Source organism: Massilia sp. (assembly GCF_032106685.1).
GTDB lineage: Bacteria > Pseudomonadota > Gammaproteobacteria > Burkholderiales > Burkholderiaceae_D > Telluria.
Window position 1 is genome coordinate 1 of sequence record NZ_DAMCPG010000041.1, and the last position, 52,132, is coordinate 52,132.

Here is a 52,132-nt window from a genome sequence, read left to right on the forward strand (position 1 = left end):
GATGTCGGCGATCAGCATCGAGCAGGTGGTCGAGCCCTACGTGCGCCCGAAGGCGCTGCAATACCTGGAAGAGGGCAAGGTCGTCGTGTTCGCCGCCGGCACCGGCAACCCCTTCTTCACCACCGACACCGCCGCCGCCCTGCGCGGCTCGGAAATCTCGGCCGAGATCGTTTTGAAGGCAACCAAGGTCGATGGCGTATATACTGCCGATCCGAAGAAGGATCCGCATGCGACGCGCTACGAGTCGATCTCGTTCGACGAAGCCATCGCCAAGCACCTGCAGGTGATGGACGCGACCGCGTTCGCCCTGTGCCGCGACCAGAAGCTGCCGATCAAGGTGTTTTCCATCGTTAAGCCGGGCGCGCTCAAGCGCGTGATCATGGGCGAAGACGAAGGTACACTGGTACACGTTTGATTTAACTCTGAAATACTGAATAACAGGAGAGCAGCATGTCCTTAGCTGACGTGAAGAAAAGCGCGCAAGAGCGCATGACCAAGTCGATCGAGACCTTGAGGGCCGACCTGGCCAAGGTCCGCACCGGCCGCGCCCACACCGGCATCCTCGACCACGTGATGGTCGACTACTACGGTTCGCCGACGCCGCTGAGCGGCGTGGCCAACCTGAACCTGATCGACGCGCGCACCATCGGTGTCACGCCGTACGAGAAGAAGATGCTGAGCACGATCGAAAAGGCGATCCGCGACGCCGACCTCGGCCTGAACCCGTCGACGATGGGCGACATGGTCCGCGTGCCGACCCCGCCGCTGACCGAAGAGCGCCGCAAGGAAATGGTCAAGCTGTGCAAGTCGGAAGCCGAGGACGCGAAGATTGCCGTGCGTAACATCCGCCGCGACGCCAACGAGCAGCTCAAGAAGATGGTGAAGGACAAGACCGCGTCGGAAGACGACGAGCGCCGCGCATCGGACGAGATCCAGAAGCTGACCGACAAGTTCGTCGCCGACATCGACAAGCTGGTCGCCGAGAAGGAAAAGGAAGTCCTGACCGTTTAAGCGAAGAAAGGGGAGGGCTGGACGAAACAAGCCGGCCCGGCCGCCGCCCGGCCGTTTGCTTCATCCGGCCTGGTTGCCGCCCGGCCGTCTTTCACCCGGCCGGGCGCTTCGCTTTATTTGTCGTATCACTGTCATGGCAATGGATTTATGATCTTCAAGAGTTCGACGACTGCAGTACCCGATGTGCCGGCCGTCCCGCGCCATATCGCGATCATCATGGACGGCAACGGCCGCTGGGCGACCAGGCGCCTGCTGCCGCGCGTGGCCGGGCACGTGAAGGGCGTCGAAGCCGTGCGCGGCGTCGTCGAAGCCTGCGTGCTGCGCGGCGTCGAGTACCTGACCCTGTTCGCGTTTTCCTCGGAAAACTGGCGCCGTCCGGCCGAGGAAGTCTCGCTGCTGATGCGCCTGTTCGTCACCGCGCTCGAGCGCGAGGTGTCGAAGATGCACGCCAACGACATCCGCCTGAAAGTCGTGGGCGACCTGTCGCGCTTCGACCCCAAGCTGCAGGACATGATCGCCAACGCCGAGCGCAGGACCGCCGGCAACAAGCGCCTCACGGTCACGGTCTGCGCCAACTACGGCGGACGCTGGGACATCATGCAGGCGACCAGCAAGATGGTGGCAAGCAACCCCGGCACGCTCGACTTCACCGAGGAGATGCTGGCGCCGCACCTGGCGATGGCGTACGCGCCCGAGCCCGACCTGTTCATCCGCACCGGCGGCGAAGAGCGAATCTCGAACTTCCTGCTGTGGCAGCTGGCGTATTCCGAGCTGTATTTCACCGATACCTACTGGCCGGACTTCTCGGCCGAATCCCTGGACGCGGCGATCGCGTCTTACCAAGGCCGCGAGCGCCGCTTCGGGCGCACCGGCGAACAAGTGGCGAACAATACCTGATGCTGAAAACCCGGATCATCACCGCGCTCGTGCTGCTGGCAGTCCTGCTGCCGGTCCTGTATTCCAACAATTTCACGGCCTTCGCGGTGGTGGCGACCGTCTTCTTCGGCGCCGCGATCTGGGAATGCTTCCGCCTGTTCAATCCGACCTCCAGCAAGGCGCCGCTCGTCGCCGCGTTCTGGACGGCCGCCTTCGCCTGGGCCTTCTTCGGCCCGAACGCCGGCAACCCGGTCTTCTGGTTCGCCATCTCGCTGCTGCTGTGGGCGTTGCGCTTCGCGCCTTCGCTGAAGATCGGACTGCCGCCGCTCGATTCCACCGCCAACACCCTGCTCAGCGTGGTGTACGCGGTGTCGCTGGTCGGCTGCTTCGCGGCGATCGTCGCGCTGTTCTCGTATTCGCCGCTCTACCTGCTGTCGGTGATGGCCATCGTCTGGGCCGCCGACATCTTCGCCTACTTCTCCGGCAAGGCCTTCGGCAAGCGTAAACTCGCCCCGTCGATTTCGCCGGGCAAGTCCTGGGAAGGCGCGATCGGCGGCGGCGTCGCCGTGCTGGTCATCGCCACCCTGGTCATCGTCTTCGGCGGCCCGGCGCTGGCCGACACCTTCCCGGTGCGCGTCCAGGCCAGCCTCGGCTGGGCCGCCACGTTCGCCATCCTGATCCTGATCGTCGCCGCCAGCATCGTCGGCGACCTCTTCGAATCCCAGCTCAAGCGCCGCGCCGGCATGAAGGACAGCAGCAATCTCCTGCCCGGCCACGGCGGGGTGCTCGACCGTATCGACGCCCTGGTGCCGGTGCTGCCGCTGGCGGCACTGATCGGCGCCTGGCTGTAGGTTCACACGGAGTTTCACATGCAACGCATCACCATCCTGGGCGCCACCGGCTCGATCGGCGTCTCGACCCTCGACGTGCTCGCGCGTCACCGCGACAAATACGAAGTCTACGCATTGAGCGCGCACAGCCGCGTAGCCGAACTGGCCGCGCAGTGCCGGGAATATCGTCCCGCGCGCGCCGTGGTCGGCACGCCCGAGGCCGCTGCCGAACTGGCGCGCCTGCTGGGCGACCTGCCGGTCGACGTCGCCTGGGGCGAAGCGGCCCTGTGCGAGATCGCCAGTGCGCCCGGAACCGACACCGTGATGGCGGCCATCGTCGGCGCCGCCGGCCTGGCCCCGACCCTGGCCGCCGCCCGTGCCGGCAAGAAGGTGCTGCTGGCGAACAAGGAAGCGCTGGTCATGTCCGGCCAGCTGTTCATGGACGCGGTGCGCGAGCACAAGGCCACGCTGCTGCCGATCGACAGCGAGCACAACGCGATCTTCCAGTCGCTGCCCGCCAGCCATGCGCGCCAGCTCGACGAATCCGGCGTCGCCAAGATCCTGCTGACCGCCTCGGGCGGCCCGTTCCTGAACCGCGCCGTCGAGACGCTCGAAGCCGTCACGCCCGAGGAAGCCTGCAAGCATCCGAACTGGTCGATGGGCCGCAAGATCTCGGTCGACTCGGCCACCATGATGAACAAGGGCCTGGAAGTGATCGAGGCCCACTGGCTGTTCGGCGCGCCGGCCGACCGGATCGAGGTCGTGATCCACCCGCAGAGCGTGATCCACTCGATGGTGTCCTACGTCGACGGCTCGGTGCTGGCCCAGCTCGGCAACCCGGACATGCGCACCCCGATCGCCCACGCGCTGGCCTTCCCGGAACGCATCGATTCCGGCGTGGCCCAGCTCGACCTGACCGCCCTGGCCGCGCTGCAGTTCCATAAGCCGGACTTCGCGCGCTTCCCCTGCCTGGCGCTGGCCTTCGAGGCCCTGCGCGCCGGCGGCACCGCGCCGGCCCTGCTGAACGCGGCCAACGAGGTCGCCGTCGAATCCTTCCTTGCGCGCCGCATCGGTTTCCGCGACATCGACCGCGTGGTGCGCCGCGTGATGGACGAGAACGCGCATGGCGCGGCGCATGACATCGAGGCCGTGATGGGGCAGGATGAACGTGCGCGCGCGGCGGCGCGGCAGATCGTCGCCGCCATCGCGGGCAACTAGGCGCGCACCCCGCGCGCAACCAAGCGGAACACGACATCATGAACTTCCTCTACACGGCCGTGGCCTTCGTGCTCGCGCTGGGGCCGCTCATCATCTTCCATGAACTCGGGCACTACCTGGTCGCGCGCCTGTGCGGCGTGAAGGTGCTGCGCTTCTCGGTCGGCATGGGCAAGGTCGTCTGGTCGCGGCGTTTCGGGCGCGACCAGACCGAATGGGCGATCTCGGCGCTGCCGCTGGGCGGCTACGTGCAGATGCTCGACGCCCGCGATCCGGCCACCGCGCCGAAGGGCGAGGCCGAGCTGGCGCGCGAGTTTACCCGCCAGAGCGTCTGGAAACGCATCGCCATCGTCGCGGCTGGACCCATCGCCAACTTCCTGCTAGCCATTGCTCTGTTCGCAGCGCTGTTCATGCACGGCACCCAGGAGCCGAGCACCCGCGTGGCCGCGATGGAAACGAACACGCCGGCGTATGCCGCCGGACTGCGCGGCGGCGACGCCATCCTGGCCGTGAACGGCGAGCAGGTCGCTTCCTTCTCCGAGCTGCGCTGGGCCGTCACCCATCTCGCCGTGGACCGCGAAGCGGCCCGTTTCGACGTCAAGGGCGCGAACGGCAGCCAGTACGCCGCCACCATCCCGGCGAGCGCCTTTGGCGCGGTCGATCCCGACGGCGACGTCATGGGCGCGCTCGGCATCGACGTCTGGATCGGCATGCCGCAGGTCGAAGAGGCCGTCGCCGGCGGTCCCGGCGCGCGCGCCGGCCTGCGCCGCGGCGACGTGATCGAAGCCGTCGACGGCAAGGCCCTGCGCGACGCGGGCGACTTCGTGCGCACCGTGCGCGCGGCGCCGGAGCGCGCGCTGCAGCTGCGGGTGCGCCGCGACGGCGCCGCCGTCACGCTGCCGCTCACGCCCGAGCGCGACCCGAAAGGGCAGGGCGTGGCCCAGGTCCAGCTGGCCCCGGCGGTCGATTTCGTCACCGTGCAGGACGGCCCGTTCGAAGCGCTGGCGAAGGGCGCGCGCCGCACCTGGGAAATGACGGCGCTGACCTTCAAGATGATCGGCAAGATCGTCACCGGCCAGGCTTCGCTGAAGAACGTGACCGGTCCGCTGACCATTGCCGACTACGCCGGACAGACAGCGCGCATGGGCCTTGCGACGTTTTTGGGCTTTATCGCGGTGGTCAGCGTGAGCCTGGGTGTAATGAATCTGTTACCAATTCCAGTGCTGGATGGTGGCCATTTGCTGTATTATTCGCTGGAAGTTTTGACCGGGCGTCCCCTGTCCGAGCGAATCCAGGCATTCGCTCAACGCGCAGGGGTAGGCCTGCTGTTCATGCTGATGGCGCTCGCCGTCTTCAATGACCTGGGAAGATTGCTCTGATCTTCTCGCGGCACCGGCAAACAAGAATATGTATGTTGTCCAATGACTGACCCGTTGATTTAGCCAATGAATTCACAACCAGATCGTTTTGCCCTGCCGTTCATTCGCCGCAGCCTGATCGGCGCGGCCGTGCTGGCGCTGTGCGCCGGTCCTGCGCTCGCCGTCAATCCGTTCGTCGTCAAGGACATCCGGGTCGAAGGCATCCAGCGGACCGAGGCCGGCACCGTGTTCACCTATCTGCCGGTGCGCGTGGGCGAGACCTTCGACGACGAGAAGAGCATCGCCGCCATCAAGGCGCTGTACGCGACCGGCTTCTTCAAGGACATCCGCCTGGAAGAAGAAAACGGCGTGCTGATCGTGCTGGTCGAGGAACGCCCGGCGATCAACAACGTCGACTTCACCGGCGCCAAGGAATTCGAGAAGGACATGCTGGTCAAGGCCCTGGGCGAGATCGGCGTGGGCGAAGCCAAGATCTACGACAAGTCCGCGGTCGACCGCGCCGAACAGGAACTCAAGCGCCAGTACCTCTCGCACGGCATGTACGGCGTGAAGATCACCACCACCGTCACGCCGATCGAACGCAATCGCGTCAACGTCATGTTCAACGTCGACGAAGGCGAGGTCGCGCGCATCAAGCAGATCAACATCGTCGGCAACAAGGTCGTCTCGGACAAGGAAATCCGCGAGATCCTGCAGCTGTCCACGTCCGGCTGGTTCACCTGGTACTCGAAGGCCGACCAGTATTCCAAGACCAAGCTGACCGGCGACCTGGAAGCGATCAAGTCCTACTACCTGGACCGCGGCTACCTCGAGGCGAACGTCGAATCGACCCAGGTCGCGATCACCCCGGACAAGAAGGACATCTACCTCACCATCAACATCACCGAAGGCGAGAAGTACACTGTCTCGGACATCAAGATGGACGGCGAGATGTTCGGCCGCGAGGAAGAACTGCGCCGGCTGGTCCTGCTCGAGCCGGGCAAGGTCTATTCGGGCGCCAAGCAGGAAGCCTCGATCAAGCGCATCGCCGAGCGCCTCGGCAGCTTCGGCTACGCCTTCGCCAACGTCAACGCCGACCCGCAGCTCGACCGCGAGAAGCGCCAGGTGGCCTTCACCTTCGTGGTCGACCCGGGCAAGCGCGCCTACGTGCGCCACATGAACATCGCCGGCAACACCGTCACCCGCGACGAGGTGATCCGCCGCGAGTTCCGCCAGTTCGAAAGCTCGTGGTACGACGCCAGCAAGGTCAAGCTCTCGCGCGACCGCGTCGACCGCCTCAGCTACTTCAAGGACGTGAAGGTCGAGACCCCGGAGTCGCCGGGCAGCACCGACCAGGTCGACGTCAACCTGACGGTCGAGGAGCGCCCGACCGGTAACTTCATGATCGGCGGTTCGTTCTCGCAGGCCGAGAAGTTCACCTTCACGGCCTCGATCCAGCAGGCCAACTTCGCCGGCAGCGGCAACACCGTCGGCCTCGACCTGAACACCTCGAAGTACAGCCGCACGATCGCGTTCTCGCAGACCAACCCGTACTTCACCGACGACGGCATCTCGCGCGCCTTCCAGCTGTACTACCGCACGACCCGTCCGCCGCTCGCGAACTTCGGCTCGTACACGGTGCGCCAGACCGGCGGCAACATGACCTTCGGCGTGCCGTTCTCGGAAACCGACACCGTCTACTTCGGCGCCGGCCTGGAGCGCACGACGCTGACCACCGACCGCAGCAGCCCGCAGCTGTACAAGGAGTACGTGGCGCAGAACGGCGGTCCGAAGGATCCGGCCGACCCCCTGAACTATGGCGTGGGCACCGGCAAGAGCATGTCGATCCCGCTGACCGTGGCCTGGGGCCGCGACAGCCGCGACAGCGCGCTGACCCCGAGCTACGGCCGCTACCAGCGCGCCAACCTCGAGGTCGACGTGTTCGGCGATTCCAAGTACTTCCGCGCCATCTACGAACACCAGTGGTATCGTCCGTTGACGTCCTGGATGACGCTGGCCGTGCGCGGCGAGCTCGACTACGGCAAGGGCATCGGCAAGGACGCTTACCCGGTCTTCAAGAACTTCTACGCCGGCGGCATCGGTTCGGTGCGCGGCTACGAGAGCTCGACCCTGGGCGTGGTCGATCCGGTCTATGGCGACGCCATCGGCGGCTCCAAGCGCGTGATCGGCAACCTCGAGCTGCAATTCCCGTTCCCGGGCAGCAGCAAGGACCGCAGCCTGCGCTGGTTCACCTTCGCCGACGGCGGCCAGGTGTTCCAGGAGGACAATCCGATCCGCCTGAAGGAATTCCGTTATTCGGCGGGTATCGGCCTGTCCTGGATTTCGCCGGTCGGCCCGCTGCGCCTGTCGTTTGCCAAGCCACTGAACGCGAAGCCGGGCGATCAGCTCGAACGCTTCCAGTTCCAGATGGGGACGGGCTTCTAGGATCCCCCCGGAACGTCACACTTTCACCGCGGAGAATCATGTTGAAAACTCTAAATGCCTTGCCCGGGACCTTGCTGCTGGCAGCCCTGTGCGCTGCTCCGCTGGCCCAGGCGCAAACGGCGCCGAGCCGCATCGGCTTCGTGTTCACCGAACGCCTGATGACCGAATCGAAGATGGCCAAGGCGGCCGATGCCAAGATCCAGGCCGAATTCTCCAAGCGCCAGAAGACGACCGAGGAGATGGTGGCGAAATTCAAGCAGATGAGCGAGAAGTTCGACGCCGACGCGCCGCGCCTGACCGACATCGAGCGTACCCGCCGCGCGCGCGAACTGTTCGACATGGAAAAGGACGTGCAGCGCACGCAGCGCGAGTTCCAGGAAGACCTGTTCCAGCGCAAGAGCGAGGAGCGCGCCGCCATCGCCCAGAAGGCCTATAAACTGATCGAACAGATCGCCGAGCAGGAAAAGCTCGACGCCGTGCTGCAGGAAGCGGCTTGGTCGAGCCCGCGCATCGACATCACGGACAAGATCCTGAAACAGCTGGACAAGTAAGATTTTGGAACAAACGAAAACCACCCGTGGCGTGCGCCTGGGCGACCTGGTCGAACGCTTCGGCGGCCAGTTGATCGGCAATCCCGACCTCGTCGTCGCCAGCATCGCGCCGCTCGACAGCGCCGACGCCAGCCAGATCAGCTTCCTCTCGAACAGCAAGTTGCGCGCCCTGGCGGCGCAAAGCGAAGCCGCGGCCCTGATCCTGTCGCCGCTGGACGACCCGTCGGTCGCCGCCACCTACGGCGGCAGCCGCATCGTCACCACCAACCCCTACGCCTACTTCGCGCGCGCGGCCCAGTACTTCGTGTCGCTCGAGGAGCAGGCCCCGGCCCCCGGCATCCATCCGAGCGCCGTGGTCGACCCAAGCGCCGAAATCGACCCGTCCGCCCACGTCGGTCCGCACGTGACCATCGAAGCCGGCGCCGTCGTGAAAGCGGGCGCCGTGATCGAGCATGGCTGCTTCGTCGGACGCGGCGCGGTGATCGGCGCCGGCACCCACCTGTTCGCCAACGTCACCTTCCACCGCGATTGCGTCATCGGCGCGCGCGGCATCGTCCACTCGGGCGCGGTGATCGGCGGCGACGGCTTCGGCTTCGCGGTGGAGGCGGGCGTCTACGTCAAGATCCCGCAGACCGGCCGCGTGGTGATCGGCGACGACGTCGACATCGGCTCGAACACCTCGATCGACCGCGGCGCCCTGGCCGACACCGTGATCGAGGATGGCGTCAAGCTCGACAACCAGATCCAGATCGGCCACAACTGCCGCATCGGCGCCCACACCGCCATGGCCGGCTGCGTCGGCGTGGCCGGCAGCGCGAAGATCGGCAGCCGCTGCACCTTCGGCGGCGCCGCCATGGTGCTGGGCCACCTCGAGATCGCCGACAACGTGCACATCTCGTCGGGCTCGATGGTCTCGCGCTCGGTGCTCGAGCCGGGCCAGTACACGGGCTTCTATCCGCTCGCGAAGAACGCCGAATGGGAGAAATCGGCCGCGATCGTACGCAACCTCAACTCCATGCGCGAGAAGATCCGCACGCTGGAAAAAACAATCAAAAAGCTTTCAGAACAACATGACGACTAACACCGAAAAGATCACCCTCGACATCAACGGCATCAAGGAATACCTGCCGCACCGCTACCCGCTGCTGCTGGTCGACCGCGTGCTCGACGTCGAGCTGGGCAAGCGCATCACCGCCATCAAGAACGTCACCGCCAACGAGGAATTCTTCAACGGCCACTTCCCGCACAAGCCGGTGATGCCGGGCGTGCTGATGATCGAGGCGATGGCCCAGACGGCGGCGATCCTGTCGTTCATGACCATGAACGTGAAGCCCGACGAGAACTCGGTGGTCTATTTCGTCGGCATCGACAACGCGCGCTTCAAGCGTCCGGTCGAACCGGGCGACCAGCTGAAGATGGAAGTCGAGATTCTGCGCGTCGCGCGCGGCATCTGGAAATACAAGGCGGTGGCCAGCGTCGACGGCAAGGTCGCCGTCGAGGGCGAACTGATGTGCACCATCCGTGGCGCCGCCGAGGCCGACATGAAGGCGCCGTCGCCGGCGCAGTAGAAAGACGATCAGGGAACGGAGCAGTAATGAGCAAGATTCATCCTACCGCAATCGTCGATCCGAAGGCCGAGCTGGATAGCTCGGTCGAGGTCGGCCCGTATTCGATCATCGGTCCGAACGTGCGCATCGGCGCGCGCACCGTGGTCGGGCCGCACGTGGTCATCGAAGGCCACACGACGATCGGCGAGGACAACAAGTTCTTCCAGTTCTGCTCGATCGGCGCCGCGCCGCAGGACAAGAAGTGGAAGGGCGAACCGACCCGCCTGGAAGTCGGCAACGGCAACACCGTCCGCGAGTTCGTCACCTTCAACCTGGGCACGGCCCAGGACGAAGGCGTCACCCGCCTGGGCGACGACAACTGGATCTCGGCTTACGTCCACCTGGCGCACGACTGCCAGGTCGGCAGCCACACGATCTTCTCGAACAATGCCCAGCTGGCCGGCCACGTGCACGTGGGCGACCACGCCATCCTGTCCGGCTACGCCGGCGTGCACCAGTTCTGCAAGATCGGCGCCCACGCCTTCATCGGCATGTACACCAGCCTGACCCAGGACGTGCCGCCCTTCGTCATGGTCTCGGGCAACCCGGCGGCCGCGCGCGGCGTCAACATCGAAGGCCTGAAGCGGCGCGGTTTCACGCGCGCCCAAATCGACGGCATTCGCGCCGCCTACAAGCACCTGTACCGCTCGGGCCTGACGCTGGAAGAGGCGAAAGCGGCGCTGGAGCAGGAAGAAGGCGCCTCGCCCGAGGCGGCGGCCGACGTCAAGGCCGTGCGCGACTTCCTCGGCACCATCACCCGTGGCATCGTCCGCTGAATCGTCGTCCTCGGGCATCTCGCTGGCCCTGGTCGCCGGCGAGGTCTCCGGCGACATGCTCGCCGCCCGCCTGCTCGCAGGGCTGCGTCCCCACCTTCCCGACGCGCGCTTCCACGGCATCGGCGGCCCGCGCATGATCGAGCAGGGGCTCGTCTCCGACGTGCCGATGGAAACCCTGACCGTGCGCGGCCTGTTCGAGATCATCCCGCGCTACCGCGAGATCAAGGGCATCCAGAACCGCCTGCGCGACCGACTGCTGCGCGAGAAGCCGGCCGCCTTCATCGGCGCCGACTACCCCGGCTTCAACCTCGGGCTGGAGGAGCAGCTGCGCGCCGGCGGCATCCCGACCGTGCACTTCGTCGGCCCGCAGATCTGGGCCTGGCGCGGCGGGCGCATCAGGAAGATCCAGCGCGCGGTCTCGCACATGCTGGTGATCTTCCCCTTCGAGGAGCAGATCTACCGCGACGCCGGCGTGCCGGTGACCTACATCGGCCATCCGCTGGCGGAAACGATCCCGCTGGTGCCGGATACGGCGGCGGCGCGTATGGCGCTTGGCCTGCCAGCCAACGCCCGCGTGGTCACAGTCATGCCGGGCAGCCGCATGGGCGAGCTGAAATACCTGGCCGAGACCTTCGTTCGCGCAGCCGGCCTGCTTGCAAAGCGCGATTCCGGCCTGACATTCGTGGTGCCGATGGCCGGCGCGAAGCAGCGCGCCTACTTCGACGAGATCGTCGCGAAAGCCGGCCTGCGGGACGTGCCCTTGACGATCATCGACGGCCAGTCGCATACCGCGATCGCGGCCGCCGACGCGGTCCTGGTGGCGTCCGGCACGGCCACGCTGGAAGTGGCGCTGTACAAGAAGCCGATGGTCATCGCCTACCGCGTCATGCGCGCGTCCTGGGAAATCATGCGCCACATGGGCTACCTGCCCTGGATCGGGCTGCCGAACATCCTGGCGCGCGAGTTCCTGGTGCCCGAGTACCTGCAGCACGCGGCCACCCCGCAAGCGCTGGCCGACGCCGTCTGGACGCAGTTGAACGACACGGCGCTGCGCGAGCGCCTGGCCGGGCGCTTCACCGAGATGCACCACAGCCTGCTGCGCAACAGCGCGCAGGAGAGCGCGCAGGCCGTCCTGCGCGTCATAGAATCAGACAAATGAGCAAGAAGCGTATCAATTTCTACCCCGGCTTGCCGCCCAGGCTGCGGCCGTTTACCGACCTCGATATCGTCTGCGGCGTCGACGAGGCCGGCCGCGGCCCGCTGGCCGGGCCTGTGTTCGCGGCCGCCGTCATCCTCGACCCGAAGCGCCCGATCGAGGGCCTGCGCGACTCGAAGAAGCTGACCGAGGCGCGCCGCGACGAGCTGGCTCCGCAGATCAAGGAAAACGCGATCGCCTGGGCCATCGCCGAATGCTCCTGCGAGGAGATCGACAGCCTGAACATCCTGCACGCGACCATGCTGGCGATGCGCCGCGCGGTCGAGGCCCTGCGGACCGTGCCGACCATTGCCCTGATCGACGGCAACCGCTGCCCGACCATGGACATCCGCGCCCACGCCATCGTCGAGGGCGACGACAAGTGCCACGCGATCTCGGCCGCGTCCATCCTGGCCAAGACCGCGCGCGATGCGCTGCTGGTGCGCCTGCACGAAGAGTACCCGCAATACTGCTTCGACCAGCACAAGGGCTATTCGACGCCGCTGCACCTGGAGCGCCTGCGCCTGCACGGCCCGTCGCCGGTGCACCGCCGCTCGTTCGCGCCGGTGCGCAACCTGCTGCAGGTGGATTTGTTCGGCGCCGCCGACACCATGAACGAGGCGGCGCCCGCATGAAGAGCATCACCTCGCGCGACAATGCCTTCTACAAGGACCTGGTCAAGCTCGCCACCAGTTCGCAGGCGCGGCGCAAGGCCGGCCGCACGCTGCTCGACGGCGTGCACCTGTGCCAGTCCTGGCTGGACCTGCGCGGCGCGCCGGCGCATTGCGTGGTCTCGGACGAAGCCCTGCACAACCCGGAAGTGGCCGACATCGTCGCGCGCCTGGAGGGCAAGCACGTCCACGTGACGGCGCTGCCCGATGCGCTGTTCAAGGCGCTCAGCCAGGTCGAGCACGGCGTCAACCTGCTGTTCCTGGTCGACACCCCGCAGCCGGCCGCGCCCGCCGCGATGACGGTGTCGGCCGTGCTGCTCGACGGCGTGCAGGACCCGGGCAACGCCGGTTCCATCCTGCGCAGCGCCGCCGCGGCCGGCATCACCCAGGTCTTCTGCAGCCCCGGCACGGCCTTTTGCTGGTCGCCCAAGGTGCTGCGCGCCGCGATGGGCGCCCACTTCGTGCTCGAGATCTTCGAGAACGTCGACCTGGCCGCCCTGGTCCGTGCCTCGAAGATCGCCGTGCTTGCCATGAGCGGCTATGCCGAGCAGCGCTTGTACGACGTCGACCTGCGCCAGCCGGTCGGCTGGCTGCTGGGCCACGAAGGGCAGGGCGTCAGCGACGAGCTCATGGGCCTGGCGTCGCACCAGGTCGTGATCCCGCACGCGGGCCAGGTCGAGTCGCTGAACGTGGCGGCCGCCGCGGCGGTGTGCTTTTTCGAGCAGCTGCGCCAGCGCCAGGCATAGACGGCAGCGCTGGCTCTAGGGTAATCTCGACCCGGGATCAACTTCAATATCACGCCGTGGAGTAGGGATGGACATCGCGCATTTGCACTTTCTGGTGGCCGAGGCCGACAAGGCCCAGCGCGCCGCCACGGTCGAGATGCTGGGCCGGCTGGGCGCGACCCGCATCACCGAGGTGCCCGACGGGCACATGGCCTTGCGGACCTTCCAGGCCGGCTTCACGCCGCGCGTGCACATCGCCATCATCGACCTCGAGCTGCCCGGCATGGACGGCCTGGAGCTGATCCGCAACCTGGCCACGCTCGATTCCGACGTCAAGCTGATCGTCACCGGCGCCCAGCCGGCGAACCTGCTGTTCTCGGTCGAGACCCTGGCCCAGGTCTACGGCATCGACCTGCTCGGCACCGCCGCCAAGCCCGTCACCGCCGCCAAACTGAAGCCGCTGATCGACAACTACGTGCCGCCGGCCCAGGCTGGCGCCGGCGAGGAGGCGCCGCGCTTTACCTTTGCCGACATCGGCCTGGGCTTGCAGAAGCGCCAGTTCGAGCCTTTCTTCCAGCCGAAGATCGAACTGGCCACGGGCCAGGTGAAAGGGCTGGAAGTATTCGCGCGCTGGCGTCATCCCGAGCATGGCATCCTCAGCCCCGCGGCCTTCATCGATGCGCTCGAACAGAACAACCGCGTCGACTTCCTCGACTGGAGCATGATCGAGATGTCGGTCGAGCGCTGCCGCTGGTTCCACGACCAGGGCACGCCGATCTCGATCTCGATCAACCTGGCGCCCGAGACCCTGGCCCACCCGGCCTTCATCCGCCAGATCACGGCCTGCCTCGGCCGCCACACGGTGCTGCCGGACTACATCACCTTCGAGATGCCGGAATCCTCGGTGCTGAACACCGACCCGAATTTCATCGAGCGCCTGGTGCGCCTGCGCATGATGGGCTTCGGTCTCGCCATCGACGACTACGGCACCGGCCGCTCCAACCTGCAGCTGCTGGCGCGCATCCCGTTCTCGGAGCTGAAGATCGACCGTAGTTTCGTCGACGGCGCCTCCAAGCGCCGGCCGCTCGGCACCGTGCTGCGTTCCTGCCTGGGCCTGGCGCACAGCCTGGACCGCATGTCGGTCGCGGTCGGCGTCGAGACGCGCCAGGACTGGGACTTCCTGCAGGGCCTGGGCTGCACCTATGCCCAGGGCTACCACATCGCCAACCCGATGGAGGCGAGCGCCTTCCCGGGCTGGCTGGAAGAGTGGCGGCACTTCTTCTAAGCGCACGGGCCGGTCGCGGTCAGGCCGAACGGGGCCGAACCGACGCGCAGGGTGGGCGCCTCGTGCCCACCGATGTTGAGCAAATCGCACACGGATTCCACCTATTGGGAGGCAAGATGAACATCCGGCTACGCTGCCGTTGCGGCAAGCTGCAGGGCGAACTGGACACGGCGGCGGTCGCCGCGCGCGCGAAGTGCTATTGCACCGACTGCCGCGCCTTTGCCCGCTTCCTCGGCAACGAGATCACGCTGCTGGATGGCGCCGGGGGCACCGAGGTCGCGGCGGCGCTGCCGAGCGGCGTGCGCTTCACCGAGGGCCTGGAACATCTGGCCAGCATGTCGCTCAGCCCGAAAGGCCTGTACCGCTGGTATGCGCGCTGCTGCCGCACGCCGATCGGCAACACGCCGCGCGATCCGAAGCTGCCCTACGTCGGCGTGATCCGCGCCTGCATGGCCGCATCGCCCGCCGAGCTCGACGCCGCGCTGGGCGCCTCGCACATCGCGACCAACACCCGCACCGCCTACCGCAAGGTGGCGGCGACGCCGCTGGCGACCGCGCTGGCCGTGGCCAGGATCGGCGGCAAGATTGCCAGGGCTCGCCTGACGGGAAGCTGGAAGGACAATCCCTTCTTCGTACCCGGCAGCGCCGCCCCGGTGCGCCAGCCCGAGGTCATCTCCGCCGAGCGGCGCGCGGCGCTGAGCTGACTAGGCCGGCGGCGGCTTACAGCTCGATCACCAGCTCCGGCCGGAAGCCTTCCTGCTCGCCCTTGCTCAGGTAGCCGAGCGGATTGGCGACCACGCGGCAGGACCAGGGCCGGCCGTTGTCGACGCCGCTGACGGTGTAGTCGTTCATGCAGTGCAGGTGGCCGTGCATCCAGACGTCGGCCAAGGGGAACAGGGCGTCCAGCGCATTGCAGAAGCCGGCGGTGCCGGCCGCCAGGCCGTAGCGGGGATCGGCGCTTTGCAGGCTGGGCGCGAAGTGGGTGACGGCGACCGTCGTGCCGTCGAAGGGCACCGCCAGCGCCGCGCGCAGCCAGGCCTGGCAGTCGAGCGAGAGCGCGCGCATGTCCTCGGCCAGCATCGGCACGCCGTCACGCAAGGTCGTGTTCTTGCTCAGGTAGTAGTTGGCCGCGCGGAAGGCCTTGCCGCGCAGTTGCAGCTGGCGGGTCAGGTCGGCCTCGCGGCTGGCCAGGGCGTCGAAGTCGCTCCACAGCGTGGTGCCGATGAAGCGCACGTGATCGATGACGATCGTCTCGCGGTCCAGCCATTCGATGCCGAGTTCGGCGCAGAGCGCGCGCAGGCGGTCGTTGGTCGCGTCGAACTCGAGGCCGTCGTATTCGTGGTTGCCGGGCACGAACAGCACGCGCGCCCGGCCGGCGCCAGCGCGTCGCGGCGAAAAACGCCCGAGGCCGAAATCCGTGCCGTCCAAGCGCGAGCCCGGCTGGTAGGAACCGATGTCGCCCGCCAGCACCACGACGTCGGTGTCGGGAGCGATCAGGGGCTGGAAGGCCGGGTAACGTTCGAGGTGAAGGTCCGAGAAAAGCTGTATGCGCATAGCCGGGCAGTATAAAGCCAAGTGCGCGGCGCCGGCGCGCCCGGCTTGAACCGCTATTGTCCGCCCGACCTTCCGGGGATTCCCCGCCTCGGTGCGGCGGCGTACAGAACGGGGCGCAAGTGGCGTTTACGGTACATGCTCCATTGCAAGGGAGACCGTCATGAGCGACGAAACGAAGGGACTGCGGATCGAGAAACCCACCATGCCGGCCGGCGGCTGGGCCTCGGTAGCCGAAGTGAGCAACATCCTGCTCGACCAGCGCGTCGCGCTCAAGGACAGCGCACTCCTGATGAAGCAGAACAAGCCCGACGGTTTCGCCTGCGTCAGCTGCGCCTGGGCCAAGCCGGCCAATCCCCATCCTTTCGAGTTCTGCGAAAGCGGCGCCAAGGCCACCGCCTGGGAAACGACCAGCAAGGCGATCGGCGCCGGCTTCTTCGAGCGCCACACGGTGACCGAGCTGGAGGCCTGGTCGGATCACCAGCTGGAAGAGCAGGGCCGCCTGACGGTGCCGCTGCGCTGGGACCCGGCCACCGACCGCTACCGCGAGGTCAGCTGGGACACGGCCTTCGCCGAGATCGGCGCGGCCCTGCGCGGCTTCGAGCGCGAGCAGGTGGTGTTCTACGCCTCGGGCCGCGCCTCGCTCGAGACCTCCTACATGTACGGGCTGCTGGCGCGCATGTACGGCAACAACAACCTGCCGGACAGCTCCAACATGTGCCACGAGAGCACCTCGGTGGCGCTGCAGAAGACCCTGGGCGTGGGCGTGGGCACCGTGGTGCTGCAGGACTTCGAGCAGACCGACTGCATCTTCTTCTTCGGCCAGAACGTCGGCGTGAACAGCCCGCGCATGCTGCACCAGCTGAAGGATGCGAGACGGCGCGGCGTGCCCATCGTCACCTTCAATCCCTTGCGCGAGCGCGGCCTGGTCGCCTTCACCAATCCGCAGTCGCCGCTCGAGATGCTGACCGGGCACGAGACCACGATCAGCACCCAGTACCACCAGGTGCGCCCGGGCGGCGACACCGCCGCCCTCATGGGCATCTGCAAGGCCTTGCTGGCGCTGGACGAGGCGGCGCTGGCCAAGGGCGAACAGCGCGTGCTCGACGTCGACTTCATCGCCGAGCACACGCATGGCTTCGCCGAGTTCGAGGACGCCTTGCGCCGCTGCGAGTGGACGGCGATCGAGCGCGAATCGGGCCTGGCGCGCGCGGCGCTCGAAAGCGCGGCCCAGGTGTACGCGCGCTCGAGCGCGGTGCTCGGCGTCTACGGCATGGGCCTGACCCAGCACGAGAACGGCGTGCAGAACGTGGCCATGCTGGTCAACCTGCTGCTCATGCGCGGCAACATCGGCAAGCCCGGCGCCGGCATCTGCCCGGTGCGCGGCCATTCGAACGTGCAGGGCCAGCGCACGGTCGGCATCACCGAGAAGCCCGAGCTGGCGCCGCTCGACAAGCTCAAGGAGCAGTACGGCTTCGAGCCGCCGCGCGCGACCGGCATGAACACGGTCGAGGCCTGCGAGGCGATCCTGGCGCGCAAGGTCCAGGCCTTCGTCGGCCTGGGCGGGAACTTCGTGCGCGCCGTGCCCGAGACCGTGCTGATGGAAGCGGCCTGGCGCGAACTGCCGCTGACCGTGCAGGTGTCGACCAAGCTCAATCGCAACCACGTCATCCACGGCAAGGCGTCGTACGTGCTGCCTTGCCTGGGCCGCATCGAGATCGACCGCCAGGCCGCCGGCCCGCAGGACGTGACGGTCGAGGACAGCACCGCCTGCATGCACGGTTCGCGCGGCATGACCGAGCCGGTGGCAGGCACGCTGCTGTCGGAACCGGCGATCGTCGCCGGCATCGCGAAAGCCACGCTGGACCCGAACCCGAAGGTCGACTGGGACGCCTGGGTCGGCGACTACGCCAAGGTGCGCGACGCCATCGAGGAAACCTACCCCGACATCTTCAAGGATTTCAACGCGCGCATGTGGACCCCGGGCGGCTTTCGCAAGCCGGTTGGCGCCGCGCACCGGGTGTTCGAGACCGAGAGCGGACGCGCCCAGTTCACCGTGCCCGAGGAGCTGCAGGGCGACCCGGCGATGGACGCCGCGCCGCCGGAACTGCGCCTCTTCACGATCCGCAGCGACGGCCAGTTCAACACCACGATCTATCACCTGGACGACCGCTTCCGCGGCGTGTTCGGCAGCCGCATGGTGCTGTTCATGGCGGCCTCCGACATGGAGCGCCTCGGGCTGGCGCAGGGCGACCTGGTGGCGCTGCGCTGCGCGGCCGAGGACGGCGTCGCGCGCCGCGTGGATGGGCTGGCGGTGGTGCCCTACGACCTGCCGCAGGGCTGCGTGGCCGGCTACTACCCTGAGCTCAACCCCTTGATTCCGCTCTGGCACCATGCGAAGGAGAGCAAGGTGCCGGCGGCGAAGTCGATCGACGTGCTGCTGGAGCGCAGCGCCGCTCCCATGGGATAGCCCGGGAGCAGGGGCAGAGTGCCCGTCAGTACTCGCGCCGGTCCGGCTTGATCTCCTGCAGGATCGTGGTCGCGATCTCCTCGATCGACTTGGTGGTCGAGGACAGCCAGCGGATGCCCTCGCGCTTCATCAGCTGTTCCGCTTCGTTGACTTCATAGCGGCAATTCTCGATCGACGCGTATTTGCTGCCGGCGCGGCGCTCGTTGCGGATCTCGGTCAGGCGTTCGGGCGTGATGGTCAGGCCGAACAGCTTGTGCTTGAACGGCGGCAGCGAGGAGGGCAGCTTGCCGCGCTCGAAGTCGTCCGGGATCAGCGGGTAGTTGGCGGCCTTGATCCCGTACTGCATCGCAAGATACAGCGAGGTCGGGGTCTTGCCCGAGCGCGAGACGCCGACCAGGATGACGTCGGCCTCGGCCAGGTTCTTGTGCGACTGGCCGTCGTCGTGGGCCAGCGAGAAGTTGATGGCCTCGATGCGGTTCTTGTATTCCTCGGAGTCCACGACGTTGTGGATGCGGCCGATGGTGTGGGTCGATTTCACGCCCAGTTCCATTTCCAGCGGCGCCACGAAGGTCTGGAACAAATCCATGTGCATGCCGTTCGAGGCGCGGATCACGCCCGACAGGTCGTGCTTCACCAGGGTCGAGAACACGATCGGGCGCTGGTTGTCGAGGGCGTAGACTTCGTTGATGCGCCGCGCCGCGTCGCGCGCCTTGTCGAGCGTGTCGATGAAGGGAATGCGGATCTGGCGGAAACGCATTTCGAACTGGCTCAGCACCGCGTGGCCGAAGGTTTCGGCGGTGATGCCGGTGCCGTCGGACACGAAAAAGACGGTGCGCGTGGGGGCGGGGAGGGGCTGGCGGCTGTCTGCGGTCATGGTGATTTTTTTCGCTAATGCTGACAAGAATGCAGGTTTGTGCGCTGTGAATCGGGGTCGCACGCGGTAAAATGCTCTGCAACGGATTCGCATTGTGCTGCACGGCGCCCAGAATAACAAGAAAACACGCGCCCTCTGCCCAGCGCTTGCCCGACAGATTTCTATCATCAAGTAAGGGTGTTTTACCATGACTAACCTGTCTCAAGCAGCATCATTGAAGGAGCCTGAACAGGGCAATGGCGTGTACGTTGCCTCGTTCGAAAACCTGCGCATGACCGATGTCGAATCGGTCGGCGGCAAGAACGCCTCGCTCGGCGAAATGATCAGCCAGCTTGCCGAAGCCGGCGTGCGCGTGCCGACCGGCTTCGCCACCACGGCCCAGGCCTTCCGCGATTTCCTCGGCCATTCGATCGACGGCGCCGGTGGTCAAACTGCGTCGCTGGCCGACCGCATCGCCACCCGCCTGGAAGGCCTGGACATCGACGACGTGCGCGCGCTCGCCGCCGCCGGCCAGGAAATCCGCCAGTGGATCGACGACACCCCGTTCCAGCCGCGCCTGGAGCAGGAAATCCGCGCCTACTACGAGCGCCTGGTCGCCGATTCCGACACCGAAATGTCCTTCGCCGTGCGCTCGTCGGCCACCGCCGAGGACCTGCCCGACGCGTCCTTCGCAGGCCAGCAGGAGACCTTCCTGAACGTGGTCGGCATCGACAACATCCTCGAAGCGATGAAGCACGTCTTCGCCTCGCTCTACAACGACCGCGCGATCTCCTACCGCGTGCACAAGGGCTTCACCCACGCCGAAGTGGCGCTGTCGGCCGGCGTGCAGCGCATGGTCCGCTCGGACACCGGCGCGGCCGGCGTCATGTTCACCATCGACACCGAGTCCGGCTTCAAGGACGTGGTCTTCATCACCTCCAGCTACGGCCTGGGCGAGACCGTGGTGCAGGGCGCGGTCAACCCGGACGAGTTCTACGTCCACAAGCCGATGCTCGAGCAGGGCAAGTCGCCCGTCATCCGCCGCAACATCGGCTCGAAACTGATCAAGATGGAATTCACCGAGGAAGCCAAGGCCGGCCGTTCGGTGCGCACCGTCGACGTGCCGATCGAGCTGCGCAACCGTTACTCGCTGACCGATGCCGAGGTGGTCGAGCTGGCCAAGTACGCCGTCATCATCGAGAACCACTATGGCCGCCCGATGGACATCGAGTGGGGCAAGGACGGCCGCGACGGCAAGCTCTACATCCTGCAGGCGCGTCCGGAAACGGTGAAGTCGCAGCAGAAGGCCACCGATGCCCAGCAGCGCTTCTCGCTGAAGGGCACCGGCACCGTACTGACCAGCGGCCGCGCGATCGGCCAGAAGATCGGCGCCGGCCCGGTGCGCGTCATCACCGACCCGTCGGAAATGGAGCGCGTGCAGCCGGGCGACGTGCTGGTGGCCGACATGACCGACCCGAACTGGGAGCCGGTCATGAAACGCGCCTCGGCCATCGTCACCAACCGCGGCGGCCGCACCTGCCACGCGGCCATCATCGCCCGTGAACTGGGCGTGCCGGCGGTCGTCGGCTGCGGCGACGCGACCGAGGCGCTGAAGGACGGCACCTTCGTTACCGTCTCCTGCGCCGAAGGCGACGAAGGCAAGATCTACGACGGCCTGCTGGAAACCGAGGTCACCGAAGTCTCGCGCGGCGAACTGCCGCCGCTCAAGACCAAGATCATGCTCAACGTCGGCAACCCGCAGCTGGCCTTCGATTTCCAGTCGGTGCCGAACGGCGGTGTCGGCCTGGCGCGCCTGGAATTCATCATCAACAACAACATCGGCGTGCACCCGAAGGCCATCCTCGAGTACCCGAACATCGACGCCGACCTGAAGAAGGCGGTCGAGTCGGTCGCGCGCGGCCACGCTTCGCCGAAGGCCTTCTACGTCGACAAGCTGGCCGAAGGCGTGGCGACGATTGCCGCCGCCTTCTGGCCGAAGCCCGTCATCGTGCGCCTGTCCGACTTCAAGTCGAACGAGTACAAGAAGCTGATCGGCGGTTCGCGCTACGAGCCGGACGAAGAGAACCCGATGCTGGGCTTCCGCGGCGCCGCGCGCTACCTTGCCGAGGACTTCGCCGAATCGTTCGAGATGGAATGCCTGGCCATGAAGCGCGTGCGCGAAGAGATGGGCCTGACCAACGTCGAGCTCATGATCCCGTTCGTACGTACCCTGGGCCAGGCCGAGAAGGTCATCGAGCTGCTGGCGAAGTACGGCCTGAAGCGCGGCGAGAACGGCCTGCGCGTCATCATGATGTGCGAAGTGCCGTCGAACGCCATCCTGGCCGAGCAGTTCCTGCAGTACTTCGACGGCTTCTCGATCGGCTCGAACGACCTGACCCAGCTCACCCTGGGCCTGGACCGCGACTCCGGCATGGAGCTCCTGGCCAAGGACTTCGACGAGCGCGACCCGGCCGTGAAAGCCATGCTGAGCCTCGCCATCAAGGCCTGCCGCGCGCAGGGCAAGTACATCGGCATCTGCGGCCAGGGCCCGTCGGACAACCCGGACTTCGCGGTCTGGCTGATGGAGCAGGGCATCGAATCGATGTCGCTCAATCCCGACTCGGTGATCGAGACCTGGCAGAAGCTGGCGTCGATGTAATCCGCGGCGACCCGCAACGAAAAAACCCGTCGGCCTCGCGGCCGGCGGGTTTTTTTATTGCCTTACCCCTTGCATGGCGGCGCATACCGTCATGCGGGCCCTGCATCAGACGTGACGGCACTCCATCAGGCACTGGCGCTCGACCAGCAGGCAGTTGTTGCCTGCAGCTTCGGTTTCGCAGTTCTGGCGTTCGAACGCGCAGTACTCGCGGCATGCGAGATCATCCATATGCGTTGCGCCGGCGCTGGCGGCCAGGCCAAGGGTGAACAGGAACAGTGCAATTTTTCGATTCATTTTGTCTCCGGTGATCAATGGTGCGAATCGGGCGATTCGCTCGTTGTAATCCATCGAATGAGGTGTGCCCGATACGAGCTATTGTTAAAGCGCGTCATCCGATGTGTAACGACCTTATCACAGGAGAAACCGGAAAACATCTTGCAGTGCATTAATTCCGGCTTTTCAGCCTAAAAAGACGCGATATTATTCCCTGTGCATAGCCGGGATCGCGTATCGGCATTGCCGATATGGCTGCAACGACATTCGTTTCGTGCCCATCAACCCGCCGGACGGTTGCCCGCCGGGTTGGATCTGGCGTTCGGCGTTTTCATGGCGCCGCATACGACGCCATGGCCCTTCGTCAAACGTGCATGCAATCGCTCCAGCACCCGTACTGGGCGTACTGGCAATCGGCGCCGCCTTCGGCTTCGCAGTTCTTGTATTGCATTTCGCAATACTCGCGGCAGGCGGTCTCATCCATATATCCCCCCAGATGTCCTGCGTTGGCCGATGCGGCAAGACCGATGGCGAACAGGAACATCGCGATTTTTCGATTCATGTTGTCTCCGTAATTGAATGGCGCGAATCGCAGCCGATTCGCCTGTTGTGGTCGCCGAATGGGATTCATCACTAGCAATACATGGTGGAAGCTTCCATATTCGACGCGTATTGACACTAGCACAGGAAAAACCAGGAAACATCTTGCAATGCATCAATTCAATGGTATTTCGCCGAAAATGCCTGATTTTATCCGGCCCGCATACGCAAACCGGTGCCGCCAGTTTTTGCGCCGGAAGTTTCCGTCATTTCGGGGCCATGATAAATCGATTGACTCGGCGATCGAGATCGTGAGATTTTCGACTGCCTCGTTTGCCTGGCATGGTGGCGAGCTTTTTTTGTGCGAGAAAGGAATGGAAATGAAAGCTTTATTCAGCGTTGTCGCTTTGCTCGGTCTGGTCCTGGCGGGCGCCGCCGTGGCGCAGGACACCGGCTTCTGCAAGGCCGAATGCGATACCGCGCGGACGCAATGCACGGCCAATACCGGCAAGGCGTCCGGCGACGAGGCCGTCCTGCTGTTGAAGAACGAGGAAACCAACCCGCTGGCGCGCACCGCGCAAGGCGCCGTGACCTCGACCGGCAACCTGGCCCTCGAGCGCAGCGGCCAGCAGCACCGGCGCGCCCAGCAACTGGGCATCTGCGACGACAAATACCAGCGCTGCACCCGCGCCTGCGCGGCCGGCAACAACGGTTCGCCTATCATCCGCAAGCGCGCCAACGCCGGCTGAACGCGCCGGCCCCCTGGCCCGACCGTCGCCCGGGCTCAGGCGGGCAGCAGCATGGCCACGGCAGCCGCCAGCATGACGGCGATGCCGCACCAGCCGACCACGGTGTGGCGCAGGCTGAGCGTGTAGCTGCCCATGATCTTGCGGTTATGCGCCAGCAGCATCATGACGATCATGATCGGCACCGCGATCACGCCGTTGATCTGGGCCGACAGCACCAGGGCCGCGATCGGGTCGATCGGCGCGAAGTCGAGCAGGGCGCCGCCCAGTGTCGCCAGCGCGACGATCGCGTAGAAACGGCGCGCCTCCATCAGCTTCAGGTCCATGCCGTTGCGCCAGTGGAAGCTCTCGGTGACGGCATAGGCGGCCGATCCGGCCAGCACCGGGACCGCCAGCATGCCGGTGCCGACGATGCCCAGCGCGAAGGCCAGGAAGGCGAAATCGCCGGCCAGCGGCCGCAAGGCCGCGGCCGCCTGGCTGGACGACACGATGTCGGTGATGCCGTGCGCGCCCAGCGTCGCCGCCGTCGTCAGCATGATGAAGAAGGCGACCAGGTTCGAAAAGCCCATGCCGGTAAGGGTGTCGGTCTTGATGCGTGCGAGCTGGCGGGCCGCGTCCGGCGGACGGGTGCGCAGGGCGCGCGCCTGCGGGGCGCTGCGGATCTCCTCGACCTCCTGCGAGGCCTGCCAGAAGAACAGGTAGGGACTGATCGTGGTGCCGAAGACGGCGACCACCAGCGCCACCGAATCGCGGGTAAAGCGGAGGTGCGGCCACACGGTGCGCGCCAGGACCTCGGCCCAGTCGAGATGCACGGCGAAGGCGGTGGCGACGTACGACAGCAGGGCCAGGGTCAGCCATTTCAGGTAGCGCACGTAGGCGGCATAGGGCAGGGCGACCTGCAGCAGCAGGCACAGCAAGCCAAAGCCCACCGCGTAGACATGCGCCGAGCCGAACCCGGTCACGAGACGCAGCGCTTCGCCCATGGCGGCGATGTCGGCCGCGATGTTGATCACGTTGGCCGCCAGCAGCAGGGCGACGACCGCGTACAGCAGCCAGGGTGGGTAGGCACGGCGGATGTTGGCGGCCAGGCCCACGCCGGTGACGCGCCCGATGCGCGCCGAGACCAGCTGGATGCCGACCATGAACGGATAGGTGAGCACCAGCGTCCACAGGGCGTTGAAGCCGAGTTGTGCGCCGGCCTGCGAATAGGTGGCGATGCCGGACGGGTCGTCGTCGGCCGCGCCGGTGATCAGGCCGGGGCCCAGCGACTTCAGGGTGGCGTTGTCGACGAGACGACGCGGCAGCGTGCGTGGCATGGGCGTGCGCGAAAGTGCGCCGGCGCGCCGCCGCCGGCCGGGTCAGGGCCCCGCGGCCGGCCAGCCGCGGGGGAAGCGGTGCTTCAGCCGTGCTTGCGGGTTTTCAGGTCCGCCATGGCGACCGAGGCCTTGTGGTGCGCCTCCTTCTTGCATGCGGTTTTTTCCGCGCCCTTCATGGTCTTGCAGGCCGCCAGCGCGGTCTTCTCGTGCTCCTTGATCTGCTTTTTCTCGGCCTTCAGGTCGGTCTTCGCCGCCGCCGGCGCGCCGGCGGGAGCGGTCGTGGCATGGGCCGTGGCGGGGGCCGGTGCGGCCGGATGGGCGGTCGTTTGCACGGCGGCGAACGAAGCGCCGGACGCCATCAGCAGCAGGGCGCCGGCGAGTTTGGATAGGGATGTCATGGTGATCTCCGGTTCGGTTCCAGGGTGAGCAAGATGCTCCCCGATCTAACGGCGCAAGCGGCCCCGGGTTGACGCCGTTGGCGCGCGCCGGCCGCGGTTTAAGCCTGGCATAAGGACCGGCCCGGCGGTGCGCGTGGCCGGCGTGACTGCTTGCGTAACAGACGTTGCCGATATGCCAAGGGGCAGCGAAAGTCGGGGTACAATGCAAACGCGTTGTCAAACGTAAATGCGCCGGAGCGGCTGTCCGGCACTTTCCGCAATCCTTGAGAAATCGAAGCGACGACATGGACGATTGGGTGAACTGGATGGTCGGCGCCGGCATCCTGGTGGTGGCCGAGCTGTTTACGGGAACGTTTTATCTGTTGATGATGGCCATCGGCCTGGCCTGCGGCGGCATCGCCGCGCTGCTCGGCCTGTCCGGCCCGGTGCAGACCCTGATCGCGGCGGCGACCGGCCTGGTCGCCACCAGCATCCTGCACCGCAGCCGTTTCGGCCGGCCGGCGAAGACGCATGCGACGCGCGACCGGAACGTCAACCTCGACATCGGCGGGCGCGTCACCGTGGATGCCTGGAACAACGGCCGCGCCCGCGTGATGTACCGCGGCGCCCTGTGGGACGTGGAGCTGGGCAGCGGCGCCATTGCCGAAGCCGGCGACTTTCGCATCGTCGAAGTGCAGGGCAATCGCCTGATCGTGGCGAATTCATAACCATAACTAATACAAGTAACTCATCTATAAGGGATGCTCATGGAACTGTCTTTCGGTACGGTGGCGCTCGTCATCTTCATCATCGCCATGGTGTTCGTGTTCACGACGATCAACGTCGTGCCGCAGCAGCACGCCTGGGTGGTCGAGCGCCTCGGCAAGTTTCACGCGGTGCTGGCGCCGGGCCTGAACATCGTCGTGCCTTTCGTCGACCGCATCGCCTACAAGCACGTGCTGAAGGAAATCCCGCTGGACGTCCCGCCCCAGGTCTGCATCACGCGCGACAACACCCAGCTCCAGGTCGACGGCATCCTGTATTTCCAGGTCACCGACGCGATGCGCGCCTCCTACGGCTCGTCGAACTACATCCAGGCGATTACCCAGCTGGCCCAGACCACGCTGCGCTCGGTGATTGGCAAGATGGAGCTGGACAAGACGTTTGAAGAGCGCGACCACATCAACACCACCATCGTCAACGCCATCGACGAATCGGCCGCGAACTGGGGCGTGAAGGTGCTACGCTACGAGATCAAGGACCTGACGCCGCCGGCCGAGATCCTGCACGCGATGCAGCGCCAGATCACCGCGGAGCGCGAGAAGCGGGCCTTGATCGCGGCCTCCGAAGGGCGGCGCCAGGAGCAGATCAACATCGCCAGCGGCGAGCGCGAAGCGGCGATCGCCCGCTCCGAAGGCGAGCGCCAGGCCGCGATCAACCGCGCCCAGGGCGAGGCCAGCGCGATCGTCGCCCTGGCCGAAGCCAGCGCCGCGGCGCTGCGCCAGGTCGGCGCCGCGATCCGCGAGCCGGGCGGCGACGAGGCGATGAACCTGCGCGTGGCCGAGCACTACGTCGACGCCTTCGGCAAGCTGGCCAAGACCAACAACTCGATCATCGTGCCGGCCAACCTCGGCGAGATGAGCGGCCTGATCGCCAGCGCGATGCAGATCGTGAAGGCGCAGAAGTGACGGCTGCTTCCGGGCCTCGCGCGTCCACGCCCCGCGTGGTCGTGATCACCGGCGCCTCGGACGGCATCGGCGCCGAGATGGCGCGCCAGCTGGCCGCGCGTGAAGGGGCCGGGATCGCCCTGGTGCTGGCGGCCCGCAACGCGGTGCAACTGGACATGGTCGCGGCCGAATGCGCGGCCCACAAGGCGCAGGTGCTGGTGGTGCCGACCGACGTCTCGGTGCGCATCCAGTGCCGGCGGCTGGCGATCACGGCGGTGGAGCGCTTCGGGCGCATCGACGTGCTGGTGAATAACGCGGGACGCTCGGCGCATGCCCTGTTCGAGGAAGTCGAGGAGCTGGACTGGTACGAGGAGCTGATGCGGGTAAACCTGTGGGGGGCGATCTGGTGCACCCAGGCCGCGTTGCCGCACCTGAAGGCCGCTCGCGGAAGCATCGTCGCGGTCTCGTCGCTGGCGGGGCTGGTCGGGGTGCCGGGACGCACGGCCTACAGCGCCACCAAGTTCGCCATGACCGGCTTCTTCGAGGCGCTGCGCGCCGAACTGAAGGGCGCCGGCGTCAGCGTGACGACGGCCTATCCCGGCGTGGTCGCGACGCGCATCCGCTACCGCGGCTTCAACGCGCAGGGCGAGGAGGCCGGCGCCAGCGGGCTCAAGGAAGAGGGCGCGATGAGCGTCGAGGAATGCGCGCGCCTGATCATCGCCGGCATGGACGCGCGCAAGCGCGAAGTGGTCATGACGGCCAAGGGCAAGGTCGGGCGTTTCCTGAAACTGCTGGCTCCCGGCCTGGTCGAGAAGATGGCGCTGGCGGCGCTGGCCGACGAGCACCGGCCGCGCTGAGCGGACGCAGCGCCGACCGGCGGAACAGACGCCAGCGCGAGGGTCATCGTGAAGGGACGGACGTGATGGAGAAAGAGGCCGGATCCGGCCTGCCGCCATGGAACGCAGCGGCCGTCGCCGGTCCCGAGGGACTTGCGGCTTTCGTGCCCGCCTACGCGCCGGTACTGACGCCGCGCGGCGCGGCGCTGGCCCTGCTGGCGCTGATGTTCGTGTCGACCCTGGTCGACGCGGCCACCGAGGGTCACGACAGCGCCGCGCTGCTGCTGTGGACTTTCGTGTCCGGTTTCTCGTCCAGCTTCCTGAGCTTCTACTGGTTCCGCCTGGACCGCGAACAGCGCGGCTGGCCGCGCTCGCGCTGGCTGAGCATCGCGGTCATCTTCCTGACGCCGCTCGCCGTTCCCTGGTACATCGCGCGCAGCCGGCCGCGCGGGCGCAAGCTGCGCGGCGTGTTGCGCTTCTTCGGCTATCTGCTGCTGGTGCTGCTGGCCTCGGCGCTGGGCGGGATGCTGGCGCTGGTGCTCTCGTAGGGTGGGCGGCTTGGCCGCCCACGCGTCGATCGCTATCGTCTCCCGGTTCGAGCGCGGTGATGTGGCCGGCAACGATCGCCGCGTGGGCACGGCGTGCCCACCCTACGGATCTCCTCAGAAGTCGATCGACCCCGACACCACCAGCGTGCGCGGCGCGCCGGCGACCAGGTAGCCGTAGCCCGGGTAGCCGCCCGCGGACGCCCAGTAGTTCTTGTCGGTGACGTTGTCGATGCGCGCGCGCAGCGTGACGTCGCGGTCCATCATTCGCGTGGTCCAGGTGGCGCCGATGTCCAGGCGCGCCCAGGACGGCACCTTCTGGGTGTTGGCGACGTCCGCGTACTGGCTCGCCGTGTAGACCGCGCGCGCGTTCAGCGACAGGCCCGGCACGGTCGGGACGTCCCAGTCGGCGCCCAGGTTCACCTGGATTTCCGGCACACCGATCGCCTCGTAGCCGTCGGTGGCGCCGCCCAGGGTGTTGCGCTGCTCGGTGTCGAGCAGGGTGGCGCCGCCCAGCAGGCGCAGGCCTTTCGTCGGCACGCCGAACACCGACAGCTCGACGCCGCGGTTGCGCTGCTCGCCGAAGGTGCCGAAGGTATTGTCCAGGACGTAGGCCTGCGGCTGGCCGGTCGTGAACAGGGCGACGCTGCCGCCCAGCTTGCCGCCGTCGACCTTGACGCCGACTTCCTTCTGGCGCGAGACATACGGCGCCAGCGGCACGCCTTCGTTGGTCAGCGGCGGACCGAAACCGCCGCTCGAGGCCGACCCGCCCTGCTGCAGCGCTTCGATATAGTTCGCGTACAGCGAGACACCCTTTGCCGGCTTGTAGACCAGGCCAGCTACTGGCGTATTCGCGCTCTTCTCGTATCGCGTGCTCTGCGCGCCCGTTACGTAGTCGTAGCCGTCATCCTTGAGCCGCTGGTGCCGCACGCCCACCGTCAGCAGCACGGTATCGTCCGCGAACGACAGGGTGTCTGCAATCGCCGCGCTCGACAGGATGGTCTTGCGGGTCAGCAGGGGATCGTTCATGTCGCCGCCGAAGTCCCAGGCGTCCGCCGGCGGCGCCGCCACGTCCACCGGGCGGTAGATGTTGGTCGACCAGCCGCCGAAGTCGCCCAGCGCGTAGGCGTTCTTCGACTCCGAATGGAAGCCCGAGACCGTCGCCGACAAGCCGTGTTTCACGGAACCGGTGCGCAGGTCGGTGCGCGCGCCGATCTCGCCGGTCCTGACCTCGTCCTCGCGCACGTTGTCGAAGCGGGTCATGTTGGCGCTGCCGTCCACCGCCTTCACGGTGGCCGAGGCCAGGATGTTCGACTCGTCGCCACGGCGCAGGCCCAGCGCGGCCCAGGCCACGCTGTTGGCGCCCAGGTCGGCCTCGGCGCGCAGGGTGCCGAACACGTCGCGCTCCTTCGACTCGGTCCAGGGCTGGGCCCAGTTGCTGCTCGCGTCCGGCGCCGCGACGATCGGCAGGGCCGCGTCCACCGTCACGCTGGGACGCGCGTTGTAGAGCTTGTGGTCCTGGTAGCCGGCGTCGGCCGAGACGCGGTAGCCGTCGCCGCGCCAGTCGGCGCCGATCGAGAACACGCTCAGCTGGCGCTCCTCGCGGTCGATCGCGGTCTCGCCGTCGCGGCGCACGGCGTTGATGCGCAGGCCGCCGCGATTGTCCGGGCCGAAGCGGCGCGCGATGTCGGCCGCCGCGTAGCCCTGGCCGCCGGATTCGACGCCCAGCGTGAGCTGGTTCAGCGGCGCGTTCGGGGCGCGCTTGGGCAGCAGGTTGATCATGCCGCCGATGCCGCCGCCACCCGGCGCCGCGCCGTTGACGAAGCTGTTCGCCCCGCGGAAGACCTCGACCCGCTCCAGCAGCTCGGAAGCGACGAACTGGCGCGGCAGCAGGCCGTACAGGCCGTTGTAGGCCAGGTCGTCCGAGTTCACCGCGAAGCCGCGGATCACGTACAGCTCCTGGTAGTTGCCGAAGCCGCGCGCGACGCGCACCGACGGGTCGTTCTGCACCACGTCGGCCACGCTGCGCGCCTGCTGGTCCTGGATCAGCGCATGCGTGTAGTTGGTGGTGTTGAAGGGCGCGTCCATGATGTCGACGTTGCCCAGCAGGCCAAGGCGGCCGCCGCGCGCGACCTGGCCGCCGGCGTAGTCCTTCGGCAAGCCCTGGGCCGAGGCATCGGCCGAGGCGGTGACGACCACGGTCTGCATCGCGGGCTCGCTTGCGGCCTGCGTCGTCGCCTGTTCTGGAGTCTGGTTTTGCGCATGGGCGTGGCCGGCAAGGAGGAGGGCGGCGCCGAGGGCGAGGGGAGTCAGGCGGAAAGTCGTGTAGGTCATGTGCGGCGGTCTTGTTGTTAGATGAGAACGGTTCTCATTATTATGCGCGCAAAGCTTGCGGCTGTAAATGAGAACCATTATTATCTGCAGCTCATCGTCCGTCCCGAACCACAATGTCCAATCAATCCCTGCGCCGCTGGAGCTGGATCCACAAGTGGAGCAGCCTGGTCTGCACCGTCTTCATGCTCCTGCTGTGCCTGACCGGCCTGCCGCTGATCTTCCATCACGAGATCGGCCACCTGCTGGGCAACGACGTCGACGTTCCGGCCCTCGCGCCCGAGGTCGCGGCGAACCCGCCGCGCGCCAACCTCGACGACGTGATCGCCGCCGGCAAGGCCCTGTACCCGGGCAAGATCATGATGTACATGTCGCAGGAGATCGACGAGCCGGCGATCTGGAACGTGACCCTGGGCGACCACCCGACCGACGAGCACTACAAGCCGATCGCGGTCGACGCGCGCACCGCGAAAGTCATCGCCGAGCCGGCCTTCGAGGGCGGCGCCTTCATGTCGACCATGCTGCGCCTGCACGTCGACATGTTCGCCGGCCTGCCGGGCATGCTCTTCCTCGGCTTCATGGGCCTGCTCCTGATCGTCGCCATCGTCAGCGGCGTGGTGCTGTACGCGCCCTTCATGCGCAAGCTCGAATTCGGCACCGTGCGCGAGGGCCGCACCAAGCGCCTGAAATGGCTGGACCTGCACAACCTGCTCGGCATCGTCACCCTGACCTGGGCGCTGGTGGTCGGCGCCACCGGGGTGGTCAACACCCTGGCCGACGTGCTGCTGAAGGTCTGGCAGGCAACCGAGATCGCCGCCATGCTCGAGCCCTACAAGGACGCGAAACCGCCCGAACGCATGGCCTCGATGGACGCGGCCGTGAAAACGGCGATGGCCGCCGAGCCCGGCATGCAGGTCGCCTTCGTCGCCTTCCCCGGCACGCCCTTCGCCAGTCCGCACCACTATGGCGTGTTCATGCGCGGCGACCAGGCCTTTTCGTCGCGCCTGTACAAGCCGGTGCTGATCGATGCCGAAACCGGCGTCATCACCGACCACCGCGACCTGCCTTGGTACCTGACCGCGCTGCTGGTCTCGCAGCCGCTGCACTTCGGCGACTACGGCGGCGGCTGGATGAAGTTCCTGTGGGCCATGCTCGACCTGGCGACCATCGTCGTCCTCGGCAGCGGCCTCTACCTGTGGATCCGGCGTGGCCGCGGCGCGACAGCCGGCGCCAGGGCGCAAGCCGAGGCCGGCAGCAAGGCAGCGCCCGCCGCCCAGCCCGCGCTCGCGCGCAGCGGAGAATCGCGATGAACGGCCGCTTCATGGCGCTCTGGGGCATGCCCATCCTGCTCGGGGTCCTGACCGTCATCGGCCTGGTCAGCGCCTTGTTCGGCGACGGCATCTGGGACACGGTCTCGGCGCTTGCCCTGGGCGCGCCGGTGGCGGTCGGCGGCTGGTTCAGCCTGCGCCGCAGGAAGCAGGGCGGCTGACCCGGACGCGACACGGGCCGGCGCGTTCCAGCGCCGGTTCGGCGGCCGGCATGTCGCTGCATTGTTGCGGCAGTAGGCATCCGGGAACCTTGCCGTGCGGGCAGCGGAATCGCCTGGCGTGGCTTGCTGTTGCTATTTCGAGAAGTTTGCTGGAACAGCATGAAATACGCTCATCCGGGCGGTGTCCTGCGTTATAGTCACATTGTGTCAGCGTATCGCCCGCATGCCCGTCGCGCAGGTCCGTCTCTGTTGCGCGCAGTGGCCGACGACGCATTGCTGTTCGCATTCTCCTTGCCTGCCCTGGTTTCGAACATGACATCGACGATCCGCACCCGGATACAGCCTGGCTTGACGAGAACGCGCCGACCGGTGGCGCGGGTTGCATGCCGACTGTTCGCGCTCGCCATGCTGGCATGGCCACCCGGTCCAACAGCGGCCCAGACCCAGACCCCGTCCCAGGCGCCGGATGCGAACTGGGCAGCGCTGCGGCAGTCCTACTTTCCGGGCAAGCAGCTGGAGACGGCCGATTTCGTGCGCCTGACCGCCCCGGCGCGCGCGCCCAGCGGCGAACAGGTGCCTTTCGCCTTCAGCATCGACCACCCGATGACCGAACAACGGTACATCAAGTCGGTGACGCTGATCGTCGACGGCAATCCCGTGCCGCTGACGGCGGTGTTCCACTTCACTCCGGACAGCGGCAAGGCGGAGATCGCGACCCGCATCCGTTTCGAGTCCGACTCGCCCGTGCACGTCGTTGCCGAAGCGAGCGACGGCAGGTTCTACGTGAATGCGGCGCTCGTGAAGGCGTCGGGCGGCTGCGGCGGTCCGGTGGCGGGCGACAACGCGGCGGCCATGGCCGCGGCCGGGAAGATGAAGATGGCGCTCGACGGTCCGTTCAGGCCGGGCGCCGTCAACAAGGCCAGGCTCCTGGTCAAGCATCCGATGTACACTGGCCTGCAGCGCGACCTGGCGACGCATGGCTTCCGGCCCGCCTTCTTCATCGACCGGATCGAAGTCAGCTACAACGGCAAGCCTGTGCTGAAGGCGGACACCTATATCGGCATCAGCGAAGACCCGTCGATCCAGTTCAGCTTCCTGGCGCCCGAACCCGGCGCCCTGCAAGTTTCCATCCGCGACAACGAAGGCGGCCGCTTTCGCCATGCGCTGGACGTAGGGGGCTAGATGCGGGGCCTGATCCTTGCGGCCTGGCTGCTGGCGTGCGCCTGCGTCCAGGCCGGCGCGGCGCCGCTGCAGGTGGACCAAATCGCCCCGGGCGTCTGGGTGCACGTCGGGCAGCACAAGGATCTCGAGGACGGCTACGACGGCGACGTCGCCAACATCGGCTTCGTGGTCGGGCAGGAAGCGGTGGCCGTCATCGACACCGGCGGCTCTTACGCCGTCGGCATGGCCTTGCGCGAAGCGATACGGAGAATCACCCGGCTGCCGATCCGCTACGTGATCAATACCCATGTGCATCCAGACCACGTGTTCGGCAATGCCGCCTTTGTGGAGGCCGATCCCGCCGCGCCCCCGCGCCTGGTCGGGCACGCCATGCTGCCGCAGGCGATGCGCGCGCGCAGCGCGACCTATGCGCGCAACCTGGCGCGCACGTTCGGCGCGCAGGCAGGGCAGAGCAGGCTGATCCCTCCGGACCAGACGGTGGCGCGCCGCCTGACCCTGGACCTGGGCGGGCGCAAGCTGGAACTGCGCGCCTGGCCGCGCGCGCATACGGACAACGACCTGAGCGTCTTCGACGTCGCCAGCGGCACGCTGTGGACCGGCGACCTGCTCTTCGTCGAGCGCACGCCGTCCATCGACGGGGACGTCGCGGGCTGGCTCTCGGCCAGCGAGGAGTTGGCCAGGCTGCCCGCCGCCCGCACGGTTCCCGGGCATGGCCCGGTCATCCGCGACAAGAACCGGGCGCTGGCCCGGCAGCGCGACTACCTGACGGTCCTGCTGCGCGACGTCAGGGCCAGCATCCGCGGCGGCGGCGACATGGCGGCGGCAATGGAAACGGCGGCGGCGTCCGAACGGGCGCGCTGGCAGCTCTTCGATGCCGTCAACCCGCGCAACGTCAGCGCGGTCTACCCGGCCCTGGAATGGGAGTAGCGAATGGAAGCAGAACATGCGCAGGCGTGACTTTCTCGGCCTGCCCCTGGGCCTGGCCGTGCCGGCAGCTTCCGCCCTGGCCGCGCCGTCCGCCAGGCGCGGGCGGGTCGTGGTCGTCGGCGCCGGCTTCGGCGGCGCGACCGCGGCCAGGTACGTGCGCATCCTGAGCGGCGGGCGCATCGACGTCACCCTGGTCGACCAGCACGCCGCACTGGTCTCCTGCCCGGCCAGCAACCGCGTGCTGGCCGGCGAGAAGACGCTGGAGCAGCTGACCTTTGGCTACGACGCGCTGCGGCAGGCGCATGGCATCCGCTTCGTGCAGGGCCGGGTGACGGCGATCGATGCCGATAAGCGCCGCATCGTGGTAGCGGGTCGGGGCGGGCGCGACGAGCGGCTGCCGTACGACCGGCTGATCGTCGCTCCCGGCATCGATTTCATCTACGACGCCTACCCGCTGCCGGCGCGCGCGCGGCGGCAGTTTCCCCACGCCTGGAAAGCCGGTCCGCAAACGCGCATTCTCCACCGGCAGCTGGTGGCCATGCCGAACGGCGGGGTGTTCACGATCGTGATCCCGCCGCAGCCGTATCGTTGTCCGCCCGCGCCCTACGAGCGTGCCTGCCAGGTGGCGTTCTACCTGAAGACGCACAAGCCACGCTCGAAGGTGGTCGTGCTCGACGCCAATCCCGTCATCGCCTCGAAACGCATCCTGTTCGAACGGGCCTGGCGCGACCTGTACCCGGGCATGATCGACTACGTGCCCGGCAGCGAAGTGCGGCGGGTGGACCCGGCGACGAAGACCGTCAGCACCGTGTTCGACACGGTCCGGTCGGACGTGCTGAACCTGGTTCCGCCGCAGCGCGCAGGGCGGATCGCCCTCGACAGCGGCCTTGCCGATGCGGCAGGGCGCTGGTGCGAGGTTGACTTCCTCAGCTATGCATCGAAGCGCCTGCCCGGCGTGCACGTCATCGGCGACGCGATCGAGTCCGGCCTGCCGAAGTCGGCCCACATGGCCAATGCCCAGGCCGAGGTCTGCGCGCGCGCCGTGGTGGCCCTGATGCGCGATGAAGCGCCCGACCCGGCGCCGGCCTTCGACAACACCTGCTACAGCTTCGTCGACGACAGGCAGGCGATGCGCATCTCGACCCTGTACCGCTACGATCCGGCGAAGGCGAGCATGGAGGCGGTGGCCGCCGGCATCCTGTCGGACCAGCCGTCGCTGCAGGAGGGGCGGGATGCCGAAGCCTGGGCAAGGCGGATCTGGACCGACACGCTCGGCTAGCGCGGTTGCGGCCGTGATGCGGATTGCGCGCTCACGAAAGTTGTCGAAGGCTTAAGCATCTTTAAAGGAACTCCCGGTATAACACTCGACATCGACCACCCCGATCGACCCAACCTGGAGACCCGCATGAAGGACCTCATCCGCGCCAACAAAGGTTTCATCCTGTTCCTTTGCCTGTTCGGCGTGTTCCGAACGGCGGTCGCGGACTGGAACCCGATTCCGTCCTCCTCGATGCGCCCGAACCTGCTGGAAGGCGACGTGGTCTTCGTGAATCGCCTGGCCTACGACCTGAAGGTGCCGCTTACCAACGAGATCGTCGCCCACACCGGCGAGCCGCGGCGCGGCGACGTCGTCACTTTCGATTCCCCGCGCGACGGCACCCGCCTGATCAAGCGCCTGGTGGCGCTTCCCGGCGACGTGGTCGAGCTGCGCAACGAGCGCCTCGTCATCAACGGCCGCGCGGCCGGGTGGGGGCCGGTCGAGCAGGTGGTCGAGCCCTTCGGCGACGCCGGCATCCCGGCGCTGCGCGTGCGCGAGGAGATCGATGGCCGCGCGCGCCAGGTCCAGTTCGTCCCGCAGATCAGGACCCCGATGCGCAACTTTGGCCCGGTGACGGTGCCCGCCGGCCAATACCTGATGCTGGGCGATAACCGCGACAACAGCGCCGACTCGCGCTACATCGGGTTCGTTCCGCGCGACCACCTGATCGGCCGCGCCGAACGGGTGCTGGTCTCGGCCGATACCCTGGGTAACTGGATGCCGCGCTTCGAGCGCTTCGGGATGTCGTTGGGGGACTGAACGGCGATAACGGCGCGGCATGCCGCGCGCGCCGTGTCGGAAGGCGATTCACCTGGCATAAAATAATTTCGAAAAGATAACTTTTGGCGCCAGCCTGGGTTACAATGCCGCATGACCCTGCGAGGAGTAGGGGCTTCGAGCGGTGCCGCAACCGCGTCGTCCGAAAGCTTTCGATCCCTGCGTAGCCGGCTTGTCGGTCGTGCTCCGGCAAGCCGTGCCGTATTGCCGGTCACGCGCGGGTGCTGCGGCTGCCGCGGCGCGGCCGTTCGACCAAGTCCAATGCCGAGAGTTCCTGTGTCGCCCACCCACTTGTCCAGACCAGGCTTGTCCATCGACCGCCGGCGCGCCGAGTTCGCGGACCCTGCACTCGAAGCGCGTTTTCTCCAGCATGTGCTGCCGGAGCGTAACGCGCAACTGAAGGCCAGCATGCTGTTCTCGGCGGCTTTCTTCGTCGCGTTCGGCGTCACCGACATCGCGACGCTCGGCCCGACCTTCACCGCCTGGGTCCTGGTCGGCCTGCGCGTCGCGGTGGCGCTGGGCGCGCTGTGCGCCTGCGCCGCGCTTGCCCTTTACCCCGATTCGGTGCCGCTATCGGTGCGCGCGACCTGCTGCGTGCTGGTCGTGGGCCTGGCCGTGTTCCTGGTCGTGTGCTGGCATCAGCCGGCCGCCATGACCTGGAACCTGATGTCGCTGGCGCTGATCCTGATGGCGGTCTATATCGTCTTTCCGAACCGCTTCGTGTATGCGGTCGCGATCGGCTGCGGCGCCAGCCTGGCCTTTGCCGCGATGCTGCTGGTCGAGGGCGCCCTGACGCCGGAAGACCTGGTGTCGCTGCTCCTGCTGCTGGGCCTCGGAAACGGTTTGGGTTATATCGCCGCGCGGCGCCTGCAGCTTGCGCAGCGCGAGCAGTTCCGCTCCACCATGCTGCTGCAGGAGCTGGCCGACCGCGATCCCCTGACCGGCTGCCTCAACCGGCGCGTCCTCCAGGATGGCCTGCTCGACAAGGAGCTGGCCCGCGCCCGCCGCTACGGCAGCGCCTTGTCGGTGATCCTGTGCGACATCGACCATTTCAAGCGCATCAACGATACCCACGGCCACGCCGCCGGCGACCGGGTGCTGTGCGCATTCGCCGCTTTGCTGCGCACGATGACGCGCGAGACCGTCGACAGCGTCATCCGCTATGGCGGCGAGGAGTTCCTGGTGGTCCTGCCGCAGACCGAACTCGCGGGCGCGCAGGCGCTGGCCGAGCGCATCCGCGAAGCCTTCGCCAGGGCCACCTGTCCGCTCCCGGGCGGCGCGCGGGTGTGCGCGACGGCGAGTTTTGGCGTGGCGTGCGCGCCCGCGCGGCACCAGCATCCGCCGGCCGGCTTCGAGGCCCTGCTCGGCGGCGCCGACGACGAGCTGTACGCCGTCAAGCGCGGCGGGCGCAATGGGGTGCGCGGCAGGATCGTGGCGGCCGCGCCCGCGCCGCAGCGTTCGAGCGCCTGAATCCGGCGCCGGGCCTTGCGTCGGCGCAAATATCTGTACAATCGCGGACCGCGCCGCTCCCGGCGGCGCACCACGTTTCCAGAAAGCCTACCCGATGTACCGCACACTGACCGTCATCCTGGCCTGCCTCGGCATGGTCGGGGCGCTCGCGATCGACACCTATTTGCCTTCCATGCCCGCCATCGGGCGCGAGTTCGGCGTCGGCCCGGTCGCCGTCCAGCAGACGCTATCCGTCTTCCTGTTCACCTTCGCCTTCATGATGCTGTTCTACGGCACGCTCTCCGATTCCTTCGGACGGCGCCGCGTGATCCTGGGTGCGCTCGCGCTCTATACCGTCGGCTCGATCGGCGCCGCGCTGGCGCCGACCTTCGGCGTGCTGCTGGCCTGCCGCGCGCTGCAGGGGCTGTCGGCAGGCGCCGGCTCGGTGATCGGCCAGGCCATCGTGCAGGACCGGTTGAAGGGCGCCGAAGCGCAGAAAATGATGTCGAACATCATGATGGTGTTCGGCCTGGCGCCGGCCATCGCCCCCATCCTCGGCGGCTGGCTGCACGTGCACTTCGGCTGGCGCGCGACCTTCGTGTTCCTGGCCCTGTTCGGCGCCGCCCTGATCCTGCTCTGCCTGAAGCTGCTGCCCGAGAGCCTGCCGGTCGACAAGCGCCAGCCTTTCCATCCCGGCACCATCGCGCGCAACTACGGCAAGGTGCTGCGCCATCCGCAATTCCTGCTGCTCGCTCTGTCGGTGGGCCTGGCCTTCGGCGGCCTGTCGCTGTACATCGGCTCGGCGGCGAATTTCGTGATGGTGATCCTGGGCCTGCCGGAAACGGCCTTCGCCTGGATGTTCATTCCGCTGATCGGCGGCATGGTGCTGGGTTCGGCCTGGGGCGGCAAGCGCGCGGCGAAGATCGACCCCGCCAGGCTGAAATGGATCGGCTTCGGCATCATGGCGCTCGCGGCCGTGCTCAACATCGGCTACAACGCCGTGTTCCCGGCGGCCGTGCCCTGGGCCGTGATTCCGCTCGGGATCTATACCTTCGGCCTGGCGGTGGCGATGCCGGCGATCCAGATGACGGCGCTGGCGCTGTTCCCGGACAACCGCGGCCTGGCGTCCTCGATGCTCGGCTTCATCCAGATGATGTCGTTCGCGCTGGTGTCGGGCCTGGTGGCCCCGCTGCTGTTCGAGAGCGCCTTCCTGCTGGCGTGCGGAGTGGGGGTGGGGCTGGTGCTCAGTTTCCTGGCGTGGCGGGGGAGCCGGCTGGCGTGATGGGGTTCTCGCGGCCGATCCAGGGCCGCTTGAACGCGTGGACGGGAGGCCCGTCCACCCTGCACGTCAGATCATGCCCGTAGGGTGGACGGGTTCCCCGTCCACGCGTCGATCGGTCGAATCGGATTCACCGCGACGATCGGTCTTGCAATCGACCGACCGATCAACGCTTGTGCTGCTTCATCGCCGCATCGACCTCGCGCTTGGCGTCGCGGTCCTTCTCGGTGGCGCGCTTGTCGTGCTGTTTCTTGCCCTTGGCCAGGCCGATCTCGCACTTCACGCGGCCGCCCTTGAAGTGCAGGTTCAGCGGCACGAGCGTATAGCCCGAGCGCTCGACCTTGCCGACCAGCTTGTCGATCTCGGCGCGGTGCAGCATCAGCTTGCGGGTGCGCAGCGCTTCCGGGTGGCTGAAGGCGGAGGCGGTGGTCAGGGCGCTGATGTGGGCGCCGAACAGGAACAGCTCGTTGCCGCGCACGACGACATAGGCTTCCTTGATCTGGACCCGGCCTTCGCGGATCGCCTTGACTTCCCAACCTTCCAGCACGATGCCGGCCTCGTAGCGGTCCTCGATGAAGTAATCGAAAAATGCTTTCTTATTGTCAACAATGCTCATGAAATAGCGAAAATTCGCGGGTCGGTTAAACTACTGCTGTCGCGCTTGCAAAATGTAAAACGCGAGCGAAATGCAACTTATCCAACATCATAACAAACGGTTGACCAATGGCAGTAGTGCACAAATCAGTTTTCTTAGGCTATAGCGCCGAGCAGATGTTCGATCTGGTCGCGAAGGTGGAAGATTATCCGAAGTTCCTCCCGTGGTGCGGCGGCGTCAAGCTCATCGAGCGTACCGAGGACAAACTGGTCGCGAGCCTGGCCATCAACTTCCACGGCGTGAAGCAGAGCTTCACCACCGCCAACCACAACCAGCGTCCGACGCAGATGAAGATGCACCTTGTCGACGGTCCCTTCAAGATGCTGGAGGGCACCTGGAACTTCAAGGCCCTGCGCGCCGACGCCTGCAAGATCGACTTCGACCTGCATTACGAGTTCTCCAGCGTGCTGCTGGCGCAACTGGTCGGCCCGGTGTTCGGCATGATCGCCAACAGCATGGTCGATTCCTTCTGCAAGCGCGCCGAGGCGGTCTATGGTTGAAGCGCAGGCCGACATGTTCCAGGTTGTCGTCTGCTACGCGACGCCGCAGCGCGAGTTCCTGCGCACGATGCGCGTGGAGCCGGGCACGACCATCGGCCAGGCCATCGAGCGGAGCGGGGTGCTGGTCGAGTTCCCCGACATTAACCTGGTGACCCAGCCGGTCGGTCTCTACGCCAAGAAAAAGACCCTCGAGACCGTGCTGCGCGAACGCGACCGCATCGAGATCTACCGGCCCCTGATCGCCGATCCCAAGGAATCGCGCCGCAAGCGCGCGGCGAAGAAGGAAGGCGCGGCGCAGCGCCCGGCCTGATCCGGCACGTAGGGTGGGCACGGCGTGCCCACCCTACGGCTTGGCGCCGCCAGCGAATGCCGGGAATGTTCGTTACCGCATCCGGCAAACATGTAGTTGCAACGCCGCAACCAAGTAGTAACTTGTAGGTTATTTCTTGTTATCATGATGGGCTTCCTCTGGCGTCGGCATCGTTGCGCCGCCTGCCCGCGACCGTGGGCGGCATCGCACCAGGGGCGGCTTGCTTTCGCGCGTATCCCGTTTCCGTTCCCGATGCTCAGTGCACTAAGTCTCCTGTTGGTTACCACCGCGTTCTCGGTGGTCATGTTGCTGGTGCTGTCCTCGCTCGCCGGCAGCAAGGTCGACGGCGTGCGCGAATGGGGCCAGGCCAACGCGCTGGCGATCCTCGGCCTGCTGCTGTTCGCCTCGCGCGGCGTGCTGCCCGACCTGCTTTCCATCGAAGCCGCCAACGCCCTCTACCTCGCCACGATCGGCTTGATGTACACCGGCTTTCGCCGCTATTTCGGCAAGCCGGTGCCGCGCCGGCGCCTGCTCGCGGGCGGCGCCGCGACGCTGCTGCTGGTCGGCGTCTTTCATTACGGCTGGGATTCGCTGCCGCTGCGCGCGGTGGCCGTCTCCAGCTTCTACGCCTGCGTCTGCCTGGCGATCGCGGCCAGCGTGCCGGCCACGGCCGACCGCCGGCTGCGCTATCCGTTCGTGTTCACCCGGATCGCGGCCCTGGTGCTCGGCATCATCCACATCTCGCGCGCCTTGTTCTACGCCGCCGAGAGCTATTCGCCGCTGACCTTCCTCGACCCGGGGCTCTACAACCTGGTCTTCTTCGCCTTCGGCACCATGGCGCTGCCGGCCCTGACGCTGGGTGCGGTGATGATGGCCAACGCGCGCATGATTTCGGAAACCGCCTACGCCGCCGACCACGACCACCTGACCGGCGCGCCGTCGCGCCGCGCCTTCCACGCCTTCGCCGAACGCGCCCATGCGCGCGCCCAGCGCCACGGCGAGGGCCTGGCGCTGCTGCTGGTCGACGTCGACCATTTCAAGCGCATCAACGATGCCCACGGCCATGCCGTGGGCGACGAGGTGCTGCGCGAACTGGTGCGGCAGGCGCAGGAAGTGATCCGCAAGATCGACTACTGCGCGCGCCTGGGCGGGGAGGAGTTCGCCGTGCTGCTGCCGGAGACGGGTCCGGCCACCGCGCGCACGGTGGCCGAACGCCTGCGCACGGCGCTCGACCGCTCGCTGCAGCGCGCGCCTTCGGCGGCGCCGGTGGCCTACACGGTCAGCATCGGCGTGGCCATGCTGGAGCCGGGCGAGACGTTCGACGCCCTGGCGGCGCGCGCCGACGCCGCCCTGTATGCCGCCAAGTCGGCCGGACGCAATACCGTGCGCTACGCGCCTTCCGTGACAGGCGCAGCCGCTTCACCCGAGGCGGGCACGGGGACGGCGCCGGAGGCCGAAACGCGGCGTAGCGAAGTGCTTATAGACAGGAAGTAATTGCTGGCAACTTTGTTGATTTGCGTTAAGATTGCTGGTTTTAGCAGCCGTTCCGGCATGGGGCGCTCGGTGCGCTCCTCGTGAGGCACAGCCCCCGGGCATGCGCCCAGCCGTCAAGAAAGCGGTGCAAGCACGCTTTCGTTTTTCCGTTGCTCCCATGTTTAATGCCCTAAGTCTACTGCTCGTTACCACAGGCCTGTCGGTCGTCATGCTGTTCGTGCTGACCTCGCTGGCGGGCAGCGGGATCGCGGGCGTGCGCGAGTGGAGGCAGGCCAACGGGCTCGCGGTGCTGGCGCTGCTGCTGGCCGCCACGCGCGGCATCGTGCCCGACTTCCTGTCGATCGAGGTCGGCAATGCGATGCTCCTGGTGGCGATCAGCCTGATGCTGGCGGGCTTTCGGCGCCATCTCGGGCTGGCGGTGCCGGTGCGCGCGATGGTCGTCGGCGGCGCCCTGGCGCTGGCGGCGCTGGTTACCTTCCACTACGGCGTCGATTCGGTCCCGTTGCGCACGGTCTCGATGTCGATCTACCACGGCGCCGTCTGCTTCACGATCGGCTGGAGCATTTCCCTGGGTGTCGACGCCCGCCTGCGCTATTCCCATGTGTTCACGAAAGTGGTGGCCTTTGCCCTGGCCTTCGGCCACCTGGTGCGCGGAACCGCCTATGCCCTGCAGGCCGAGGTGCCGCTGAATTTCCTCGATCCGTCGACCCAGAACCTGGTGTTCTTCGCCCTGGGCACGCTGGCGCTGCCCGGCCTGACGCTGGGCGCCGTGATGATGGCGAATGCCAGGGTCATCGCGGAGACGGCCTACGCGGCCGACCACGACTACCTGACCGGCGCTCCCTCGCGCCGCGCCTTCTTTGCGCTCGCCGAACGCGAGCACGCGCGCGCCGCACGGCGCGGCGGCGCGCTGGCCTTGCTGCTGGTCGACGTCGACCACTTCAAGCGCATCAACGACACGCATGGCCACGGCGTGGGCGACCAGGTGCTGCGCGACCTGGTGCGCCAGGCCCAGGAGGTGATCCGCAAGATCGACTATTGCGCCCGCCTCGGCGGCGAGGAATTCGCCGTGCTGCTGCCGGACGCCGACCGCGACACGGCGCTGGCCGTCGCCGAACGCCTGCGCGGCGCGCTGGACCGCTCGCTGCAGCTGGCGTCGCCGCCGATCCGCGTTCCCTATACCGTCAGTATCGGCGCCGCGCTGCTCGAGCCGGGCGAAACCTTCGCCGGCCTGATGACGCGCGCCGACACCGCGCTGTATGCGGCCAAGACGGCGGGACGCAACCGGGTGATGTGCGCGCAAGCGCCGGCGCCGCTGGCGCGCGCGCAGGACGCGGTCGGCGAGGCCTGAGGCTGGCGGGCGCCGGTAACGGCGCCGCGGGAGGCGAGGGCGGCGGGCTGGATCAGCGGCACTCGGCCGCCATGGCATTCGCGCGGGCGCTACGCTGGGCGCGCTCGGCGTCGCTGAGGTAGCGTTTCTGGCCATCCAGGCCGACCTCGGCCACGCGGATGCCCGAGTCGAACATCAGCTTGGCCTTGCGCACCTCGACGCAATGCTCGGCCCTGGCCGCCCCGGCGCGCGCTTCTTCCTCCTGTTTCGCCTGCGCTTCCTGGCCTTCCTTCTGGCGCTTGCGGAAGTCGGCCTCGCGTTCGGCCAGCGTCGGCGGGCCTTTCGGCTTCTCGGCAGGCTGGACCGGCACGGCTGCCGGCGCCGCGGCCGATGTCTCCGGCGCCGCCTTGGCGGCGGGCGCTGACGCCAGTTGCAGCGACACGGCCGGTAGCCCCGGCGCCTTCAGGATGCGCGACGGCGGCGTGCCCGGCGGCGGCGGCTGGTCGGAATAATGACGCGTCCCGTTCGGCGCGACCCAGACGAATTGCGCCTGGGCCAGGCCGGCGCCAAGCAGCAGGACGAGTCCAAGCGCGCGGCCGAAGGCGCGGCGCACGGCGGGGAAGGGCTGGGTAGGCGTCATCAAAATATTTCCTTACGTAACTATTCGAGATTTCGCCATGATTCCCCGGCAGTGTCAATCGCGGCCGGCGCGGACGGGAGCATTTTTTCGGCATCGTGCGACGCAAACCACAGGTTTCTGTATAATTCGCTTTTGCGCCTATAGGAAAATGCTATGCGTCTACTCCAAAAAGCACTCACGTTCGATGATGTGCTGCTCGTCCCGGCCTACTCCAATGTTCTTCCGGCCGACACTTCCCTCCGCACCAAGCTGACCCGGAATATCTCGCTGAATATCCCGCTGCTGTCCGCGGCGATGGATACCGTCACCGAAGCGCGCCTGGCGATCGCGATGGCCCAGGAAGGCGGCATCGGCATTGTCCACAAGAATCTCCGCCCGGCCGACCAGGCCCGCGAAGTGGCCCGTGTGAAGCGTTTCGAGGCCGGCGTCCTGCGCGACCCGATCACCGTCCCGCCGACGATGAAGATCCGCGACGTGATCGCCCTGCAGCACCAGCACGGCTTCTCCGGCTTCCCGGTGGTCGAGGGCAAGCAGGTGGTCGGCATCATCACCAACCGCGACCTGCGTTTCGAGCAAGACCTGGACGCGGAAACCCGCACCAAGATGACCCCGCGCGAGAAACTCGTGTACGTCAACGAGGAAGCCGACACCGAGGAAGCCAAGCGCCTGATGAACAAGCACCGCCTCGAGCGCGTGTTGGTGGTCAACGAAGCCTTCGAACTGCGCGGCCTGATCACAGTGAAGGACATCCTGAAGTCGCACGAGCACCCGTTCGCATCGAAGGACGCGCAGGGCAAGCTGATCGTCGGCGCGGCCGTCGGCGTGGGCGACAAGGACAAGGAACGCGTGGAACTGCTGGTCAAGGCCGGCGTGGACGTGCTGGTGGTCGACACTGCCCACGGTCACTCGCAGGGCATCCTCGACCGCGTGAAATGGATCAAGACCACCTATCCGCACGTTGACGTCATCGGCGGCAACATCGCCACCGCCGCCGCAGCCAAGGCGCTGGTCGAAGCCGGCGCGGACGCGGTCAAGGTCGGCATCGGCCCGGGCTCGATCTGCACCACCCGTATCGTCGCCGGCGTCGGCGTGCCGCAGATCACCGCGATCTCGAACGTGGCCGAAGCCCTGGCCGGCACCGGCGTGCCTTGCATCGCCGACGGCGGCATCCGCTTCTCGGGCGACATCTCGAAAGCACTGGCCGCGGGCGCATCGACCGTCATGATGGGTTCGATGTTCGCCGGCACCGAGGAAGCGCCGGGCGAAGTCATCCTCTACCAGGGCCGCAGCTACAAGTCCTACCGCGGCATGGGCTCCCTGGGCGCGATGGCCGAAGGTTCGGCCGACCGCTACTTCCAGGACGTCACCGCCAAGGCCGACAAGTTCGTGCCGGAAGGTATCGAAGGCCGCGTCGCCTACAAGGGCAGCGTGCTGGCGATCATCTACCAACTGGTCGGCGGCGTACGCCAGTCGATGGGCTACTGCGGCTGCGCGACGATCGACGAACTGCGCGAAAAGGCGGAATTCGTCGAGATCACCTCCGCGGGCATGCGCGAGTCGCACGTCCACGACGTCCAGATCACCAAGGAAGCGCCGAACTACCGTTCGGAATGAGAAGCGGCCGGGAACGGCCGCTTTTGGTATTTGCCGCCGCGTAGCGCGGCGCCGCTTTTGTAGGGTGGGCACCTGTGCCCACGCGGTCTCACGAGATGATCGACCGCGACGCTGCAGGTAACCACCCGCCCGGATTACTTCTTACTATTTGGCCTCAATGCACAGCAAAATCCTCATCCTCGACTTCGGTTCCCAGGTCACCCAACTGATCGCCCGCCGCGTCCGCGACGCCGGCGTGTTCTCCGAAGTCTTCCCCTACGACATCGGCGACGAGTTCGTGCGCAACTATGGCGCCTCGGGCGTCATCCTGTCCGGCAGCCACAATTCGACCCTGGAAGGCGACTCGCCGCGCGCCCCGCAAGCCGTGTTCGAACTCGGCGTCCCGGTGCTGGGCATCTGCTACGGCATGCAGACCATGGCCGCCCAGCTCGGCGGCAAGGTCGAGAACGGCAAGGTGCGCGAATTCGGCTACGCCGAAGTGCGCGCCCGCGGCCACACGAAACTGCTGAACGGCATCAACGACTTCGTCACCGATGAAGGCCACGGCATGCTGAAGGTCTGGATGAGCCACGGCGACAAGGTCCTGGAAATGCCGGAAGGCTTCAAGCTGATGGGTTCGACGGACTCCTGCCCGGTGGCCGCCATGGCCGACGAGGAGCGCCGCTTCTACGCGCTGCAGTTCCACCCGGAAGTGACCCACACGACCCAGGGCGAAGCCATCATCGGCCGCTTCGTGCACGAGATCTGCGGCTGCAAGAGCGACTGGAACATGCCGGACTACATCGGCGAAGCCGTCGAGAAGATCCGCCAGCAGGTCGGCACCGACGAGGTCATCCTCGGCCTCTCCGGCGGCGTCGACTCCAGCGTGGCCGCGGCCCTGATCCACCGCGCCATCGGCGACCAGCTGACCTGCGTCTTCGTCGACCACGGCCTGCTGCGCAAGGACGAGGGCAAGATGGTCATGGACATGTTCTCGAAGAACCTCGGCGTGAAAGTGATCCGCATCGACGCCGAAGACCAGTTCCTCGGCCACCTGGCCGGCGTGACCGACCCCGAACAGAAACGCAAGATCATCGGCCGCGAATTCGTCGAAGTCTTCCAGCAGGAAGCCGGCAAGCTGACCAACGCGAAATGGCTGGCGCAGGGCACGATCTACCCGGACGTGATCGAATCGGCCGGCAAGGGCAAGAAGGGCCAGACCATCAAGAGCCACCACAACGTGGGCGGCCTGCCGGAAACCCTGAACCTGCAACTGCTGGAACCGCTGCGCGAACTGTTCAAGGACGAAGTGCGCAAACTCGGCGTGGCCCTGGGCCTGCCGCACAACATGGTCTACCGTCACCCGTTCCCGGGCCCGGGCCTGGGCGTGCGCATCCTCGGCGAAGTGAAGAAGGAATACGCCGACCTGCTGCGCGAAGCCGACGCCATCTTCATCGAAGAACTGCGCAACACCCCGTTCGAACTGCCGGCGGTGGCCGGCATCGATCCGGGCAAGGCGCCGGTGAACTGGTACGAAGCCACCAGCCAGGCCTTCGCCGTGTTCCTGCCGGTGAAATCGGTGGGCGTGATGGGCGACGGCCGCACCTACGAGTACGTGGTCGCGCTGCGCGCCGTGCAGACCCTGGACTTCATGACGGCGCAGTGGGCGCACCTGCCGCACTCGCTGCTGGGCAAGGTGTCGAATCGCATCATCAATGAGGTGCGTGGGTTGAACCGGGTTGTGTATGACATTTCGGGGAAACCGCCGGCGACGATTGAGTGGGAGTGAACGGCCCCTCTAAATAACTGATTTTGAATTGAAAGCTGAAGAGCCGTTGATCATTCGGTCGAATGGTCAACGGCTTTTTTACGTCCGTCGGACCAGTTCGAGCGTAAGCAAAAATGGTCGTAGGCGATAGATGTTCACTGGTATTCAAACATGGTGCTGACTCGGGCCCTTGCAGCTGGAGCGTCCCATACCAGTTGCCGCGCGCTACCAGTCATGGTATCGGGTGTGCCAAGTCTCCAATCTCAAAGTAAAAAGCCGTCGCGATTCACCCGGCGGGATCAAGCTCAGCGAGGCTCGGGAGCTCCTGAGGAAGGCGAAGGCTGCGCTGGCCGCGGGACGCTACCCGCCTGCCAGAAAAGCGCTACGACGGCGAGGCCCCGCGATGCTGGATCGTTCGGCGAGCCGCGCTTGCCCTTGATGCAACATTCGGTCTTGTCGCGCCGGCTTTGCTAGGCCCTCGCTACGCGGTCGCGGAATTCGACAGAGTTGGCAAACAGGCCCCACCCTGCGACAAACATCGCTGCAATCACCGGGCCGATCACGAAACCATTCAAGCCGAGCAGGGCCATTCCGCCGATTGTCGACAGCAGGACCAGATAATCCGGCAGCTTGGTGTCCTTTCCGACCAGGACCGGCCTCAACAGGTTGTCGACCAGGCCGATGACGAGCACGCCGTACGTCCCCAACAGGGCGCCCTGCCAGACGGCGCCGGTAAACAGGAAGTAAGCCGCAACCGGCCCCCAGATAATGGCTGCACCGACAGCCGGCAGGAGCGACAGGAAGGCCATCACGACGCCCCACAAGACGGGGCCGGGAACGACGAGGAACCAGAAGATCAATCCGCCGAGGGCGCCCTGTGCCAGCGCCACCAGCACATTGCCCTTGACCGTTGCGCGAATCACGGTGACGAACTTTGCGAACAAGAGGTGCTTGTAGTCTGCGCTCAGGGGCACGGCGGCCTGGATGCGCGCGGCGATCGTATGGCCGTCGCGGAACAGGAAAAACAGCAGATACAGCATCACACCCATGCTGACCATGAAATCGAAGGCATGGCGCCCGATGTTGACGGCGTAGCTGGCCGCCATGTCGCTCAGCTGCGCGATCCCTGCCTTGAACTGCTCGTCGAGGGTGGCCGTGATTTCGGCCTCGTGCAGCTCGAGCCAGGAAATGGCCCACGCCGGAAGCCGTCCAAGAAGCTGGTCGAATTTCCCGGCAAAGTCGATTTCCGCGACGTTCACGCGCGAGATCACGCTCGCTGCCTGGTCGAGCAGTGAGGATCCGATGACAGCTACCGGCAGGATCACCGCAACGATGATCATTAATAAGGATATGAAAGCGGCAAGATTGCGCCGGTCACCGAGCGCAACCGCGAGGCGGCCGTGCAGCGGCGCAAAGACGATTGCTAGTACGGCGCCCCAGAAGATCGCGCCGGAGAAGGGCAGCAGGATCCACCCGAATGCCAGCGTGACGAGGCCCAGCAACAGTAGAAAGAAGTGTTGAGAAAGCGTGAGATGCTTCATTGTTTGTCTCGATGGGTCAGCAGGGTGGGATGCCAGGAGAGGCCTGCGCCTTGTCCCAGACATGGCGTGCCGGCTACGTCAGAGTGCGCTCTTTCCGATCGACTTGTCTGCCGACAGGTGCAGCAAGGAAGCGGACATGAATCCCGCCAGGCAGGCAAGTGCGCCGAGTACTCCCATGCCGACGAACAGCGCCCGAATACCAAGCGCTTCACCGAGCGGACCCGTGAAAGCCAGTCCGACCGGTGCCGCCAGTCCCATGACCGAATTGAGCAGCGCGAGCACACGCCCCTGCAGGTGGTGGGGGACGATGCTCTGTAACAGTGCCGTCAGCGGGGCGCTGCCGAAGACATAGGTAATGCCTCCGATCACCCACCAGGCCACGCCAATTCCAAACAGCTTGGTGGGAGCGAGCGCCGTCAGGGCGATCGAGAGGCAGGAGGCGGCAAAGCCCAGGAGGATCCACTGAATGTGCCGCACCGGGACCATCGCCGCAACGAGCACGCCTCCAAAGAGCATCCCGGCGCCTGACAAACCTTCCATCAGGCCGACCTGCGTCGCCCCTCCGTGGAAATGCTGCTTGACCAACAGGGGCACCACCGTGAACGCCGGCATGATGATCATCACCACCAGGCCGATCAGGCAGTACAGTCGTCGAAGTCCGGGCTCCGACCATACGAGGTGGACGCCGTCACGCAGGTCGCGCCATAGCGTCGTCTTGCCGGCGCCCTGGATGTCTGCGCGCCGTGGCTGCGGAATGGCCCAGATCAGCAAGGGAACGATACCGAGCAAGGCCGTAGCGACGTCGATGCCAAGCGCCCATCCGATCGGCATGACGCTGATCGCGAAAGCGCCGAGGGGAGCAGCCACGATCAGGGTCATGCTTTGCATCGCCTGGTTCAGCCCAGCCGCGCGGGTAAGGAAAGAAGAGGGCACCAGCATGGACACGCTGGCGCTCGCTGCAGGAGCTTGCAGCGCCTGCATCGCGCTGCGCACCGCCATCATGCCGTACGCGTGCCATAAGGCGATCTGTCCGCTGACAAACAGCCAGATCAGCACCAGCATGCATGTCGCGCTGACCAGGTCCGCGACGATCATCAGCATGCGGCGGCTATAGCGGTCGGCAAGGGCGCCGCCCAGAGGCCCAAGCAGGGCTTGAGGCAGCATCGCGGCCATGCCTGCCGTGGCCAGTGCCGAGACGCTTCCGGTCGTATCGGCGATCCACCACAACAGGACGAACTGCGTCAGCGCGGATCCGACCAGGGACAGCGTCTGCCCCCCGAAGACGGCCCAGAACCGCGGTTGCCACTTGGCGCTTGTGTCGACTGTCACGGCAAGCTCCCGGTCAAGGCATTCCGGGCAGCGTCGACGCTCCCTGTTCCCGGGCCTCATCTCGGAACTGGCCGCCGCCCAATGCCTTGTACAGTGCGATGGCGTTGCCAAATTCGTCGCGGCGCAGGTCGAGGAGTTCCTGGCGGGCAGCGTACAGCTGGCGCTGCGCATCCAGCAGTTCGAGTCGGCCATCGATACCGGCGCGATAGCGTTGCTCGGAGAGCTCGGCGCGCTTGGTCTCTTCCGCGACAATCTCCTCCTGCGCCGCAATCTGGCGCGCATAGGTGGCGGTGCCGGCGAGTCCATCCGCCACTTCGCGGAACGCGACCTGGATGGCACGTTCGTACTCGGCGATCGCGCTCGACTTGCGCAGCTCGGACAGCCGCAGCTCCGCACGCAGCCGGCCGCCGTCGAACAGCGGCTGGGTGATCTGCGGCGCAAAGGACCAGACGCGGTGCTCGCTGCCGAACAGCCCACGCATAGAGGGGCTGGCAAAGCCTGCCGTCGCGGTCAGGGAAATACGCGGCAGGAACGCCGCGCGGGCCGCGCCGATGTCCGCGTTCGCCGCCTTCAGGTTTTGTTCGGCTTGGCGGATATCCGGGCGATAGAGTAGCAGGGTCGACGGCAAGCCCGCGGGCAGGCGCGTCAGGACCGGCTGTCGCTGCAGGGGAAGCGGCTTGGGCAGGGAGCTTGGGGGCGATGCCGCGCCGACCAGTTGGAACAAGGCGTTGTGCGAGCGCTGCAGATCCCGGGCGCGCGCCTCGGCGTCCGCCTGGGCACGGGACACCTGGCTGCGTACCTGCGCCAGGTCCAGCCGGCTGCTTTGCCGTGCGCGGTAGAGCTGCTGCGCAAGGTCGAGCTGCTCGGTCCAGCTGCGCAAGGTTTGCCGGGCCAGCTCGAGCTGTTCGGTAGCCAGCCGCTGCGCGATGTAGGCGTCTGCGACCGAGGCAATCAGCGAAATCCGTGCCGCACGGCGGCCTTCGTCGCTTGCAAGATAGCGGGCGAAGGCCGCTTCCGACATGGAGCGCACGCGCCCCCACAGGTCCAGCTCGAAAGCAGTCACGCCGAGCTGTACGTCCACCCGGTTTTGGGTGCTTGGGCCTTGCCCGGAGGTGGGGTCAAGCGCCCGCTCGCGGGCGCCACCCAGTCCGGCTTCGACGCTTGGAAGACGGGCAGCGCGCCCGATGCGGTACTCCGCCTGCACGGCCTCGACATTCAAAGTGGCAAGGCGAAGGTCCCGGTTGTTTTTCAAGGCCAGATCGATGAGCTGCTGCAGGCGCGGATCACCGAACATGGCAACCCAGCCGATCTCGGCGGCCGACGCCTGTTCTTGCTGCGCCACTACCGACGGATAGCTGACGGGAACAGGCGCATCGGGTTTTTCCAGCACCGGTGTGAACGAACATGCCGACAGCGCAAGTACAAGGGGAAGAATCGACAGTCGCATGGATCAACCTTTCGACGCCGGGATGGCATCAGTATTGCTGGAACGGCGGCGTGCAAGCCAGGCGGCGAGCCGGCCTTGCAAGCCAAGGACGAAGACGAAGAACACGGGTACGAAGAAGATCGCCAGAACGGTGGCGGTGAACATGCCGCCGAAGACGCCGATACCGATGGCGGCCTGCGTTTCGGCACTCGCACCTGACGCGAAAATCAGCGGCAGCACGCCCAGGCCGAAGGCGAGGGAAGTCATCAGGATCGGACGCAAGCGCAGGCGCGAGGCCATGATTGCCGACTCCACCAGGCCCTTGCCTTCTTCGAGCAGCTGTTTGGCGAATTCCACGATCAGGATCGCGTTCTTCGCCGACAGCCCGATCACGGTGATCATGCCGACCTTGAAGA

50 protein-coding genes are annotated in these 52,132 nt (G+C 66.7%); 37 read left to right on the forward strand and 13 right to left on the reverse strand.

Annotated elements, in window-relative coordinates; translation table 11 throughout:
* The 16 genes from RT688_RS18975 to RT688_RS19050 all read left to right on the forward strand — a co-directional run.
* Positions 1-415: uridine monophosphate kinase (locus RT688_RS18975; protein ID WP_409521950.1), on the forward strand; the 415-nt coding region annotated here is incomplete at its 5' end.
* A gap of 35 nt (positions 416-450) precedes the next feature.
* A complete protein-coding gene (gene frr / locus RT688_RS18980) occupies positions 451-1,011 on the forward strand; it encodes a ribosome recycling factor (RefSeq protein ID WP_312549658.1) in 561 nt (186 codons plus the stop codon).
* A gap of 147 nt (positions 1,012-1,158) precedes the next feature.
* Positions 1,159-1,908, forward strand: coding sequence for a polyprenyl diphosphate synthase (gene uppS / locus RT688_RS18985; RefSeq protein ID WP_313706410.1), 750 nt, complete (start codon positions 1,159-1,161; stop codon positions 1,906-1,908).
* Positions 1,908-2,738 (forward strand): phosphatidate cytidylyltransferase, encoded by an 831-nt coding sequence (locus RT688_RS18990; protein ID WP_313706411.1) that lies wholly within the window; start codon positions 1,908-1,910, stop codon positions 2,736-2,738. The genes uppS and RT688_RS18990 overlap by 1 nt, the downstream gene beginning before the upstream one ends.
* 18 nt (positions 2,739-2,756) lie before the next feature.
* Entirely contained in the window at positions 2,757-3,935 is a 1,179-nt protein-coding gene (ispC, locus tag RT688_RS18995; RefSeq protein ID WP_313706412.1) for a 1-deoxy-D-xylulose-5-phosphate reductoisomerase, read from the forward strand.
* A 38-nt stretch (positions 3,936-3,973) separates the two neighbouring features.
* Positions 3,974-5,311 carry an RIP metalloprotease RseP gene (gene rseP, locus RT688_RS19000; protein ID WP_313706413.1) on the forward strand — a complete coding sequence of 446 codons (1,338 nt, stop codon included), beginning with the start codon at positions 3,974-3,976 and terminating at the stop codon, positions 5,309-5,311.
* 66 nt (positions 5,312-5,377) lie between these two features.
* Positions 5,378-7,735, forward strand: a complete 2,358-nt coding sequence (gene bamA / locus RT688_RS19005; RefSeq protein ID WP_313706414.1) for an outer membrane protein assembly factor BamA — start codon at positions 5,378-5,380, stop codon at positions 7,733-7,735.
* Positions 7,736-7,773: 38 nt separating this feature from the next.
* Positions 7,774-8,286: an OmpH family outer membrane protein gene (locus RT688_RS19010; protein WP_312549622.1), complete on the forward strand. Its 513-nt coding sequence runs from the start codon at positions 7,774-7,776 to the stop codon at positions 8,284-8,286.
* Between the two features lie 4 nt (positions 8,287-8,290).
* Positions 8,291-9,367 (forward strand): UDP-3-O-(3-hydroxymyristoyl)glucosamine N-acyltransferase, encoded by a 1,077-nt coding sequence (lpxD, locus tag RT688_RS19015; RefSeq protein ID WP_313706415.1) that lies wholly within the window; start codon positions 8,291-8,293, stop codon positions 9,365-9,367.
* Entirely contained in the window at positions 9,357-9,854 is a 498-nt protein-coding gene (gene fabZ / locus RT688_RS19020; protein ID WP_313706416.1) for a 3-hydroxyacyl-ACP dehydratase FabZ, read from the forward strand. The genes lpxD and fabZ overlap by 11 nt, the downstream gene beginning before the upstream one ends.
* 26 nt (positions 9,855-9,880) lie before the next feature.
* Positions 9,881-10,669 (forward strand): acyl-ACP--UDP-N-acetylglucosamine O-acyltransferase, encoded by a 789-nt coding sequence (lpxA, locus tag RT688_RS19025; protein WP_313706417.1) that lies wholly within the window; start codon positions 9,881-9,883, stop codon positions 10,667-10,669.
* Positions 10,653-11,828, forward strand: a complete 1,176-nt coding sequence (gene lpxB / locus RT688_RS19030) for a lipid-A-disaccharide synthase (protein WP_313706418.1) — start codon at positions 10,653-10,655, stop codon at positions 11,826-11,828. Before lpxA ends, lpxB begins: the two co-directional genes overlap by 17 nt.
* Positions 11,825-12,499, forward strand: coding sequence for a ribonuclease HII (gene rnhB, locus RT688_RS19035; protein WP_313706419.1), 675 nt, complete (start codon positions 11,825-11,827; stop codon positions 12,497-12,499). Before lpxB ends, rnhB begins: the two co-directional genes overlap by 4 nt.
* The gene (locus tag RT688_RS19040; protein WP_313706420.1) at positions 12,496-13,281 is read left to right on the forward strand and encodes an RNA methyltransferase; all 786 of its coding nucleotides are present in this window, start codon (positions 12,496-12,498) and stop codon (positions 13,279-13,281) included. Before rnhB ends, RT688_RS19040 begins: the two co-directional genes overlap by 4 nt.
* 67 nt (positions 13,282-13,348) lie before the next feature.
* Positions 13,349-14,545, forward strand: a complete 1,197-nt coding sequence (locus RT688_RS19045; RefSeq protein ID WP_313706421.1) for an EAL domain-containing response regulator — start codon at positions 13,349-13,351, stop codon at positions 14,543-14,545.
* 116 nt (positions 14,546-14,661) lie between these two features.
* On the forward strand, positions 14,662-15,249 hold the full coding sequence (locus RT688_RS19050; protein ID WP_313706422.1) for a DUF6151 family protein: 588 nt from the start codon (positions 14,662-14,664) through the stop codon (positions 15,247-15,249).
* A gap of 16 nt (positions 15,250-15,265) precedes the next feature.
* Here the strand turns inward: RT688_RS19050 and RT688_RS19055 are convergent, their stop codons facing one another.
* Positions 15,266-16,099, reverse strand: a complete 834-nt coding sequence (locus RT688_RS19055; RefSeq protein WP_313706423.1) for a metallophosphoesterase — start codon at positions 16,097-16,099, stop codon at positions 15,266-15,268.
* Between the two features lie 160 nt (positions 16,100-16,259).
* Here RT688_RS19055 and RT688_RS19060 point away from each other — a divergent pair, with 160 nt between their 5' ends.
* Positions 16,260-18,566 (forward strand): FdhF/YdeP family oxidoreductase, encoded by a 2,307-nt coding sequence (locus tag RT688_RS19060; RefSeq protein WP_313706424.1) that lies wholly within the window; start codon positions 16,260-16,262, stop codon positions 18,564-18,566.
* Between the two features lie 25 nt (positions 18,567-18,591).
* Here the strand turns inward: RT688_RS19060 and RT688_RS19065 are convergent, their stop codons facing one another.
* Positions 18,592-19,440, reverse strand: coding sequence for a pyruvate, water dikinase regulatory protein (locus RT688_RS19065; RefSeq protein ID WP_313706425.1), 849 nt, complete (start codon positions 19,438-19,440; stop codon positions 18,592-18,594).
* Between the two features lie 187 nt (positions 19,441-19,627).
* On the opposite strand from RT688_RS19065, the gene ppsA reads away from it, so the two are divergent.
* The gene (gene ppsA / locus RT688_RS19070) at positions 19,628-22,078 is read left to right on the forward strand and encodes a phosphoenolpyruvate synthase (protein ID WP_313706426.1); all 2,451 of its coding nucleotides are present in this window, start codon (positions 19,628-19,630) and stop codon (positions 22,076-22,078) included.
* A gap of 105 nt (positions 22,079-22,183) precedes the next feature.
* On the opposite strand, the gene RT688_RS19075 is transcribed toward ppsA, so the two are convergent.
* Together RT688_RS19075 and RT688_RS19080 are read right to left on the reverse strand one after the other, a co-directional pair.
* Positions 22,184-22,426, reverse strand: coding sequence for a hypothetical protein (locus tag RT688_RS19075; protein WP_313706427.1), 243 nt, complete (start codon positions 22,424-22,426; stop codon positions 22,184-22,186).
* A 289-nt stretch (positions 22,427-22,715) separates the two neighbouring features.
* Complete coding sequence (locus RT688_RS19080; protein WP_313706428.1) at positions 22,716-22,913, reverse strand: hypothetical protein; 198 nt, start codon at positions 22,911-22,913, stop codon at positions 22,716-22,718.
* Between the two features lie 358 nt (positions 22,914-23,271).
* Between RT688_RS19080 and RT688_RS19085 the strand changes: the two genes are divergently transcribed.
* Positions 23,272-23,640: a hypothetical protein gene (locus RT688_RS19085; RefSeq protein WP_313706429.1), complete on the forward strand. Its 369-nt coding sequence runs from the start codon at positions 23,272-23,274 to the stop codon at positions 23,638-23,640.
* Positions 23,641-23,675: 35 nt separating this feature from the next.
* Here the strand turns inward: RT688_RS19085 and RT688_RS19090 are convergent, their stop codons facing one another.
* Both RT688_RS19090 and RT688_RS19095 read right to left on the reverse strand, forming a co-directional pair.
* A complete protein-coding gene (locus RT688_RS19090) occupies positions 23,676-24,953 on the reverse strand; it encodes a divalent metal cation transporter (RefSeq protein ID WP_313706430.1) in 1,278 nt (425 codons plus the stop codon).
* Between the two features lie 83 nt (positions 24,954-25,036).
* Complete coding sequence (locus tag RT688_RS19095; RefSeq protein WP_313706431.1) at positions 25,037-25,351, reverse strand: hypothetical protein; 315 nt, start codon at positions 25,349-25,351, stop codon at positions 25,037-25,039.
* 284 nt (positions 25,352-25,635) lie between these two features.
* Between RT688_RS19095 and RT688_RS19100 the strand changes: the two genes are divergently transcribed.
* The 4 genes from RT688_RS19100 to RT688_RS19115 all read left to right on the forward strand — a co-directional run bounded on the left by RT688_RS19100 (position 25,636) and on the right by RT688_RS19115 (position 28,381).
* Complete coding sequence (locus tag RT688_RS19100) at positions 25,636-26,058, forward strand: NfeD family protein (RefSeq protein ID WP_313706432.1); 423 nt, start codon at positions 25,636-25,638, stop codon at positions 26,056-26,058.
* 39 nt (positions 26,059-26,097) lie between these two features.
* Entirely contained in the window at positions 26,098-27,018 is a 921-nt protein-coding gene (locus tag RT688_RS19105; RefSeq protein WP_313706433.1) for a stomatin-like protein, read from the forward strand.
* Positions 27,015-27,854 (forward strand): SDR family oxidoreductase, encoded by an 840-nt coding sequence (locus RT688_RS19110; RefSeq protein ID WP_313706434.1) that lies wholly within the window; start codon positions 27,015-27,017, stop codon positions 27,852-27,854. Before RT688_RS19105 ends, RT688_RS19110 begins: the two co-directional genes overlap by 4 nt.
* A gap of 62 nt (positions 27,855-27,916) precedes the next feature.
* Positions 27,917-28,381 (forward strand): hypothetical protein, encoded by a 465-nt coding sequence (locus RT688_RS19115; protein WP_313706435.1) that lies wholly within the window; start codon positions 27,917-27,919, stop codon positions 28,379-28,381.
* Positions 28,382-28,495: 114 nt separating this feature from the next.
* Here RT688_RS19115 and RT688_RS19120 read toward each other — a convergent pair whose 3' ends face one another.
* Complete coding sequence (locus RT688_RS19120; RefSeq protein WP_313706436.1) at positions 28,496-30,712, reverse strand: TonB-dependent receptor; 2,217 nt, start codon at positions 30,710-30,712, stop codon at positions 28,496-28,498.
* A gap of 113 nt (positions 30,713-30,825) precedes the next feature.
* Here RT688_RS19120 and RT688_RS19125 point away from each other — a divergent pair, with 113 nt between their 5' ends.
* The 8 genes from RT688_RS19125 (at position 30,826) to RT688_RS19160 (ending at position 39,133) form a co-directional block, all read left to right on the forward strand.
* Positions 30,826-32,019 (forward strand): PepSY domain-containing protein, encoded by a 1,194-nt coding sequence (locus RT688_RS19125; protein WP_313706437.1) that lies wholly within the window; start codon positions 30,826-30,828, stop codon positions 32,017-32,019.
* Complete coding sequence (locus tag RT688_RS19130; protein ID WP_313706438.1) at positions 32,016-32,198, forward strand: hypothetical protein; 183 nt, start codon at positions 32,016-32,018, stop codon at positions 32,196-32,198. The genes RT688_RS19125 and RT688_RS19130 overlap by 4 nt, the downstream gene beginning before the upstream one ends.
* A gap of 405 nt (positions 32,199-32,603) precedes the next feature.
* Complete coding sequence (locus RT688_RS19135) at positions 32,604-33,380, forward strand: quinoprotein dehydrogenase-associated SoxYZ-like carrier (RefSeq protein WP_313706439.1); 777 nt, start codon at positions 32,604-32,606, stop codon at positions 33,378-33,380.
* Positions 33,381-34,307, forward strand: a complete 927-nt coding sequence (locus RT688_RS19140) for a quinoprotein relay system zinc metallohydrolase 2 (RefSeq protein WP_313706440.1) — start codon at positions 33,381-33,383, stop codon at positions 34,305-34,307.
* A 16-nt stretch (positions 34,308-34,323) separates the two neighbouring features.
* Positions 34,324-35,586, forward strand: coding sequence for an FCSD flavin-binding domain-containing protein (locus RT688_RS19145; RefSeq protein ID WP_313706441.1), 1,263 nt, complete (start codon positions 34,324-34,326; stop codon positions 35,584-35,586).
* Positions 35,587-35,712: 126 nt separating this feature from the next.
* Positions 35,713-36,384 carry a signal peptidase I gene (gene lepB / locus RT688_RS19150; RefSeq protein WP_313706442.1) on the forward strand — a complete coding sequence of 224 codons (672 nt, stop codon included), beginning with the start codon at positions 35,713-35,715 and terminating at the stop codon, positions 36,382-36,384.
* 324 nt (positions 36,385-36,708) lie between these two features.
* Positions 36,709-37,872, forward strand: coding sequence for a GGDEF domain-containing protein (locus tag RT688_RS19155; protein ID WP_313706443.1), 1,164 nt, complete (start codon positions 36,709-36,711; stop codon positions 37,870-37,872).
* A gap of 94 nt (positions 37,873-37,966) precedes the next feature.
* A complete protein-coding gene (locus RT688_RS19160; protein WP_313706444.1) occupies positions 37,967-39,133 on the forward strand; it encodes a multidrug effflux MFS transporter in 1,167 nt (388 codons plus the stop codon).
* A gap of 163 nt (positions 39,134-39,296) precedes the next feature.
* On the opposite strand, the gene smpB is transcribed toward RT688_RS19160, so the two are convergent.
* A complete protein-coding gene (smpB, locus tag RT688_RS19165) occupies positions 39,297-39,746 on the reverse strand; it encodes an SsrA-binding protein SmpB (RefSeq protein ID WP_313706445.1) in 450 nt (149 codons plus the stop codon).
* A 107-nt stretch (positions 39,747-39,853) separates the two neighbouring features.
* On the opposite strand from smpB, the gene RT688_RS19170 reads away from it, so the two are divergent.
* The 4 genes from RT688_RS19170 to RT688_RS19185 all read left to right on the forward strand — a co-directional run bounded on the left by RT688_RS19170 (position 39,854) and on the right by RT688_RS19185 (position 43,440).
* Entirely contained in the window at positions 39,854-40,285 is a 432-nt protein-coding gene (locus RT688_RS19170) for a type II toxin-antitoxin system RatA family toxin (protein WP_313706446.1), read from the forward strand.
* A complete protein-coding gene (locus RT688_RS19175) occupies positions 40,278-40,595 on the forward strand; it encodes an RnfH family protein (RefSeq protein WP_313706447.1) in 318 nt (105 codons plus the stop codon). The genes RT688_RS19170 and RT688_RS19175 overlap by 8 nt, the downstream gene beginning before the upstream one ends.
* A gap of 276 nt (positions 40,596-40,871) precedes the next feature.
* On the forward strand, positions 40,872-42,089 hold the full coding sequence (locus RT688_RS19180; protein ID WP_313706448.1) for a GGDEF domain-containing protein: 1,218 nt from the start codon (positions 40,872-40,874) through the stop codon (positions 42,087-42,089).
* Positions 42,090-42,246: 157 nt separating this feature from the next.
* Positions 42,247-43,440, forward strand: coding sequence for a GGDEF domain-containing protein (locus RT688_RS19185; protein ID WP_313706449.1), 1,194 nt, complete (start codon positions 42,247-42,249; stop codon positions 43,438-43,440).
* Between the two features lie 52 nt (positions 43,441-43,492).
* On the opposite strand, the gene RT688_RS19190 is transcribed toward RT688_RS19185, so the two are convergent.
* Entirely contained in the window at positions 43,493-44,059 is a 567-nt protein-coding gene (locus tag RT688_RS19190; protein ID WP_313706450.1) for a DUF4124 domain-containing protein, read from the reverse strand.
* A gap of 153 nt (positions 44,060-44,212) precedes the next feature.
* On the opposite strand from RT688_RS19190, the gene guaB reads away from it, so the two are divergent.
* Positions 44,213-45,673 carry an IMP dehydrogenase gene (guaB, locus tag RT688_RS19195; protein ID WP_313706451.1) on the forward strand — a complete coding sequence of 487 codons (1,461 nt, stop codon included), beginning with the start codon at positions 44,213-44,215 and terminating at the stop codon, positions 45,671-45,673.
* A gap of 157 nt (positions 45,674-45,830) precedes the next feature.
* The gene (gene guaA / locus RT688_RS19200; RefSeq protein WP_313706452.1) at positions 45,831-47,441 is read left to right on the forward strand and encodes a glutamine-hydrolyzing GMP synthase; all 1,611 of its coding nucleotides are present in this window, start codon (positions 45,831-45,833) and stop codon (positions 47,439-47,441) included.
* A gap of 449 nt (positions 47,442-47,890) precedes the next feature.
* Here guaA and RT688_RS19205 read toward each other — a convergent pair whose 3' ends face one another.
* The 4 genes from RT688_RS19205 to RT688_RS19220 all read right to left on the reverse strand — a co-directional run.
* On the reverse strand, positions 47,891-48,961 hold the full coding sequence (locus tag RT688_RS19205) for an AI-2E family transporter (RefSeq protein WP_313706453.1): 1,071 nt from the start codon (positions 48,959-48,961) through the stop codon (positions 47,891-47,893).
* Between the two features lie 78 nt (positions 48,962-49,039).
* Complete coding sequence (locus RT688_RS19210) at positions 49,040-50,290, reverse strand: MFS transporter (protein ID WP_313706454.1); 1,251 nt, start codon at positions 50,288-50,290, stop codon at positions 49,040-49,042.
* A gap of 13 nt (positions 50,291-50,303) precedes the next feature.
* Complete coding sequence (locus RT688_RS19215; protein WP_313706455.1) at positions 50,304-51,737, reverse strand: efflux transporter outer membrane subunit; 1,434 nt, start codon at positions 51,735-51,737, stop codon at positions 50,304-50,306.
* Between the two features lie 3 nt (positions 51,738-51,740).
* Positions 51,741-52,132: efflux RND transporter permease subunit (locus RT688_RS19220; RefSeq protein WP_313706456.1), on the reverse strand; the 392-nt coding region annotated here is incomplete at its 5' end.

Coding starts and splice junctions, on each gene's coding strand:
- RT688_RS19095 (WP_313706431.1), bottom strand. CDS start 25,351: ATGACATCCCTATCCAAACTCGCCGGCGCCCTGCTGCTGATGGCGTCC.
- lpxA (WP_313706417.1), top strand. CDS start 9,881: ATGAGCAAGATTCATCCTACCGCAATCGTCGATCCGAAGGCCGAGCTG.
- RT688_RS19105 (WP_313706433.1), top strand. CDS start 26,098: ATGGAACTGTCTTTCGGTACGGTGGCGCTCGTCATCTTCATCATCGCC.
- RT688_RS19075 (WP_313706427.1), bottom strand. CDS start 22,426: ATGGATTACAACGAGCGAATCGCCCGATTCGCACCATTGATCACCGGA.
- RT688_RS19050 (WP_313706422.1), top strand. CDS start 14,662: ATGAACATCCGGCTACGCTGCCGTTGCGGCAAGCTGCAGGGCGAACTG.
- RT688_RS18990 (WP_313706411.1), top strand. CDS start 1,908: ATGCTGAAAACCCGGATCATCACCGCGCTCGTGCTGCTGGCAGTCCTG.
- RT688_RS19160 (WP_313706444.1), top strand. CDS start 37,967: ATGTACCGCACACTGACCGTCATCCTGGCCTGCCTCGGCATGGTCGGG.
- RT688_RS19145 (WP_313706441.1), top strand. CDS start 34,324: ATGCGCAGGCGTGACTTTCTCGGCCTGCCCCTGGGCCTGGCCGTGCCG.
- RT688_RS19090 (WP_313706430.1), bottom strand. CDS start 24,953: ATGCCACGCACGCTGCCGCGTCGTCTCGTCGACAACGCCACCCTGAAG.
- RT688_RS19130 (WP_313706438.1), top strand. CDS start 32,016: ATGAACGGCCGCTTCATGGCGCTCTGGGGCATGCCCATCCTGCTCGGG.
- guaA (WP_313706452.1), top strand. CDS start 45,831: ATGCACAGCAAAATCCTCATCCTCGACTTCGGTTCCCAGGTCACCCAA.
- RT688_RS19080 (WP_313706428.1), bottom strand. CDS start 22,913: ATGAATCGAAAAATCGCGATGTTCCTGTTCGCCATCGGTCTTGCCGCA.
- RT688_RS19185 (WP_313706449.1), top strand. CDS start 42,247: ATGTTTAATGCCCTAAGTCTACTGCTCGTTACCACAGGCCTGTCGGTC.
- RT688_RS19065 (WP_313706425.1), bottom strand. CDS start 19,440: ATGACCGCAGACAGCCGCCAGCCCCTCCCCGCCCCCACGCGCACCGTC.
- RT688_RS19085 (WP_313706429.1), top strand. CDS start 23,272: ATGAAAGCTTTATTCAGCGTTGTCGCTTTGCTCGGTCTGGTCCTGGCG.
- fabZ (WP_313706416.1), top strand. CDS start 9,357: ATGACGACTAACACCGAAAAGATCACCCTCGACATCAACGGCATCAAG.
- RT688_RS19060 (WP_313706424.1), top strand. CDS start 16,260: ATGAGCGACGAAACGAAGGGACTGCGGATCGAGAAACCCACCATGCCG.
- rnhB (WP_313706419.1), top strand. CDS start 11,825: ATGAGCAAGAAGCGTATCAATTTCTACCCCGGCTTGCCGCCCAGGCTG.
- lepB (WP_313706442.1), top strand. CDS start 35,713: ATGAAGGACCTCATCCGCGCCAACAAAGGTTTCATCCTGTTCCTTTGC.
- bamA (WP_313706414.1), top strand. CDS start 5,378: ATGAATTCACAACCAGATCGTTTTGCCCTGCCGTTCATTCGCCGCAGC.
- RT688_RS19055 (WP_313706423.1), bottom strand. CDS start 16,099: ATGCGCATACAGCTTTTCTCGGACCTTCACCTCGAACGTTACCCGGCC.
- uppS (WP_313706410.1), top strand. CDS start 1,159: ATGATCTTCAAGAGTTCGACGACTGCAGTACCCGATGTGCCGGCCGTC.
- ppsA (WP_313706426.1), top strand. CDS start 19,628: ATGACTAACCTGTCTCAAGCAGCATCATTGAAGGAGCCTGAACAGGGC.
- RT688_RS19170 (WP_313706446.1), top strand. CDS start 39,854: ATGGCAGTAGTGCACAAATCAGTTTTCTTAGGCTATAGCGCCGAGCAG.
- rseP (WP_313706413.1), top strand. CDS start 3,974: ATGAACTTCCTCTACACGGCCGTGGCCTTCGTGCTCGCGCTGGGGCCG.
- RT688_RS19190 (WP_313706450.1), bottom strand. CDS start 44,059: ATGACGCCTACCCAGCCCTTCCCCGCCGTGCGCCGCGCCTTCGGCCGC.
- RT688_RS19040 (WP_313706420.1), top strand. CDS start 12,496: ATGAAGAGCATCACCTCGCGCGACAATGCCTTCTACAAGGACCTGGTC.
- RT688_RS19045 (WP_313706421.1), top strand. CDS start 13,349: ATGGACATCGCGCATTTGCACTTTCTGGTGGCCGAGGCCGACAAGGCC.
- RT688_RS19120 (WP_313706436.1), bottom strand. CDS start 30,712: ATGACCTACACGACTTTCCGCCTGACTCCCCTCGCCCTCGGCGCCGCC.
- RT688_RS19135 (WP_313706439.1), top strand. CDS start 32,604: ATGCTGGCATGGCCACCCGGTCCAACAGCGGCCCAGACCCAGACCCCG.
- frr (WP_312549658.1), top strand. CDS start 451: ATGTCCTTAGCTGACGTGAAGAAAAGCGCGCAAGAGCGCATGACCAAG.
- RT688_RS19140 (WP_313706440.1), top strand. CDS start 33,381: ATGCGGGGCCTGATCCTTGCGGCCTGGCTGCTGGCGTGCGCCTGCGTC.
- RT688_RS19205 (WP_313706453.1), bottom strand. CDS start 48,961: ATGAAGCATCTCACGCTTTCTCAACACTTCTTTCTACTGTTGCTGGGC.
- RT688_RS19125 (WP_313706437.1), top strand. CDS start 30,826: ATGTCCAATCAATCCCTGCGCCGCTGGAGCTGGATCCACAAGTGGAGC.
- guaB (WP_313706451.1), top strand. CDS start 44,213: ATGCGTCTACTCCAAAAAGCACTCACGTTCGATGATGTGCTGCTCGTC.
- smpB (WP_313706445.1), bottom strand. CDS start 39,746: ATGAGCATTGTTGACAATAAGAAAGCATTTTTCGATTACTTCATCGAG.
- RT688_RS19175 (WP_313706447.1), top strand. CDS start 40,278: ATGGTTGAAGCGCAGGCCGACATGTTCCAGGTTGTCGTCTGCTACGCG.
- RT688_RS19215 (WP_313706455.1), bottom strand. CDS start 51,737: ATGCGACTGTCGATTCTTCCCCTTGTACTTGCGCTGTCGGCATGTTCG.
- ispC (WP_313706412.1), top strand. CDS start 2,757: ATGCAACGCATCACCATCCTGGGCGCCACCGGCTCGATCGGCGTCTCG.
- RT688_RS19010 (WP_312549622.1), top strand. CDS start 7,774: ATGTTGAAAACTCTAAATGCCTTGCCCGGGACCTTGCTGCTGGCAGCC.
- RT688_RS19100 (WP_313706432.1), top strand. CDS start 25,636: ATGGACGATTGGGTGAACTGGATGGTCGGCGCCGGCATCCTGGTGGTG.